General features: G+C 47.3%; 48 protein-coding genes (2 of these 48 only partly in view). 10 read left to right on the top strand and 38 right to left on the bottom strand.

Going from position 1 to position 57,671, the window contains the following annotated elements; all coding sequences use genetic code 11:
• The 4 genes from BMY78_RS08745 to BMY78_RS08730 all read right to left on the bottom strand — a co-directional run.
• On the bottom strand, positions 1 to 508 hold the start of the coding sequence (locus tag BMY78_RS08745; RefSeq protein WP_090896817.1) for an MMPL family transporter. 1,748 nt of this gene lie to the left of the window's left edge; 508 of the gene's 2,256 nt are visible here — the first part of the coding sequence; the start codon lies at positions 506 to 508; its stop codon lies beyond the left edge, outside the window.
• Positions 509 to 549: 41 nt separating this feature from the next.
• Positions 550 to 1,704, bottom strand: coding sequence for a type III polyketide synthase (locus BMY78_RS08740; RefSeq protein ID WP_090896815.1), 1,155 nt, complete (start codon positions 1,702 to 1,704; stop codon positions 550 to 552).
• 216 nt (positions 1,705 to 1,920) lie between these two features.
• Entirely contained in the window at positions 1,921 to 2,541 is a 621-nt protein-coding gene (locus tag BMY78_RS08735; RefSeq protein ID WP_090896812.1) for a flavin reductase family protein, read from the bottom strand.
• 161 nt (positions 2,542 to 2,702) lie between these two features.
• Positions 2,703 to 3,692, bottom strand: coding sequence for an iron-hydroxamate ABC transporter substrate-binding protein (locus tag BMY78_RS08730; protein ID WP_256222018.1), 990 nt, complete (start codon positions 3,690 to 3,692; stop codon positions 2,703 to 2,705).
• A gap of 261 nt (positions 3,693 to 3,953) precedes the next feature.
• On the opposite strand from BMY78_RS08730, the gene BMY78_RS08725 reads away from it, so the two are divergent.
• Positions 3,954 to 4,550, top strand: coding sequence for a hypothetical protein (locus tag BMY78_RS08725; RefSeq protein ID WP_090896809.1), 597 nt, complete (start codon positions 3,954 to 3,956; stop codon positions 4,548 to 4,550).
• 140 nt (positions 4,551 to 4,690) lie between these two features.
• Here the strand turns inward: BMY78_RS08725 and BMY78_RS08720 are convergent, their stop codons facing one another.
• Positions 4,691 to 5,932, bottom strand: a complete 1,242-nt coding sequence (locus BMY78_RS08720) for a multidrug effflux MFS transporter (protein ID WP_090896806.1) — start codon at positions 5,930 to 5,932, stop codon at positions 4,691 to 4,693.
• Positions 5,933 to 5,973: 41 nt separating this feature from the next.
• Positions 5,974 to 6,720, bottom strand: a complete 747-nt coding sequence (locus tag BMY78_RS08715; protein WP_090902192.1) for a GTP pyrophosphokinase — start codon at positions 6,718 to 6,720, stop codon at positions 5,974 to 5,976.
• Between the two features lie 370 nt (positions 6,721 to 7,090).
• Here BMY78_RS08715 and BMY78_RS08710 point away from each other — a divergent pair, with 370 nt between their 5' ends.
• Positions 7,091 to 7,834 carry an alpha/beta hydrolase family protein gene (locus BMY78_RS08710; protein WP_256222016.1) on the top strand — a complete coding sequence of 248 codons (744 nt, stop codon included), beginning with the start codon at positions 7,091 to 7,093 and terminating at the stop codon, positions 7,832 to 7,834.
• A 134-nt stretch (positions 7,835 to 7,968) separates the two neighbouring features.
• Positions 7,969 to 8,700: a YoaK family protein gene (locus tag BMY78_RS08705; RefSeq protein WP_256222015.1), complete on the top strand. Its 732-nt coding sequence runs from the start codon at positions 7,969 to 7,971 to the stop codon at positions 8,698 to 8,700.
• Between the two features lie 24 nt (positions 8,701 to 8,724).
• Here the strand turns inward: BMY78_RS08705 and BMY78_RS08700 are convergent, their stop codons facing one another.
• Positions 8,725 to 9,621, bottom strand: a complete 897-nt coding sequence (locus BMY78_RS08700) for a LysR family transcriptional regulator (protein ID WP_090896796.1) — start codon at positions 9,619 to 9,621, stop codon at positions 8,725 to 8,727.
• Between the two features lie 139 nt (positions 9,622 to 9,760).
• Between BMY78_RS08700 and BMY78_RS08695 the strand changes: the two genes are divergently transcribed.
• The 3 genes from BMY78_RS08695 to BMY78_RS08685 all read left to right on the top strand — a co-directional run bounded on the left by BMY78_RS08695 (position 9,761) and on the right by BMY78_RS08685 (position 13,150).
• Positions 9,761 to 10,465 carry an O-methyltransferase gene (locus BMY78_RS08695; protein WP_090896792.1) on the top strand — a complete coding sequence of 235 codons (705 nt, stop codon included), beginning with the start codon at positions 9,761 to 9,763 and terminating at the stop codon, positions 10,463 to 10,465.
• A 77-nt stretch (positions 10,466 to 10,542) separates the two neighbouring features.
• Positions 10,543 to 11,874, top strand: a complete 1,332-nt coding sequence (locus tag BMY78_RS08690; protein WP_090896790.1) for an MFS transporter — start codon at positions 10,543 to 10,545, stop codon at positions 11,872 to 11,874.
• A 154-nt stretch (positions 11,875 to 12,028) separates the two neighbouring features.
• The gene (locus tag BMY78_RS08685; protein ID WP_256222014.1) at positions 12,029 to 13,150 is read left to right on the top strand and encodes an AbrB family transcriptional regulator; all 1,122 of its coding nucleotides are present in this window, start codon (positions 12,029 to 12,031) and stop codon (positions 13,148 to 13,150) included.
• Between the two features lie 78 nt (positions 13,151 to 13,228).
• On the opposite strand, the gene BMY78_RS08680 is transcribed toward BMY78_RS08685, so the two are convergent.
• The 23 genes from BMY78_RS08680 to BMY78_RS08570 all read right to left on the bottom strand — a co-directional run bounded on the left by BMY78_RS08680 (position 13,229) and on the right by BMY78_RS08570 (position 42,242).
• Positions 13,229 to 13,432 (bottom strand): hypothetical protein, encoded by a 204-nt coding sequence (locus BMY78_RS08680; protein ID WP_090896787.1) that lies wholly within the window; start codon positions 13,430 to 13,432, stop codon positions 13,229 to 13,231.
• A 76-nt stretch (positions 13,433 to 13,508) separates the two neighbouring features.
• Positions 13,509 to 13,772, bottom strand: a complete 264-nt coding sequence (locus BMY78_RS08675) for a YkgJ family cysteine cluster protein (RefSeq protein WP_024631858.1) — start codon at positions 13,770 to 13,772, stop codon at positions 13,509 to 13,511.
• 29 nt (positions 13,773 to 13,801) lie between these two features.
• Positions 13,802 to 14,656: a chemotaxis protein gene (locus BMY78_RS08670; RefSeq protein WP_090896785.1), complete on the bottom strand. Its 855-nt coding sequence runs from the start codon at positions 14,654 to 14,656 to the stop codon at positions 13,802 to 13,804.
• Positions 14,657 to 14,930: 274 nt separating this feature from the next.
• The gene (treP, locus tag BMY78_RS08665; protein ID WP_090896780.1) at positions 14,931 to 16,943 is read right to left on the bottom strand and encodes a PTS system trehalose-specific EIIBC component; all 2,013 of its coding nucleotides are present in this window, start codon (positions 16,941 to 16,943) and stop codon (positions 14,931 to 14,933) included.
• Between the two features lie 29 nt (positions 16,944 to 16,972).
• Entirely contained in the window at positions 16,973 to 18,694 is a 1,722-nt protein-coding gene (treC, locus tag BMY78_RS08660; protein ID WP_090896777.1) for an alpha,alpha-phosphotrehalase, read from the bottom strand.
• 313 nt (positions 18,695 to 19,007) lie between these two features.
• Positions 19,008 to 20,360, bottom strand: a complete 1,353-nt coding sequence (dctA, locus tag BMY78_RS08655; RefSeq protein WP_090896773.1) for a C4-dicarboxylate transporter DctA — start codon at positions 20,358 to 20,360, stop codon at positions 19,008 to 19,010.
• A 239-nt stretch (positions 20,361 to 20,599) separates the two neighbouring features.
• Positions 20,600 to 21,292 (bottom strand): metal-dependent hydrolase, encoded by a 693-nt coding sequence (locus BMY78_RS08650; RefSeq protein WP_063563389.1) that lies wholly within the window; start codon positions 21,290 to 21,292, stop codon positions 20,600 to 20,602.
• 89 nt (positions 21,293 to 21,381) lie between these two features.
• Positions 21,382 to 23,073 (bottom strand): glycoside hydrolase family 13 protein, encoded by a 1,692-nt coding sequence (locus BMY78_RS08645; RefSeq protein WP_090896770.1) that lies wholly within the window; start codon positions 23,071 to 23,073, stop codon positions 21,382 to 21,384.
• Between the two features lie 120 nt (positions 23,074 to 23,193).
• The gene (locus BMY78_RS08640; RefSeq protein WP_090896767.1) at positions 23,194 to 23,652 is read right to left on the bottom strand and encodes a VanZ family protein; all 459 of its coding nucleotides are present in this window, start codon (positions 23,650 to 23,652) and stop codon (positions 23,194 to 23,196) included.
• 248 nt (positions 23,653 to 23,900) lie between these two features.
• Positions 23,901 to 26,333: a glycogen/starch/alpha-glucan phosphorylase gene (locus BMY78_RS08635; RefSeq protein ID WP_090896764.1), complete on the bottom strand. Its 2,433-nt coding sequence runs from the start codon at positions 26,331 to 26,333 to the stop codon at positions 23,901 to 23,903.
• A gap of 332 nt (positions 26,334 to 26,665) precedes the next feature.
• A complete protein-coding gene (glgD, locus tag BMY78_RS08630) occupies positions 26,666 to 27,769 on the bottom strand; it encodes a glucose-1-phosphate adenylyltransferase subunit GlgD (protein WP_090896761.1) in 1,104 nt (367 codons plus the stop codon).
• A 26-nt stretch (positions 27,770 to 27,795) separates the two neighbouring features.
• Positions 27,796 to 28,965 (bottom strand): glucose-1-phosphate adenylyltransferase, encoded by a 1,170-nt coding sequence (locus tag BMY78_RS08625; protein ID WP_090896758.1) that lies wholly within the window; start codon positions 28,963 to 28,965, stop codon positions 27,796 to 27,798.
• A 508-nt stretch (positions 28,966 to 29,473) separates the two neighbouring features.
• Complete coding sequence (locus BMY78_RS08620; protein ID WP_090896755.1) at positions 29,474 to 30,616, bottom strand: amidohydrolase family protein; 1,143 nt, start codon at positions 30,614 to 30,616, stop codon at positions 29,474 to 29,476.
• Between the two features lie 2 nt (positions 30,617 to 30,618).
• Positions 30,619 to 31,677, bottom strand: a complete 1,059-nt coding sequence (locus tag BMY78_RS08615; protein WP_090896752.1) for a pyridoxal-phosphate-dependent aminotransferase family protein — start codon at positions 31,675 to 31,677, stop codon at positions 30,619 to 30,621.
• Complete coding sequence (locus tag BMY78_RS08610) at positions 31,661 to 32,449, bottom strand: ABC transporter ATP-binding protein (protein WP_256222013.1); 789 nt, start codon at positions 32,447 to 32,449, stop codon at positions 31,661 to 31,663. Before BMY78_RS08610 ends, BMY78_RS08615 begins: the two co-directional genes overlap by 17 nt.
• The gene (locus BMY78_RS08605) at positions 32,449 to 33,201 is read right to left on the bottom strand and encodes an ATP-binding cassette domain-containing protein (protein WP_090896744.1); all 753 of its coding nucleotides are present in this window, start codon (positions 33,199 to 33,201) and stop codon (positions 32,449 to 32,451) included. The genes BMY78_RS08610 and BMY78_RS08605 overlap by 1 nt, the downstream gene beginning before the upstream one ends.
• Positions 33,201 to 34,067: an ABC transporter permease gene (locus BMY78_RS08600; protein ID WP_090896741.1), complete on the bottom strand. Its 867-nt coding sequence runs from the start codon at positions 34,065 to 34,067 to the stop codon at positions 33,201 to 33,203. The genes BMY78_RS08605 and BMY78_RS08600 overlap by 1 nt, the downstream gene beginning before the upstream one ends.
• Positions 34,064 to 35,008, bottom strand: coding sequence for an ABC transporter permease (locus BMY78_RS08595; RefSeq protein ID WP_256222012.1), 945 nt, complete (start codon positions 35,006 to 35,008; stop codon positions 34,064 to 34,066). Before BMY78_RS08595 ends, BMY78_RS08600 begins: the two co-directional genes overlap by 4 nt.
• Positions 35,005 to 36,624 (bottom strand): ABC transporter substrate-binding protein, encoded by a 1,620-nt coding sequence (locus BMY78_RS08590; protein ID WP_090896736.1) that lies wholly within the window; start codon positions 36,622 to 36,624, stop codon positions 35,005 to 35,007. Before BMY78_RS08590 ends, BMY78_RS08595 begins: the two co-directional genes overlap by 4 nt.
• A gap of 210 nt (positions 36,625 to 36,834) precedes the next feature.
• Positions 36,835 to 37,986, bottom strand: a complete 1,152-nt coding sequence (locus BMY78_RS08585; protein WP_090896734.1) for an iron-containing alcohol dehydrogenase — start codon at positions 37,984 to 37,986, stop codon at positions 36,835 to 36,837.
• A gap of 285 nt (positions 37,987 to 38,271) precedes the next feature.
• On the bottom strand, positions 38,272 to 39,129 hold the full coding sequence (locus BMY78_RS08580) for a GNAT family N-acetyltransferase (protein WP_177185684.1): 858 nt from the start codon (positions 39,127 to 39,129) through the stop codon (positions 38,272 to 38,274).
• A 349-nt stretch (positions 39,130 to 39,478) separates the two neighbouring features.
• Positions 39,479 to 41,173, bottom strand: coding sequence for a M3 family oligoendopeptidase (locus tag BMY78_RS08575; protein ID WP_090896730.1), 1,695 nt, complete (start codon positions 41,171 to 41,173; stop codon positions 39,479 to 39,481).
• A 262-nt stretch (positions 41,174 to 41,435) separates the two neighbouring features.
• A complete protein-coding gene (locus tag BMY78_RS08570) occupies positions 41,436 to 42,242 on the bottom strand; it encodes a glycoside hydrolase family 12 protein (RefSeq protein ID WP_256222011.1) in 807 nt (268 codons plus the stop codon).
• Positions 42,243 to 42,927: 685 nt separating this feature from the next.
• Here BMY78_RS08570 and BMY78_RS08565 point away from each other — a divergent pair.
• Both BMY78_RS08565 and BMY78_RS08560 read left to right on the top strand, forming a co-directional pair.
• Positions 42,928 to 43,668, top strand: coding sequence for a hypothetical protein (locus BMY78_RS08565; RefSeq protein ID WP_090896728.1), 741 nt, complete (start codon positions 42,928 to 42,930; stop codon positions 43,666 to 43,668).
• 141 nt (positions 43,669 to 43,809) lie between these two features.
• A complete protein-coding gene (locus BMY78_RS08560; protein WP_053779896.1) occupies positions 43,810 to 44,022 on the top strand; it encodes a cation:proton antiporter regulatory subunit in 213 nt (70 codons plus the stop codon).
• Positions 44,023 to 44,120: 98 nt separating this feature from the next.
• Here BMY78_RS08560 and BMY78_RS08555 read toward each other — a convergent pair whose 3' ends face one another.
• Positions 44,121 to 46,868, bottom strand: coding sequence for a PAS domain S-box protein (locus tag BMY78_RS08555; RefSeq protein ID WP_177185683.1), 2,748 nt, complete (start codon positions 46,866 to 46,868; stop codon positions 44,121 to 44,123).
• Between the two features lie 269 nt (positions 46,869 to 47,137).
• On the opposite strand from BMY78_RS08555, the gene BMY78_RS08550 reads away from it, so the two are divergent.
• Positions 47,138 to 47,965, top strand: a complete 828-nt coding sequence (locus tag BMY78_RS08550) for a protein-glutamine gamma-glutamyltransferase (protein ID WP_090896721.1) — start codon at positions 47,138 to 47,140, stop codon at positions 47,963 to 47,965.
• Between the two features lie 187 nt (positions 47,966 to 48,152).
• Here BMY78_RS08550 and infC read toward each other — a convergent pair whose 3' ends face one another.
• Positions 48,153 to 48,644 carry a translation initiation factor IF-3 gene (infC, locus tag BMY78_RS08545; protein ID WP_090896718.1) on the bottom strand — a complete coding sequence of 164 codons (492 nt, stop codon included), beginning with the start codon at positions 48,642 to 48,644 and terminating at the stop codon, positions 48,153 to 48,155.
• Between the two features lie 125 nt (positions 48,645 to 48,769).
• Complete coding sequence (locus BMY78_RS08540; RefSeq protein WP_090896715.1) at positions 48,770 to 49,702, bottom strand: manganese-dependent inorganic pyrophosphatase; 933 nt, start codon at positions 49,700 to 49,702, stop codon at positions 48,770 to 48,772.
• Positions 49,703 to 50,680: 978 nt separating this feature from the next.
• On the opposite strand from BMY78_RS08540, the gene BMY78_RS08535 reads away from it, so the two are divergent.
• The gene (locus BMY78_RS08535) at positions 50,681 to 50,983 is read left to right on the top strand and encodes a helix-turn-helix domain-containing protein (protein WP_256222010.1); all 303 of its coding nucleotides are present in this window, start codon (positions 50,681 to 50,683) and stop codon (positions 50,981 to 50,983) included.
• Here BMY78_RS08535 and BMY78_RS08530 read toward each other — a convergent pair.
• From BMY78_RS08530 to BMY78_RS08510, 5 genes are all read right to left on the bottom strand, one after another.
• Complete coding sequence (locus BMY78_RS08530) at positions 50,980 to 51,711, bottom strand: metallophosphoesterase family protein (RefSeq protein WP_256222203.1); 732 nt, start codon at positions 51,709 to 51,711, stop codon at positions 50,980 to 50,982. The genes BMY78_RS08535 and BMY78_RS08530 overlap by 4 nt on opposite strands.
• 113 nt (positions 51,712 to 51,824) lie before the next feature.
• Positions 51,825 to 52,832: an LLM class flavin-dependent oxidoreductase gene (locus BMY78_RS08525; protein ID WP_090896707.1), complete on the bottom strand. Its 1,008-nt coding sequence runs from the start codon at positions 52,830 to 52,832 to the stop codon at positions 51,825 to 51,827.
• 193 nt (positions 52,833 to 53,025) lie between these two features.
• The gene (locus BMY78_RS08520; RefSeq protein WP_090896704.1) at positions 53,026 to 54,975 is read right to left on the bottom strand and encodes an LTA synthase family protein; all 1,950 of its coding nucleotides are present in this window, start codon (positions 54,973 to 54,975) and stop codon (positions 53,026 to 53,028) included.
• Between the two features lie 149 nt (positions 54,976 to 55,124).
• On the bottom strand, positions 55,125 to 56,210 hold the full coding sequence (locus tag BMY78_RS33690) for an HAD-IIIA family hydrolase (RefSeq protein ID WP_177185682.1): 1,086 nt from the start codon (positions 56,208 to 56,210) through the stop codon (positions 55,125 to 55,127).
• A 226-nt stretch (positions 56,211 to 56,436) separates the two neighbouring features.
• On the bottom strand, positions 56,437 to 57,671 hold the 3' portion of the coding sequence (locus BMY78_RS08510) for a putative PEP-binding protein (RefSeq protein ID WP_256222009.1). It continues 1,036 nt past the right edge of the window; only the last 1,235 of its 2,271 coding nucleotides appear in the window; its start codon lies off the right edge, out of view; it ends in the stop codon at positions 56,437 to 56,439.

The raw sequence follows: 57,671 nt of genomic DNA, 5'->3' as shown, positions 1-57,671 counted from the left end.
AGCTGAGACGGTTTACATCCTGCTGGACAACGGATTTCCCTGTTATTCGGATCGTTCCCTTATCGTCGGTTCTAAGCACGGAACGCAGCTGTTCCAACGGCTCCCCCATCTTGTAAGGCGGTACATCAAACGCCAGCAAAGCGTAGGCCACATCCCCCCGCAGCATCCGGCTTCCCCGCGCTTCAAGCGGAGAGATTATGGACGTTACACTTGAAAGAGTGCGTGCCTGTTGCAGACGATCTTTAATCCAGCCCCGAAATTCAGCAGGGGTAGTGCCGTTCTTTTTTTCAAATAGAAGAATAACCGGATCAGCAGGAACGTGGAACTCTTTCTCCAGAATAAGCTCTACAGCGTGAGCATCTCCATGGTTCCAATTCAATCCATGATCCTGAACAATGCCAGGCAATTTCCAGGCCCAGACGGCTGACATCCCGATGACAAACACCCAGCAGAGAATGATGAACCGCGGATATCGGCTAATGAGAACAGCAAGGCTGCGATAACCCATACCCAAGCTCCTCTGCTATCAGATTGGTAATTCCGCTTCTTCTAAATTACGCCTTGATTCACTGGTTCTCTTTCTTCAACGGGGGCAGGAACATAAGTAAAAGGAAGCAATTCCGCTGTCAGTCCCGGTCCAAATGCAAGGGCTATTCCGCTGGAAGCTTCTTTCTTTTTACGATAATCATCGCGGATGGCTTGTAAAACAAACAAAATCGTCACAGAGGATAGATTTCCATAATCCCGTAAAATGTTTCGACTGTAAGCGACCTGTTCATCTGACAGCTGGTACAGCTTCTGTACCGCATCCACAATACCTCTGCCTCCAGGGTGGATCGCCCAGATCTCCGGTAGATCGCTGCCGTTCAGCAATTGTTCAACCTCTGGGCCAAGATGTAAACCGAGCAGCTTCGGAATCTGTGGCGAGAGATACAGATCGAAACCGGTATTTCCCAATTCCCAGATCATCTCTTCCGAACAGTCTGGCAGCAACACGGAATGCCCACTACCCAATCTGAACAGTTCTTTGCCTCCTGTCCCGGACAGGCCCACAACACAGGCAGATGCGCCATCTCCGAAAAAGGACGCTGCGAACAGATCATCTCGCTTGGCGGACGGCTGAAAATGAAGGGTGCACAGCTCTACACATACGATAAGTACCTTAGCATCTTGGTCACTCGTCACAATCGAATTCGCCAACTGTATAGCCTTCAGACCCGCAGCGCATCCCTGGAACACAAGCGGAATCCGGTTAATACGCGGCGATAGTTCAAGCTGCTGAATCAGCCGAACATCTAGACCGGGCAGGAATTGCCCTGTACAACTGACGGTAATGAGATGTGTAATTTCAGAAGTCGAAACGGCGGCATCCTCGAGCGCCTGATGCGCTGCCTGAATTCCAAGTGGAACGGCTGCTTCCTTATATTTGGCCATACGTTCGGCTGTGGTCGGAACGTTATCCGTCTGAGTAAAGGGCAGATAACGGCAAGACTCTACTGGCTCCAGCAGGTTCGGTTCACAGGAATAACGCGTCTCGACACCGCACTGGTTGAATATTCGCTTGGCCCATCGTCTGGAATCCGGCTCATGCTCCAGCGCTTGTGCGAGCCGAGCAGACACATCCTTTTGCTCAATCCGGTGAACAGGCAATGCCGTTCCAATTCCCATGATACTTGCAGTTACGGTTCCATCAAGTGGGTTCATCGGCTCCAACCTCCTTATATATAAAATAGGTTCATGTCACATGTGCAGGATATAGTACAAGTCTATTCGGGGTTTGCCCTCTTTATGTTCACTAAACAAGCAAAGACGGACAACACATGCGAATTCCACACATGATTGTCCGTCTTTTTAAACAACGATACTACTTATATCTTATCCAGACCCATCCTTCAACAGGTCGTTCAGCCTGCTCAGCTGCTACTCCGGCCTGACCACCGTAAATCTCTCGCCAAGTTTGGCATAGTCATTCCCGGCCAGCCTGCTAATTGGTTTCAACTGATCCATTAATATATATTTGGTGGTAGGATCATACACGTTCTCACTGAAATGGTATTGTACAATACGAACCAGAAGCAGATCACTCACAGGTTCTCCCTCATCATTCGATATCGGAATATGCTGATACAACTTACATTCCATGCGAATGAGTGCTTCCTGTATTGCTGGTACGGAGACCACAGTACTTGGTACAGTCGTCAGATTTGTCCGTTCCAGCTCACTTTCGTGGGGCTCCAGCATGGCAGCCGTCTCGTTCATGTCAAGAGCGATCGATTCATCACAAATATGTACCACGAGTTCTTTCCTCGAAAGCACATTGCGAGCCGTATCTTTCATAACACCGTTCTTGCGTGCAATAGATATGGATAATATCGGCGGATCAGAGCTGACTACATTAAAAAAACTAAAAGGCGCTGCATTAATGACGCTGCCATCATGTGAAAGAGTTGTCACAAATGCGATGGGGCGTGGCACCACCGACCCACTCATCAATTTATAGTTATCTCTGCCCGTCAATGCTCGCGGGTCCAAAGTATGCATCATAAGTTATCCCCTTCCGTGATCGTGAAACGAAACTCATCTCTCACGAGCTTCGCTTCATTTTAATATTATATATCGTAAAATGGTGAAATCACAAAAAAACTCCCTGGTGCTCATCGCACCAAGGAGTATTAAACATTCGGATTCGTATTTGATATTGTTTATTTTACAATACTTTTCTGAATGTCTTCCATAATTTGAAGGTTCGCTTGAACACCGCTATACAACCAGCTTCTCGAACGGGTAAATTCGAACAAGTTACCGTTTTTCACTGCCGGGATGCTTTGCCATACCGGATCTTTCAGTGCTTCTGAACCCGTACCTTCATCACTATTCACAAAGAACAAGTAGTCTGCATCCATTTCCGCCAATTTTTCCAGCGAGATGGAGGACCAGTTACCTGTCGCATTGGCAGAGATTTCTTTCACCACTTCGGGCTCAGCAAGTCCCAATTCCTTGTACATCACTTCACCACTGGATACATTGTCACTTACGATAAAGAATTTGCCGCTTACCAACCAGATAGCCGCTGCCGATTTCGTTCCACCTGTAACCGTGTTGATTTTTTCCTTGATTTCTGCGGCTTTCACTTCGTAATCATCCAGCGCTTTTTGTGCTTCATCGCCTTTATTCAGAATTTCGCCGATTTTCAGCAGGGTTTTGCGCCAATCGCTATTGATCTCATCGCCAAGTACATAAGTAGGCGCGATCTTGCTGTATTGAGCGTATTTCTCGCCTTCAACCACACTTTCGGAACCGATAATAATCAGATCCGGGTTGAAGCTTGTGACCGCTTCGAAAGGAAGATCGAAGGCAATCGTCGGAATGCCGTCCAGATCTTTTTGCAGATACTCCTGGATTCCATTGGCTACGGACCATTGGGCAACTGGCTTCACGCCAAGTGTAACCAGATTATCTTCCAGATACGAAGCGATGATCCGCTCCGGATTTGCAGGAATTTTCACTTCGTGACCCATTGCATCTGTCAATGTACGTTCTGTCGGAGCTTCTGTCTGTGTCTGCGTTGCTGTATTGTTCTCTCCTGCTGCTGTACCGTTGTCTGCTGGCTTCGATCCACATGCTGCCAGCCAGATGGACATGACCATTACGGTGATCAGAAGCATGATCATTTTTTTATTGTTCTTAAACAAGTGACTATCCCCTTTCAAGATGAACACCTCAATGGATTGAGCTGTTATGACAGACTTAGACGTTTATACATTATTCATGCATATAATACCGGTATGTACTTTTGTCCAATTCCATTGACAATGATAATTGTTATCAACGAAGTTGTCAATGCAGCTTTTGCCTTTTAAGGACGAATGGCTCCTTCAGTCGAACAATTCACATTTAGGCGGATGCCGCCATATGCTGATTCCATAATACGACGACAGGAAGGATGTTCGTACATGGATTACGCATATAACTCAGGTTATGGAGAAGATCGCTCCTATCAGCTCCCGCCGCTGTTCCCAGGAGGCGCTCCTGGCGGTCAGCCCGCTCCAGGAATTCCCGGAGGACCCGGTTCTTATCCCCCATTCATTCCCGGCGTTCCAGGCGGAGGCACAGGGGGGCAACCTCCCTACTTCCCTGGGGGTGTCCCTGGCACGGCACCGGGTCCACCCGCACAGCTATCACAAGGCAATCTGCCTGCCTTGCTTAGTGCCTACCCTCGTCCAGTGGGTCAGCCCCCTGCAGAGATGATTTTCCTGTATAACCTGATCAAAAGCAGCCCGGGCCTTCTACCGCTATTTATCCAACAACAGCCACAGAATCTGACCCAAGCTGTGCAATTTGCCCAATCAGGAGTAGCAACGCCTCGTGATCCTGAGCAACGTGTACTGCAAAATTTCTGTTACAACCGTTGGTCTCTCGTATTCACGTACAATGACCTTTACTTAATGTGGCCATCCACCAATCTGTTCGGTTTTGTCATCGGTTACTTCTATCCGTTCCTGACTCCAGGTATCCTGCTTAATACACAGATTTTGTTTGCTCTCTGCTAAATCGCGTTCACATATAGAACAAGCGCCCCAAATGAAGGAACGAGCCTTCCAATTGGAGCGCTTTTTGGGATTTACATTTTTTCTTAGTGTTATTGTCAGCCAGTCTTTTTTTCTAATCAGTGCCACCACGCAAAACCAATTCACGCCAGCTGCTGTTTCCCCTGACGTTTCCCTCTCTTGCTTTTGCCTACCATTACAACATAAATCAGCAATGCACCCAGATCCGCACAAGCGATGACAATGCCCATTGGTACAGCTGTGCCTTCTCCTCCAAGACCCACAAGTGGAGCAACAATACCGCCGAACAGGAACGTCATCACTCCAATAAGTGCTGATGCACTGCCTGCTGATTTCTCCTGATTGGCCATCGCCAGTGCAAAGGAAGCCGTATTAACCAGACCCACACTGGATACCACGAGAAATAACGGGATCAGGACCGAAATCAGATTACCTCCTGCCAGAATGGCGATGAGCAGAGATGTTCCTCCCAGAGCAGCAGTTATCAGTCCTGCGCTCAACAGACGAGTTTCAGATACTTTACCCGCAAGTCTTCCGGCGATCTGACTTGCCAAAATGATACCGAGACCGTTAATGGCGAAGCAGACACTGAACATTTGCGGGGAGATGCCATATATTTTCTGAAGCACAAACGGCGAACCTGATATGTAGGCAAACATGCCAGCAGATACAAAACCTTGAGTTAAGGCGTAACCCATGAACAGACGATCCCCTGCGATTTGGCGGAATGTAACCAGCGTCTGCTTCAGTCCTCCGCTGGATCGTCGTTCTGCAGGCAGTGTCTCCCCTAGACCAACCACAACAGCAACTAAAGTCAAAATACCAATGATACTCAGCAAAATAAATACACCGCGCCACGACGTATATGCAAGCAGTTGCCCGCCGATAATTGGTGCAGCAATCGGTGCAACCCCGTTAATCAGCATTAAGAGGGAGAAGAAACGTGTTAGCTCCGGCCCGGAATACACATCCCTCACCACTGCGCGCGAGATAACGATTCCCGCTGCTCCCGCTGCCCCCTGAATGAAACGCAGCACAACAAAAGAGCCCATCGTAGGGCTGACCAGGCAGAGTATGGAAGCGATCGTATAGAGAATAAGACCCGCAATAAGAGGCGTACGACGACCACGCACATCACTTAGAGGTCCAGCCAGCAGCTGCCCTGCGGCCAGTCCGACCATACATGCCGTTAGACTGAGCTGGGCATAAGAAGTGGATGATTGAAATTCATCGGCCAGTGTGGGCAGTGCTGGCAAATACATATCCAGGGACAGCGGCCCAAAGGCCGACAGTGTCCCTAAAATCAATGCCATACGTACACGGGATGTAGAATTGGTGCTTAATGAAGCTGGTGAGCTTTTCATATGAATAATATATTCCTTTCCCTGCGGTAGTTCACGTTTCCTTATTGTTCCCCGTTTCCTAACAGCTTGAGCAGGTTGGAAGGCAGTGTAAACTGTTGATTGTTAATGATAATCCGGCGCAATTCTTCTTCATCACGCTCGTTCTCGGCGTCCTTGATCTCCTGAATCTCCCGGTGCAATCTCTCCATTTGCTGATCCAGTGCGTTGGCAGAGTCTGCTGCACTTTTCAGTTCTTTGGTTAAACGCTCGGGAACATCCTTATTGTATTTATAAAAGATTTTATGCTCCAGGCTCGCCCAGAAATCCATCGCAATCGTACGAATCTGAATTTCCACACACGCCCGTTCTTCTCCATTAGACATATATACAGGCACCTCAACCAGAAGATGAAGGCTTTGGTAACCGTTTGGCTTCGGATTCTGGATATAATCTTTCACTTCCAGCACGCGCAGGTCACTTTGGTTGCACAGCATATCCTTAATCCGGTAGATATCGGAGATAAAGGAGCAGGTAATCCGTACACCGGCGATATCCTTAATATTTTTCTTGATACTTTCAAAGGTTAACTCGTGATTTTTACGGAACATCTTGTTCATAATGCTCTCAGGTGACTTTAATCGGGATTTCGTATGTTCGATCGGGCTGTAATCATGCAGGGACTGAAATTCTTCCTTCAGCACCTCAATTTTGGTCTCCATTTGATCCAAAGCAAATTTATAGATCATCATAAATCTCGTAATTTCATATTTAAATTTCTTGAATTGATCAATCGGATGTGGAGCGTTCATCATGGTTTTCTTCCTTTCTTCGTACACACTAAAGTTAGTTTTTATAAATAAGAGGACAGAGGTCAATCCACATGTCTCCTGAACCATTATAAATCATATGGAGCCAAGAAACGAATTTCTCGCACCGAACGGCTGTTGCTGGTTGAAAGGTATGGGAACATCGTTTAGGCGCATCCTAAAGAAGAATCATGCTCAATTAGCACGCTATTCCCGTTGAAAGAGGTCGATTCCCCTGCTCTATCATGTGACGTATGCGTCCGATGCGCTTCGGGTAAAAGGCTATTTATGCCTGCCTGACGGCTGCTCCTTACCCGCCTTCTCACCGTTAGAAAACACCCATAGTAACTCTGGCTTCCAAAGATTAGCCGTAATGCAAGAATCCATGCAACTGCAACAGCTCGCAAGCCGCTACCCTCCTGTAGAAACACACACCATGGACGGTATTGCTGTACGTTGGCCGGTTCTGATCTATTGCCGCGGCGGACTGGGCAACTATGGTGGGGTAAATACCGCTTGGCTGGAGCAATTTGTCCACAAAGGTTATATCGTGTTCGCTCCATCATATCGTGGTAACGAGGGTGGCGAAGGACGCGACGAGTATGGCGGTCGAGATGTAGAGGATGTACATGCAGCTTACCGGCTTGTGCAAGAGTGGCCCTTTGCCAATACAAAGCGAATTTCAATAATGGGATTTTCGCGTGGAGCCATTAATGCCGTACAGACAGCAACGACCTACAATGAAGGACCTACGCAGGTACATAAACTCGTGCTTTGGAGCGGTGTCGCCGATGTGGAACGCACCTATCATGAACGAACCGACTTGAGACGTACTTTGAAAAGGGTGCTTGGCGGTTCACCGCGTTCAGTTCCGGAAGCTTATCTTGCCCGTTCCCCCTTGTCGAAGGCACACAAACTTCATTGTCCTGTGCTGATCATGCACGGCACGTCTGATACGCAGGTGAATTACAGTCATGGAACCCGGATGTATCATTGGCTGAAACGCAGAGGTGCCAACGTTACGTTTCACGCTTATGGGGGACAGGATCATCGTTTTCAGGAGAGGATGCATGAGGCGGCAGTGAACAATATGTTTGACTGGCTTGCAGCACCTTAGCTTCAAGGTAGGGACGATTTATACCTGTTTGCTGAAAAGGAAAATTTGCATTTGATCATGAGCTTCATTTTGAAGAATCACGCGTTGTGGATGTATACTGGAGGGGTTACGTTTTTGGGAAAGGACGGATGATCATGAAACAAAATACCCTCCAAAAGTACGCGATGCTGCTGCTATGCATGTCTGCCGGAATGGTCGATGTGATCGGATACCTGGGACTGGGGCATGTGCTTACAGCCAATATGACAGGTAATATTGTGCTTCTGGGGATCGCGATTGCCCGTGCTCAGGAGTTTGTTGTGCTGCGTGCACTCCTCGCCCTCATTGGTTTTATTGCCGGAAATGCCATCGCTGCACACATGATTGGACATGTGCAGACGAAAAATGGCTGGTCTTCCCGGGTCACCGCCGTGTTCACTGTAGAAAGTATATTGCTTCTGCTCTTTGCATTCGCCATGATCAGTCCTTATTCGGAACAACTATCCTATCTGCTGATTGCCATGCTGTCCACAGCTATGGGGATGCAAACGACTGCGGCACGCCGCATTGGAATTGCCGGTATCTCGACGACCGTGCTCACCAATAATCTGGCCGCCGTGGTTGAGGATGCGGTAAGCATTCTTCAGCGACTGCGACACGCCAATATCCGCTCGCTGGTCAAAGCGCTATCAGCAGATGCCTACCTTCGTGCTGGTGCCGTTGTAATCTATTTGGGCGGCGTTATTCTAGCTGCGATGTTGTTCCACCACGTACCCATGATGGCAGTCTGGATACCTGTTCTGATCGTTGGTGGAGTCACCCTTTTCGCACGGTTATACTCCAGAGGAACAACCAAAGCAGCGTCGACGGATGACTTTCAAAGTTAGCTCTCATGTAATTCCCCAAATATTTCATTTCATTACTGATGCTTCCTGTCTGATGAGTTCAACCAGATGCTGTGCAGCTGGAGATAACACTTCCCCTGCTCGTGTACATACGGCTACCGTGTTTTTCAACTGTACACCTCGAACGAATACACGTGCCAGTCTGCCTTGCTGCACATCTTCCTTTACGACCAGAGAAGAAATAAAGTTGGCCCCATAACCTGCCTTCACCGCACTAATCGTTTCGTTCAACCCATTAAACTGAAGCGCAATACGGGGTGCGGCCAGGTTATTAGTTGTGCAAAGAGACACGAGACGCTCTCGTGTAGCGCTTCCTTCTTCACGCATAATGAAGGGCTCCGCCACCATCTCCCGAAGCTCAATTTCCTTTCCCGCATACGGATGATCGGGATGTACTACAAACCACATTTCATCTTCAAACAATTCGTCCCAATGGATACCTGAATGTGTAATGCCACTTCCACCATAAACCGCAATCTCGGCCTCATAACGCAGCAGTTGGTCAAAAGCCATCCGGGTATTGGTTGTGCTCACAACCAGCTCCACATCCTCATGCATTTGCTTGAAGCGGGCAATCCAGCCCGGCAGCAGAAAATTCGAGGGCAAATAGGTAGCGGTAAGACGAATCAGACCTTTTTTGCCTGCCCGAAAATCCTGCACAAAGTTCTCGACATCCTGCTCCAGCATGAACAGACGTTCCGCGTAGCCTGTTAATTGCATTCCAGCATCGGTAAGAACCAGTCTTCTCCCCTCCGAAGCAAATAGTTGAATGCCCAACTCCCGCTCAAACTTCTTCACCTGAGAGGATACCGCTGGCTGGCTAATGTTGAGTTCTTCCGCCGCCCGCGTGACTCCCCCATATCTCACGATGGCATGAAACAATCGTAATCCGTGCAAATTCAACCGCTGCACCTTCTTTACTTGAAGTTATATAATCTAAACTTATATTAACATACATAATATATATTTTATTTATGTATCTGTTCACTTTATAGTTGAAGTATGAAATCCAATACAGGCAATTGGAAAGGAACAGATAACGATGAACAATGTGAATGGTTCTACTCAACAGCAAACCTGGACTCAAGTCGACGATTATTTGAACGCCTTATTAATCCCCTCGGATTCCCTGCTGGAGCAGGCCCTACGTACCAATGTAGAAGCCGGCTTGCCTGCTCATGATGTAACGCCTAATCAAGGGAAATTGCTTCAGCTCCTGCTTCAAATACAGGGCGCAACACGTGTGCTGGAAATCGGGACGCTTGGCGGATACAGTACGATCTGGATGGCCAGAGCCCTTCCCGAACACGGACATATTGTCACACTGGAAGCAGATCCACGCCATGCAGAGATGGCACAAGCCAACCTCACGCGTGCAGGACTTATGCACAAGGTTGACCTTCGAGTTGGTCCTGCCCTGACTACCCTTCCCGACGTTCAGGAAGAGTACAGAGAGCCCTTTGATTTTATCTTCATCGATGCTGACAAACCGAGTAATCCAGACTATTTGCGTTGGGCGCTGCGTCTGGCACGTCCAGGAAGTCTGATTATTGGCGACAACATCGTCAGGGACGGTGAAGTTATCAATGCAGACAGTACGGACAACAGGGTTAAGGGCGTTCAGTCTTTCCTGAAATTAATTGCAGATAACCCGCGTCTTGAAGCTACCGCACTGCAAACTGTAGGCAGTAAAGGCTACGATGGATTCGTGATTGCCCGAGTGCTGGAATCCCCTACTGTAAAATAAACAGTGGTCAATTCTTCCGCAAATCCCCCATTCCTGTTAAACTAAAATTACTGCACAGGCAGACTGGGGGAAACCACTTGAGACTTCTACAACAGATTCATGCTGAAATTCGGGGCTGGTCCCGCAATATTCAATTGTTTTTTCTGGCAAGCATCTTGTATCAGATCGGAAATGGCATGTTCTCTGTCTTGTACAATCTGTACATTCAGGGTCTCGGCTACAATGATACAATGAACGGCCAGATTGTAAGTATTCAATCACTTGCGACAGCGATTATGTTTGTTCCTATTGGACTATGCGGCGATTTCTTCAGCCGGAAGCGGCTGCTGATTACCGGCGCATTGTTCAGTGGAATCTTTCTGATTGGCCGTTCCTTCGATTATTCTGCCAGCGGACTGATCTGGTTTGCTGTATTTTCAGGACTTTTCGCTGGCGTATTTCAGGTACTGGCCATTCCCTTCCTCGCTGAGAATGTGAAGAAAAGTCAACGACTGAAGATGTTCAGCTACTACTCTTCCCTCGTACTCGCTTCTCAGGTACTCGGCAGCTTGGGTGGTGGCGTTTTTGCAGACCTGCTTCATACGGCTGGTCTTGCCAAAGTCACTGGATTGCAGACGGTATTATTCGTAGGTGGGGCAGCTACACTGGTTGCGTTTATTCCGATGTTGTTTGTATCCGAGGATAAGAAGGCACCACAAGCGGATACTCCGGCGCAACCTGTCACTGAATCTGCAACATCTGCAACGGATGGCAAACAGGGTGTCGTTCATTCCTCAGAACAAGGCAGCAAGAACGATACTCTAAGCCAAAAGAAAGATTCCCGTTTGATCGGTCAATTTGTCATAACCCAATTATTAATCGGGTTTGGCTCCGGACTGGTTGTGCCTTATTTGAATCTGTATTTCACCAACCGTTTTTCGGTATCCTTAAGTGCCATGAGTCTGCTCATTTCATTGGGTCAGATCATGACCATTGTATCAATGCTGATTGGACCTACACTTGCTGCTAAGGTGGGAAGTGTTCGAGCGGTCGTCATATTTCAGGTCATGTCACTGCCCTTCCTGCTGTTGACCGGCTTCACAAATCTGCTGCTCATCGCTTCGGTGAGTTTCTTATTCAGACAAGCGCTGATGAATGCAGCCAACCCGATTCAATCCGCCATTCTGGTGGACAGAGTATCGGACAAACGCCGAGGAATCGCCAATTCACTGATGCAGACCGCCTTTATGATTGGGTGGGCTACGATGGGACCCGTTCAATCCTATCTCGTGACCACTTATGGCACGTATTGGGGTTACGCGATCACGTTCAGCATTACAGGCAGTTTATACGTGATTTCCTCGCTGATGTACTATATGATGTTCAAAGAACCGAAGCCTTCTGCCCGTGTTCTCGCGGCGAACAGATAAATGATAACCATTCAGCAGGACAGTGGATGAATCAGCTCCCTGTCCTGCTTCGTAATGAGCCAATCACCGTCCAAGGATCAATCATTGTATCTTATCATCAGGAGTGATCTTACATGTACTTCAATCTACCTCATGCAGCCGAAAGACAACGCGGATGGAACTGATGCACAAGCTCGGTTCCCACATTGTCTTTCGTTTTTTTCTAAGTTTAGGTGTCTCTGTTCTTGGCGGGTTACTATTTACAGTAATACATACCCCCATCCCTTGGCTTCTTGGCCCGATGATTTTTATGCTGGTTGGTTCACAGATTGCCAAGCTGCCGCTCGTGTGGCCCACTTCCATTCGAGACTACGGTATTCTAATCGTGGGTTACTCTATCGGATTAACACTGACGGAAGAAGCGCTGCAAGGCATTTTGCACCAGCTGCCTATGATGCTGCTCATGACCCTGCTCTTAATCGGATTATGTACATTAACCGCTTATGCTGCTTCAAAGCTGACAGACTTTGACTTCCCCTCCCTGCTGGTTGGCAGCATTCCTGGCGGACTGTCCCAGATGGTCTCCCTTGCGGATGAGATGAAATCCATCAATCTGACGCTCGTTACTTTTTTGCAGGTCACGCGGCTGATCATGATTGTATTCTGTGCTCCGTTCCTGCTGTTCAGTCCATGGATCGGCGGAACGACAGGTGGAGGCACGGATCAGCCAATGATCGAGATAGCAACTTGGGCAGCACTCTTTCCCGAAATCTTGCTCTATGCCCCGCTCTGTGTCGCTGGTGCATGGTTTGCACGCAAGCTTCGGTTTCCGACAGCATTTATGCTTGGACCCATGATCGTCATGTGTGTTATTCAATTAAGCACAACGATGCACACACCCAATCTGCCGTCGTCCCTGCTTAATATTTCGCAATTGATGATTGGCAGTCATGTGGGTCTGATGCTTCGTCCTCAGCAGCTGCAACGCAAGATGCAGACCGTAACAATCGCAATCACGAGCAGTGTTCTCCTCATTGCAGGTTCGCTTGGCTTGAGTTATATATTAACGAAGATGTTCTCCCTCTCGGCGGCTACATCATTGCTGAGCATGGCACCTGGCGGAATGGACCAGATGAGCATCATGGCCCATGAAGTCCATGCCAACCTATCGGTGGTGTCCGGATATCAGTTGTTTCGCATCTTATTTATATTCTTTATCGTCTCTTCACTTCTTAAGATGATTCTCATGCATATGTTGAGGAAAAAAGATGCGATTACCCGCTCTTCGATCACGTAAATAATAAGTAGACATAGCAAAGAGAGTATCCGCCTGATTTCCAACCTGCGGATACTCTCTTTTATGTGTATACTCAAGTTATGAATAAACCCGACTATACATCCAGCTTACAATGCCTACGGTTACAACTGCCGTCCCAATAATAAATGCATAATAGCCAAGTTTGCTTTTTGCCCCTGATGTCTGCTTGTCATAGAAGTCTGAGTTTCGCCTGTAGAATCCCATCCACAGTTCTCCAATCATATTCACAACGATCATTACAAACCGTTTGGCAAGTTCCATTCATCCCATACCCCTTTCTTATCTCAAACCCCTTCCATATTAAGTATAATTATCCTTTTCCCTTAAAACAACTCTGTCACGCTGAACTCGGTGCAGTTTCCTGCTCCAGCCAGCTCAATCGTTCAAATGCCTCCTGATCCGTGCTGCCACACATCTCTTCCGAAGCCTGCAATCCGCTGCATACAGCAGGGCGCTCTTTCTGACCAAAGATTCCGCAGCGATTGTCCTCCGTCAGCTGCACACAGCGCACACCTGCCGGCTTACCGTCAGCCATTCCGGGTATCGGCGATGAGATCGAAATTGCAATACAGCATGCGGCACAGCCTGTCCTGCATTCCATAATTATCGTCCTCCTTCCATTTCCCGTATTTAACCTGATCCACGATTCACCCACGTCCACGTTCGCGCCAAACCTTGTGCAATTCTGCGATTCATAGCTCCATTCGAGAAATATCCGCCATGACTCAACGGATTCCAGCTCCCGATTACACCGCCAGAGTTAATTTCCACGTCTTCGTTGACCGCTGCCTCATAGGCCGGATCAATAGGTCGCAGCGGGTAACCCAGAATATCATCCCGATCATAGAAATTAATCCATTCCCCTTCCAGCCCAGGAAAGTACTGCCCTGCCAACGGTGAAGGAACCTGAATCGGTCGGCTAAAATCATTGTAACGTAAGCTCCATAATGGTAACGTCGTTCCAAAGGAATAAAAGTTCGTTAAGGTATCACCCCGTTCCAATGCGGAAGTAACATCCACGATGGAAGGTGTGCGACTAGACGGATATTGCAGATCATAGAAAAAATTACTTGCAATCACCGCGCCCAAACTATGTGCAATGATACAGAGTGGAGCTTCTGGCCCATTCCGCTGTGCAAGTGCGTGCATCGCCCGATTCAGCGTATAATGTACCGCATCATAGTTATGCCCTTGATTTTCCACAGGTTGATACGCGACGGCATCAGCCAGATAATGTATAACAAATCGACGCAGCACTTGATAGTTCAATCCCTGAGAGCTGACAAGCTGCTGAAACAGCGCCTCTTCCCGATCCTCAAATACGTCAGCCCAAAATACGGGCTCAATATCCAGCATCTGTTTGGCTGCTCCCGGCAACACCATAACCTGATCCAATTCCTTATGCAAACGCGAAATCAGTGTATCCGCATAATTTTCCTTTTGCATACCCAGACCATGAATGACCATTACCGCAACACGAGTCATGGCTCTCCTCCTCCGTCCATTGACTAGCCACTCTCTTTGAACCATATGAACTTCTCAACGTGAACATGCATAGTCCTGATGAACATGCTTTCCGATCGCTGTGAACATGAGACTTTGCCACATACATTCTAGATACAGTTTACCACGATATAAATAAAAAAAAACGAGCTGCATCAAGGTCACCCTACACAAATTGGCATGCGTTCAGCTTGATCTCGGTATCAGGATGAAAAAAGAAGCTGCGAATATCGCAGCTCCCCATTTGTTCGTCAATTTAGCCTTTCAAATGAATCTTAAGCACACCGTTCTGGTTGGATGTTACATCACCAGTAGTGACCTCCACTCGATCAACCATGTCCTGACCGTCCGGAATAATGATTGGCGTAATGAGCGGATAGCCCGCAGCTTCAATCACTTTACGGTCGAATTCAAGCAACGTTTGCCCGGCTCTTACCTTCTCTCCAGCTTCAACGTGCATGTTAAAACCTTCGCCTTTGAGTGATACCGTATTGATCCCGACATGAATCAGAATCTGCAATCCACTCGCGTGCTCAAGAATGACAGCGTGTTTGCTCTTGATGACATGGGCAACCTGAGCGTCAAACGGGGCAACGACCTGATTGCCAGAAGGTTCAATGGCAACCCCTTCACCCATTTGTTTCTCTGCAAATGCCGGATCAGGTACTTGCTCCAGTGGAACAGCTGTACCCGTTAATGGTGCCATGATTTCCAGTGTATTCACAGGCTCATACGCCACCTGAGCAGCACTGCGTGTGCGTGGCTCTGCAACTGCATTTGTTGTAGTTGTGCCAGAAGCTGATTTCGCTGTAGGCGTTTGACCACCAGCTACAGTAGCTTGATCTGCGTTGCGGTCTTCTTTTCTCAACTTCGCTCTTCCGAAAATAACAGTCAGTACAAACGGAACAACCAGTACAATCGCCATACCGATGAAGAATACTCCCCATTTGTTCGGGAAAATGGACAGGAATCCAGGTACCCCACCTACACCGATAGAGGTGGCCTGAACATTATTTATCGTGAGCAGTACACCGCCGATCGCAGAACCGACCATCCCGAAGATAAACGGATAACGATAACGGATATTCACCCCGAAGATCGCCGGCTCGGTTACCCCGAGGAAGGCCGAGACGGATGAAGTTGCCGCAAGTCCTCTCATTTTCTTCTCACGAAGCACAAGCATCATGGCAAGTGCGGCAGAACCTTGCGCGATATTGGACAGTGCCAGCATCGGCCACAGGAACGTTCCGCCCTGGCTACCAATCAACTGTACGTCTACCGCCAGGAACGTGTGGTGCATTCCTGTAATAACGAGCAATGCGTACAGTCCACCGTAGATCAGACCGCCCAGAGCCGCGTACGAATCGTATATATAGATCAAGCCGGATGTAATTCCATTCGCAATGGCAAACGTAACCGGACCAATGATTGTAAATGCCAGGAAGCCGGTAATCAATAAAGTGACAGGTGCAACAACCAGCAATTTGATCGAATCATGCACCCTTTTGTTCAGGAAAATCTCCAGCTTGGCAAGCAGATAGGCTGATACCAATACCGGCAGAACCTGCCCCTGATAACCGATCTTCTCAATATGCCAGCCGAACAGATTCCACGTAGGCACGGTGCCTTCGTTGACTGCATTGGCGTAGCCATAAGCACTCAGCAGATCGGGATGTACTAGGATCAGACCAAGGACAATCCCGAGCAACGGACTGCCGCCGAACCTTGTTACCGCGGACCAACCAATTAACGCAGGCAGGAAGGTAAAGGCTGTGCTCGCGATGGTATTAATAATAGATGCGAGGTCCTTCCATGCCGGATATACATCCACCAATGATTTTCCATCAAAGAATATGCCTGGTCCTGTCAGAATGTTATTAATACCGAGCAAGAGACCGGCCGTGATGATGGCTGGCAGGATCGGGATGAAGATGTCCGATAGCGTTTTGATCGCACGCTGGATCGGGTTCTGCTTTTTACCCGCAACGGCCTTCACGTCATCCTTGGAAGCGCGTTCGCCTCCGGTAATCTGAATCATTTCATCATACACTTTATCCACAAGCCCAGGTCCGATAACTACCTGGAATTGTCCTTGAGAGGAGAACTGGCCTTTGACCAGATCGTTCTGTTCCAGACTTGCTGTATCTACTTTACTTTCGTCGTACAGGGCGAACCGGAGGCGTGTGACACAATGCGTTGCAGCTTCAATATTTTCTTTGCCGCCGACCGCGCGTACGATCTCCTCAACCTGTTTTTTATCCATTGCCATATTGTCACTTCCCATTTATATAATGTGAATTAGTCCTGTTGCGGTACAAGCCACATATAGGATGAATACGGGCTCAGGGAGATTACTTGCTCGACTGCAGGCGATACCTCCGTATTGCCAATCAGCAGCTCTGCGGATTTACCCGCAATGTGGTCATTCCAGACGGCCTCCGAGAAAGCAAAAGTTACGTCCCGCTTGCTAAAGTTGGACACGACAAGCAACGTTTCGCTTCCATTGGTCCGGGCGTAGGCGAATACATCCGGATGTGCATCGTCCAAACGTTCATACAGACCGTCGGTCAGCACACGAACCTGTTTGCGCAGAGCAATCAGCTTGCGATAATGATAATAGATTGAATTCGGGTCAGCCATCTGCTGAGCCACATGAATCGACGGATATCGTTCATCCACTTTGATCCACGGTGTACCTGTTGTAAATCCGGCATTCTCGCTTCCATCCCATTGCATCGGTGTCCGGGAATTGTCCCGGGAACGCTCTTTCACAATTTGGAATGCTTCCTCGGCGGATTTGCCCCGTTCTTCCTGAAGCAGTCGGTACATATTGGTCGATTCAATATCACGGAACTCGCTAACGTCGTTCCAGACCGGATTCGGCATCCCGATCTCTTCACCCTGGTATACGTAAGGTGTTCCCTGCATGCCATGAATGGTCGTAGCAAGCATTTTGGCACTCTCCGCACGATAATCGCCATCATCAGCGAAACGAGACAACGCCCGCGGTTGATCATGGTTGTTCAGGAACAACGCATTCCATCCGCCACCTGCCTGCATACCTGTCTGCCACTCACTAAAGAGTTGTTTCATCGCTTCAAAATCGTAAGGCATCAGTTCCCACTTCTGTCCATTCGGATAATCCACTTTCAGATGGTGGAAGTTAAACGTCATGGAGAATTCCCGGGAAGCAGGGTTCGAATATTTGATACAGTGCTCCAGTGTAGTGGAGGACATCTCCCCAACCGTTACCATATTGTGTGGACCAAACACCTCTTCATACATCTCTGTAATGTACTCATGCACACGCGGTCCATCGGTGTAGAACTTGCGTCCGTCGCCTGGGGAAACGCTACCATCATCGTCGGGGAAACGCTGGTCCTTGGAGATCAGATTGATGACGTCCATACGGAAACCATCTACACCCTTCTCTGCCCAGAACTTGATCATGTCTCGTACTTCCTGGCGTACCTGCTCGTTCTCCCAATTCAAATCAGCCTGTGTTTTGTCAAACAACGTCAGGAAATATTGTCCTGTCTGCTCATCATACTGCCATGCAGGTCCGCCGAACTTGGATTGCCAGTTATTCGGCACACCGCCGTCCGGAGCAGGGTCCTTCCAAATATAATAATCGCGATACGGATTATCCTTGGAAGAACGCGATTGCTGGAACCACTCATGATCCGTAGAAGAGTGATTCACCACGATATCAATCATCAGCTTCATGTCACGTGCCTTCAGACCTTTAAGCAGTTCGTCAAAATCCTCCGTCGTACCAAAATCCGGATTAATCCGATAATAGTCCGCCACATCGTAACCGTTATCATGCTGTGGTGAGACATATACGGGCTGCAGCCACACGATATCAATACCGAGGTGCTGCAAGTAATCCAGCTTTTCGGTCAATCCCCGAATGTCTCCGGTACCCGATCCAGTTGTATCGTTGAAACTCTTGGGATATACCTGATACACCGTGGAAGTCTTCCACCACGATGATGAAGTTGTGTTGGTTGAACTCATGTTAACGCCTCCAATAAATTGTATTGCTTATGTGGTTCTCTTGGCCTAACTTCATTTATATATTACATAACTAAACATGTATATACAAGTTGAAACTTCAATATGCTATCTTTTTCCTCTTCTACACATTCCCCATTAATGATTCCTCTGTAACAATTATTTTGCTGCTTACGTTCGTAAACACCATGATATCTGTATCTGAAACGAAAAAAACCGTCTGTTCCCCCATGATTTCATGAGGATAAACAGACGGTTTAAATGTATAGAAATGATGAGTTAAAAATTCATACGAAGCTCGTTCACTTCCTGTTTCTTACAACATGTCCGTCGAAACCATTCCTTTCCCCTGTTCCCTTTTGTTCAACTTCACCGAGGACAAGGACGCTTGTTCTTCTCTCTCCAGCTCTTCGGCACTAATCTCCCCGGAAAGCACAGCCCGCATGCGTTTTTGGTCCAACAGCCCTTCCCATTTCGCAACTACAAATGCCGCAACACAGTTGCCCATCAAATTCGTAAATACTCGCATCGTATCCATGAAGCGATCCGCACCGAGCAGTAAGGCAACAGCTGCTACCGGGAATGCATTCAGGGCCGCTGCTGTAGCAGACAAAGCTAGGAATGCGGAGCCAGGTACACCCGCCATACCTTTGGAGCTAAGCATTAATACCAGTAAAATCGTAATCTCTTGTCCAAGTGTCAGATCAATGCCAACCGCTTGAGCCAGAAAAACGGTCGCCAGCGACAGGTAGATCGAGGCTCCGTCCAGATTGAACGAGTACCCTGTTGGAACCACGAGACCGACGACAGCACGATCACAGCCTGCTTTGGTCAACTTGTCCATCATGCGGGGCATAACAACTTCCGAGGAACCTGTGCCAATCGCCAGCATCACTTCGGAACGTGTATATTTTACAAATTGCAAAAAGTTCAGCCCTGTAATCCACCAGCCAGCCAGTGCAAGCATCACCAGAAACAGTAATGCTGCTCCGTAACAGGCAATAATCAGCAAACCGAAAGAGGAAAGTGTAGATGCCCCATACGCTCCAACGGTGTACGCCATGGCTCCGAAGGCTCCGATGGGTGCCAGTTTCATAATGTACCCAATAATGCGGAACAAGATGCCCAATACATTTTCAATCAGCATCAGCACATTCTCCTTCGCCTTACTTTCCGATGCTGCCAAGGCTGTCCCGAACAAACAGGCAACGAGCAGCACTTGCAGCAATGCATTTTGTGCAAAGGCATCTACAATACTTGTTGGAATAATGTTCATGATAAAGTCGACGACATGCGGCAGTTCAGAGCCATTGGTTTTGGCTTCGATCCCACTTGCATCAAGGGTCGAGGGGTCCACGTTCATGCTTGCACCCGGACGAAGCAGGTTGGCTGTGCCGAGTCCAAGGACCAGAGCAACCGTCGTTGCGATTTCGAACCATAGAATGGCTTTGAACCCAATCCGTCCAACTGATTTCAGATCACCGATTTTGGCTATGCCTGTCACGATCACCATAAAGATTAATGGAGCAATGATCATTTTGATCAGCTTGATAAAACCTGTTCCGAGCGGCTGCAGCAGACTGCCCAGATCAGGCCACAGAATGCCTACACCAATCCCGATGATAACCGCTACAATGATTTGAAAAAACAATGATTTCACAAATGACATGAACGCTCCCCCTGTTTTTCGGTCAATTCGGATTTCCGTTTGGTTTCCGTGTAATTTTTTATAACATTGCAGCAGAACTTCAACAATGGGATTTCAAGGTTTTTGTCATGCGGACCAACTATGGCGTACTAAATTGAACTTAAAACCGAAAAAAGACGAATATCACGTCAGTTATGTTGACGTGATATTCGTCTTTAGCTTTGTATTGCTTTTATGATTGAACAGTGATTAATAGAGCATTACAGGGTTAGGGATTGTCCCGGTGCCAGCACACGGCCTTCCAGACCTTTGGAAGCAAGCTGCTCCACAAACTTCTCGGCATCCTGACGAATCACGGGGAACGTATCATAATGCACCGGAATCGTCAGCTTCGCATTGAACCATTCAGCGGCTTGCAAAGCATCCTCCGGTCCCATGGTGAAATGTCCACCAATAGGCAGTAGTGCTACGTCGATATCATGACGGTCACCAATCATTTTCATATCACCGAACAAGCTAGTGTCACCGGCATGCAAAATGGTTTTGCCACCAATGTTAATAATATATCCTGCAGGCAATCCTGCGTACATGATCCGTTGTTCCTCTTCCAGCACAATTCCGGACGTATGGAAAGCCTGAATCATTTTGGCTTGCGCAAAGCCTAGATCCACCGTTCCACCCATGTTCATACCAAGGGTGTCCAGTCCTTTCCATGACATATATGTAGCCAGTTCCACAATCGCAACCACCTTGGCATTGTTAGCCTTGGCGATCGGTTCAGCATCCAAAATGTGATCCATATGTGCATGTGTCAGTAAAACGGCATCGGTCTTGATGTCTTCCGGTTTGGTGACAGCAAGTTCATTGCCACGCAGGAAAGGATCAATGATTAACGACTTCTCTTCTGTGCCCAGTTGTACACTGGAGTGTCCGTGGTAAGTAATATTCAGCAACTTGGTATCCTCCTGACATATGCGTTCGTTTGGTTTGATTTTCAACCTATATTATAATTCAAAACTCTTCGCCAAAGCAAAATGACGCCTCATCGCTGCATTCGGTAAACTCGTGCTTCGTAAGGCTGAAGAAGAATCGCTCCCTTATCGGTGGAATAACGTCTGCTTACATTGCTGATGACCGTCTTGGCATTTTCTTGATTCCATCCCTCAGGCCATTCCATCTCCGGCTCATGTTCACGGAAATTCAGAATAACGAGCATCTGCTCATCATCCAGCGTTCGGGTATAGGCATAGATATCGGGATCATCCGGCAAAAGCAGCTCATATGCCCCATAGATGAGTACTTTATGTTGTTTGCGAAGTGCGATCAGTTTACGGTAATAATGCAAAATGGACTGGGGATCACGTTCGGCATCCTCCACATTAATCTCAGGATAATTCGCATTCACCTGAATCCATGGCTCACCATCGGTAAATCCGGCATGTTTCGTATCATCCCACTGCATCGGTGTACGGGCATTATCACGACTCTTGCGCCAGATTGCTTGCATGACTTCATGCTTCGCTCGCCCCTGACCGATATGATGCCGATAATAATTCATTGTCTCAATATCCCGATAATCCTCAATATCAGGAAAAGCAACATTGGTCATGCCGATCTCTTCCCCTTGATAAATATAAGGCGTACCCTCCAAAGTGAGCATCCACGTAGCCAGCATCTGGGCAGAGCGCACCCTGTACTTTCCATCATCACCGAAACGGGATACCGGACGCGGCTGGTCATGATTGCCCATGTAATTGGCATTCCAGCCTCTGTCATGCAGCACGGTTTGCCAGTTGCTCATAATTTCTTTCAGCTCGGGCAGCTTCCACTCCCGATAGTTCCATTTGCCGATTCCGGATGATTGAGCGTCCACAAACATATGCTCAAACTGGAATACCATATTGAGCTCATTCCGATCTGTCCCAACATAGGCCAGCGCCTGTTCCGGTCCAAGCCCGGAAGTCTCTCCAACAGTCATTGGACCATAAGGCTTCAGGATCATGTCGTTAAGTTTGTTCAGAATCGAATGGACCTGCTCGAGGTTGGAAAAAAGCTGATACGCAGGAACAACCGGCAGATTATCCGGATTATGTGCGCTGGGTAACCCATCCGCCTTGGCGATATGCGCCACCGCATCGAAACGGAAACCATCCACCCCCTTTTCCAACCACCAATGCACCATCTCATACATCTCTTCTGCCATCTGTGCATTGTTCCAATTCAGGTCAGGCTGGTGTTCCGTATAAAGATGCAAATAATATTCATTCGTCTCCGGATCATGCTTCCACACAGAACCCCCAAAGTAGGACTCCCAGTTGTTTGGAACCTGACCATTTTTACCTGAACGCCAAATATAATAATCCCGTTTCGGATTCACTTTCGATGAACGTGACTCGGCAAACCACGCATGTTCATCCGACGTATGATTCAGCACCAGATCCATCATGATCTTGAGACCACGCTTGTGTGCTTCCGCCAGCAAACGGTCAAAATCCTCCATCGTCCCATATTTGCGCAAAATGGAGTAATAATCTCGGATATCATATCCGTTATCATGACCAGGTGAATCGTAAATAGGACAGATCCAAATGACATCCACACCCAGATCAGTCAAATAATCGAGCTTGTCATATATCCCCTGCAAGTCACCCTGACCGTCTCCATCCGAATCTTTGAAGCTGTTGGGATAGATCTGGTACACCACACTCTCTTTCCACCAAACGATATAGACCACCTCGCTTTCATCACTCTTTACTATATAACCCGTTAGTATGTTTTATCCGAAATGTGCCTCTTATAAACAGAAAAGATCCATGAACACCAAAAGACCCGATCATTGACCGCTATTCGCAGTTCATTTTCGAGTCCTTCTCTGTGGGTATATGATTAAGGCAAATCCTACGTATCCAATCCAGGCACCCACCGTATTCAAAATAATGTCATCGACATCAAACGAACCCACACGGGTAATCAATTGTGTAATCTCAACAGCAAACAAAAGTAAGATGACAATTCCTGTAAATGGTAAAAACCTCCGGCACCTGCGGAATAACCAGGGAATCCATATCCCAAGCGGGATGAACAAGACAATATTCCCAAACAGGTTTTTCACCCAGGCTTCCGTGGAGTATCTGTTCTTTTCAAAAAGCAGGGGCTTGATAGTTTCTAATGGTACCAGATTATATTGATAATTCACGCCAGGCGTTCTCTCGCTGACAAAGAGCAAGTTACCCATAATCAACACATATAACCATGCCATACATGCGACGATTGTGAGCATCCACCTGGTGTGAAGCCACGAACGTTCGTTCATTTTCTCATATCCTCCGACCTTTTTTCCGTGGAGAGCGGTATGGTCTATTTTAAAGGGATATCCATCTTCATGTCCAGCTGCTCAGGCGTGGACTTCCATACAATTCTGAATCAGACTATTCTGTTACAACTCTCAACATACCAAAATCCCCTTGTGCAACAAGGAGCGATCTCTGATGAAGGTATATGAACCCGACAGAGATCAATCTAGTGTACAAGGGGATTATTTCATTGTTAAACCATAATTATTTAACCTTTCCAGTGTCCGGATACCGGATGAATACCCCAGATGTCCGTCGCATATTCACTGATGGTGCGATCACTGGAGAAAATGCCAGAGTGAGCGGCATTCAGCACCGCCTTGCGTGTCCAGCCCGATACATCGCGGTAGGCCGAATCAATGGCAGCATGTGCATCGGCATAGGCAGCAAAGTCACGTAACACAAAGTACTCGTCACCATGGGCCAGCAAGGAATCATAGATATCCCAGAATTCACCATCACGCTCACAGAACGCTCCCGGATGCACCAGCTGCTCCACAACCTCGCGAATCCGTTCATCCTGCTGCACAATCTCACTCGGCCGATAACTGCCAGAGCGGTAATATTCAAGCACTTCGTCTGCACTCAGACCAAAGATAAACATATTGTCTTGACCGACCTGCTCCGCCATCTCGACATTTGCGCCGTCCATGGTACCAATGGTTAATGCTCCGTTCATCATGAACTTCATGTTCCCCGTACCGGAGGCTTCCTTGCCTGCGGTTGAAATCTGTTCGCTGACGTCTGCGGCTGGGATGATTTTCTCTGCAAGAGAGACTGAATAGTTTTCCAGGAAAAATACCTGCAGGCGATCTTTCACGGCCGCATCGCGGTTGACTGTATCTGCCACCGTGTTAATCAACTTGATAATTTTTTTGGCAAAATAATAACTCGGCGCTGCCTTTGCTCCAAAAATGAACGTACGTGGCACGATATCAAACGAAGCATCGCTCTTGAGACGGTTATACAAATGCATAACATGCAGAATGTTCAGCAGCTGCCGTTTGTACCCATGCAGCCTTTTCACCTGTACATCAAAGATGGAATCCGGATTGACAGCCCTTCCGGTATGATCCAGGATGTACGCGGCCAGTCGCTCCTTATTATTACGTTTAATGGAATGGAAGTGCTGCTGGAATGAAGCATCGTCTGCAACGCCTACCAGCTCATTCAGTCTGCCTGGCTCCCTAATCCACTCACTTCCAATCGTATCGGTGATCAGAGTCGACAACTTCGGATTGGCATGCATCAGCCAGCGGCGATGGGTAATGCCATTGGTTTTGTTATTGAAGCGCTCCGGATAGAGTGCATAGAACGGAGCCATCTCCCGTTCCTTCAATATTTCGGTATGCAATGCCGCGACACCGTTGACGCTATGACTGCCCACAATCGCCAGATGAGCCATCCGCACCTGATCGTTCGCCACAATCGCCAGATGCTGAATACGATCCGGGTCTCCGGGATACCGTTCGAGCAGCATGCCGCAGAAACGTTTGTTGATCTCTTCAATAATCATGTAAATGCGTGGCAGCAGCTTGCTGATCATGGCCACAGGCCACTTTTCAAGCGCCTCACTTAGCGTTGTATGGTTGGTGTACGATACGGTGCGGGTCGTGATATCCCACGCTTCATCCCATCCATAACCTTTGACATCGATCAGAATACGCATCAGTTCGGGAATCACGAGTGTTGGATGCGTATCATTAATATGGAACGCCACTTTATCCGGCAATCGATCATACGAAAGCTCAAGCTTGTTAAATGTACGCAAAGCACTCTGTACGCCTGCGGAACACATGAAATATTGCTGCTTCAGACGAAGCAGCTTGCCCTCGTATTGGGAATCATCCGGATACAAAAACTCCGAGATCGATTCTACCGAACGGCTGTAATCCAGATATCCGTAATAGTTCGAAGGGGTATCGAGCGATGTCTCCCGTTTGGGCTCCGCACTCCACAATCGCAAGGTATTTACATGGGGCTGGCCATAAGCAATCACAGGCACATCATATGGTACAGCTACAACGGATTCGGCATCTTTCGTGACAAATTGATAATGTCCATCCTGTTCATAGGCTTCCACACGGCCCCAGAACTGCACTTCCACCTTTTTGTCCGGACGGCGCACTTCCCATTCATTGCCCTTCTCGAGCCAATTATCGGGTAGCTCCACCTGATTGCCGTTAATAATTTTCTGCTCAAACAAGCCATATTTATATCGGATTCCGCATCCATGTCCTGCATAACCGAGGGAAGCCAGTGAATCCAGAAAACAGGCTGCGAGTCTTCCCAGACCTCCGTTGCCGAGCCCTGCGTCCGCCTCCTGTTCTTCCACTTCTTCCAAAGAGAAGCCCAATTCAGCCAGACTGTCACGAACGAGTTCCAATTCATTCACATTTAACAGGTTGTTGCCGAGCAGACGTCCAATCAGGAATTCCAGCGAGAAGTAATAGACCTGTTTATCCTGGCGCTGCTTAAACCCCTGATTCGACGCCGCCCAATCCTGACCCGCGTATTCGCGAATCATGCTTCCAAGTACGTGATAGACATCCTCCTGCGTTGCTTCTGCTAATGGTTTGCCCAATTTGCTGACCAGATTGCGTCTAAAAATACTCTTGAACGTTTCCTTGTTGTCAAACAAAAGAAGGTTCCTCCCGGTGAAATCCTGTAGGATGGTGGCGGTTCATACACTCAAGTGCTCAATGTTCTGCAAAGTGGCCGTTACGGGTACGAATCGTTCTTTCGATCGCTGTTATCCCTGTATTTTCTTTATTCTATTATTCAGATGTGAAAATACAGTGATAAAGGCGAACGCTGCGCTTCTTCAGAATCGATTTCGTTCCCTCCACTACGTTTGCACGTTGGCAAGCACAATCGAAGTTGCATTTCAACTTTCGCTCATGAACCTTAAATCCATCCTACAGGATTTTTATTTTATATATATTTATAGATGATATCGGTTAAGTGTTGGTATTAGATAATAGTACTCTTCGCCAGAATATACGGGTTCGACGGGTCGCCGATCAGCGTCTGGCCGCCGCTTAGCTTTACATCTTTGTCGAGAATGACGTTCTCCAGAACGGCGCCTTCTCCGATGTAGCATTTTTGCATAATAATGGAGCCTTTAATTTTGGCCCCTTTCGCCACATGCACCCCACGGAACAGGATGCTGTCTTCCACTTCTCCACCCACAATGCAGCCGTTCGCGAGCAAGGAATGTTTCACCTCGGCAGTGTCCAGGTATTTAGCCGGAGCCTCGTATTTAATCTTGGTTTGAACAGGCTGTTCCTTGAACAGCTGCTCATACAGTCCGCTATTCAACAATTCCAGACTGTTGCGGTAATAGCTATCGATCGAATTGATCACGGCGTGATAGCCATCATAGGCATACGCCGCAATGTTCAAGCCATCCGGGTTTTTCTGAATCACATCACGGAAGAAATGGCTTTCCCCATGAGCGATGCAGCGCTGCACCTGGCGCAGGAAAAGTTCTTTTTCCATAATGAAAATTTCTGTATATATATTCGGGTGATCGGTGCTTTGGTGAATGTCCACCACATTACCGTTCCCGTCATCTTCAACTTTGACACAGGCGTCATGCTCAGGCAGCAGTTGATCCACTTTTTTGCAGACCAGCGTTACATCCGCGCCTTTGCTTATATGGTACCTGTATACATCCTGCAGATCTGCTTTGGTTACGTGCCGACTACCTGCGTGGACTACATATTGCCCTGAACCCCGGCGGAAGAAATCGAGATTATTGTGAAAATGCTGCAAATCCCCTTGTGACGTATCGGTTGGATCGTTCCAGTCCGGTGGTAAAATAAACATACCGCCATGCTTGCGATCCAGATCCCACGGCTTACCGTCTCCCAGATGATCCATGAGTGAACGGTACTTGCGACGAACAAAAACACCGATACTCTCAATGCCAGCATTCATCATATTGGATAATACAAAATCAATCAGACGGTAACGCCCGGCATAAGGCACCGCGGCTCCACAGCGAAAGTACGTCAATTCCTTCAATTCCTCAAGCTCATGGTCAAGGTTAATAACTCCGATCAATGGTTTCATCGCATGCACCGTCCTTTAGGTTTAGATTAGGCTTTACTTGTCATTCCCTCGAGAAGCTGACGTTCCAGTTCTTCCTGATCGACCAGTAATATATCACTTTCATCCTCAGGGGCGGGCGACAGATGTACTCCATCCGGGATCACCAATCCTTCGGCAATAATGGCTTTGTGAATACGTACATTTTGACCGATCTTCACTTTTGGCATGATCACTGAATCGGTTACGGAACTGTTCTCTCCCACCTCAATACCGTAGAACAACACCGAGTGTTTAACCTCACCATGTACCACACTGCCTTCACTAATGATGCAATTCCGCACCTTCGCTGATGGCGAGATGTATTGTGCAGGTTGGTTCGGATTACGTGTGAAAATACGCCAGTCCGGATCATTAAGATTAAACGGTGTGTCTTCGTCCAACAGGTCCATATTGGATTCCCACAGACTGCGAATGGTACCAACGTCTTTCCAATACCCTTCAAACGGATAAGCGTATAGTGATTTTTCATTTTCAAGCAGCAAGGGAATGATGTCTTTGCCAAAATCATAGGAGGTGGATGCCTGCTGTTCGTCCTGGATCAGGAAGCGTTTCAGTACATCCCACTTGAAGAGATAGATACCCATGGAAGCAAGCGTGCTCTTGGGTTCAGGAGGTTTTTCTTCGAATTCATAGATGCTATAGTCATCGTGGGTGTTCAGCACCCCGAACCGGCTGGCTTCTTCCAATGAGACATCAATGACCGATATGGTGCAATCTGCATCCTTTTCTTTATGGTATTGAAGCATTTTCTCGTAATCCATTTTATAGATATGATCCCCTGACAAGATGAGCACATGTTCAGGATCGAATTGTTCGATAAAATTCAGGTTACGGTAGATGGCATCCGCTGTACCGCGGTACCAGTTACTGCCGTCTTCACGTTCATGAGGAGGAAGTACATATACCCCGCCATTTTTGCGGTCCAGATCCCAATCACTGCCAATGCCGATATAGGAGTGCAGCACCAGAGGTTCATACTGGGTTAACACACCAACTGTGTCAATGCCAGAATTGGAGCAATTACTTAGAGGAAAATCAATGATGCGGTAGGTTCCGCCAAAATAAACAGCAGGCTTGGCCAGTGATTTGGTCAATCCCTTTAATCTTTTGCCTTGCCCTCCAGCGAGCAGCATCGCTACAACTTCTTTTTTTGCCATCATTACAGCCTCCTCCATGTGCATTCGTTCTAATTCATTTCAGAGCCCATAATCCGATATGCTGTTGTGTGGACACTTTTGTCATGATTAGGAGCATGCTGTACAGACTGTGTTGCATTAAAATTGCAGCCAAACGTCGTTCTTTGTGATGTCTGAAAGTAGATAATACATGCAGAATTGCCTGTACTTGTTGTGTAGAGGTGATAGGTGGATGTAAAAATTAAGGTGTACCCCGTGTAAAATGCAATACACTTCTCCTATATAACATTAAACACGAAACGGGCTGAGGAATCTTGCTGGAAAACTTCGACAAAAGTTTAAGTGGATATCGCTCCTTCCTTTATGCCGCTGTTATTAAATATTGTATTCGCTGATGGGTCTTGAAAATCCTTTTGGAAAAGTTTTGGGGATTTAATTATCGCTCAACATTCGCCAGACAGCCTGCTACTTCGAAAAAACATAACGCTCACTGCCCTCACGAGTAAAGAAAAAAACGCAAAAACCAATTTCATGGTTTCTGCGCTCCAATAATTACGGACTCTATGCTCTCTCGCAGCTGATCTGCATTTTTCGTTTGATACGGATCGGCATTGAAAATAATAGCATCCGCAATATAACCTTCTGCAATCTGTCCCAATTCGTTGCCACGCCCCAAAATCTCAGCAGCATTGGTCGTCGCAGATTGCCACGCCTCTGCCCGGGTCAAGCCATAATTGATCAACGTATCCAACTCTTGCAGGTTATAGCCGTGCAGTGAAGGTGTGGCGTAATCGGTACCGAAACCGAAACGGACTCCTGCTCTTTTGGCATATCCGATGGCTGTAGAATGCGCTTCAGCAGCGCGCGCGGCACGATCACTGATAACAGTAGGCAGCGCCAGCACACCTTTTGGATCTGCAGCAATACGATATATCGATGTGGTGGGCACAAAGGCCGTTCGGGACTGCGCAAGTCTGCCGGCCTGATCCTCCGATAAGAACATGCCATGCTCCACAGATTCCACTCCGGCCTGAATAGACCAGTCAATCGTTACCCCACCCCAGGTATGAACCAGCACCTTTTTATGGTGGGCATGGGCATAGCGAACGATAAACGCGAACTCTTCCTCCGAAAATACAGGATCGAGCACTTGTTCCGTAGGGGCTCCCAGTCCACCTGTCGCCATGATTTTAACCCATCCTGCTCCTGTATCAAAAATTCCGTTCAACCGTTGCTCCAGATACTTTACACCACGGGCATCTGCCGCTCCCAGCATTTCACTGCTGGTTTCAACTCTTAAGGGGTGTTGATAGTGCTGAGCGAGATGCCTCGCGATGCTTGGTAACAATCCGCCTGCATCACGAGCCGTAGTTACTCCCGTCCGAAGGGTAGCTGCAAAAGCTTGCGCCTGCATCACTTCAACCTCGTGGCTGTCCCGTTTCAATTGATCCGCATGGTCAAAGTCTGTCCAGGCCAGATGTGTATGAAGATCAATAACTCCGGGACTTATCCATAAATCTGTAACCCGAAGCGATGAGTCATCATTCTGCGGCACGGATTCTGTAACAGATGCAAACCGGCCATCCTGGATCGAGATATCGAACCGTTTGCCTTCAATGCCTGCTATAAAGATATGTTTGAAGCTTTGTTCCTCCGATTTTACCTGGGTCATATTCATCCCCCCCAAACGAGACGAACAGCCTGGACTGCTTGCTCATGGTCCTGATTCAATAATGCCGCAATAGTCGCAACAGCTTCCTCCACACCTGCTAAGGAAGCATTAACTCCAAAATGATTAATTCGCAGAAGCTGACCAAAAAGTTCTCCATCCCCCGGAGCAACGATGCCGATCGGCTGATCGATAAGCAACTTCTCCTCCCCTGCAATTCGAACCGTCGTAGTCAGTGTCGAATATGTTCTGTTATCTTTTTGCCAAGGCTCCAGACCCAGAGCCTGAATTCCCGCTATAGCAGATAACGCAGCCTGTTCATGACGCTTGATCACCTGCTCCAATCCTTCAGACTCAATAGCTGTCAAAGCCAAAATCAGTGCTCTGGCTTCCAGCGTTGGAATGTTGGGAGGAACGCGGACGGGTGCAGCTCCATCGCCGGGTGGCTTCAGATCAAGCAAAGACAGGATGGAGTTGCGCGGTGCATGTGCATTGGATTCGAGAAATTCCCATCCACGCGGCGAAATGCTTACTGCGCTGATGCCGTTAGGCCCGGCTAGGGCTTTTTGTGCACCCACCGCTACAAAATCAACACCCCATTCATCGACCAGCAGAGGCTCTCCCCCAATCGCTGAGACAGAGTCGCTCACTGTAATCAGGTTATGGGCACGCGCAATCTTTATAATTTCTTCTGCTGGATTCGACCCGCCTGTAACCACCTCTGCTTGAACAAAGGATAAAGCGGACGGTTGATACTTTTCAATCGCAGCAGTAACCTTCTCCACAGGTACAACTTCATCAAAAGGAACTTTGACTTCAATAACCGTTGCCCCTCCGCGTTCAAGCCACTGACCAAACAAACTGCCATAAGGCCCTGTTACGACATTGACAATCGTACGCCCCGGTGCAGATATTCCAGCTGCCACGGCCTCTATCCCCAAGATAGCCTCACCCGGGATGATCACCGGAGGATACTTTGTATTCAAAAGCCTGGAGAGCAATTGCGTAAGCGTATCGTATTCCGACAGGGTAAGGGGTATGTTTCCTTTATATTGTTGGCTCATATAAACCTCCTAAAGAACTTGATTTCGGCATCTTTGGAACTGCAGACAGCAGCTCTCGGCTGTAGGCCATTTCTGGCCGTGTGAAGAATTGATCTTTGGGACTAATCTCCACCAGCTTACCCTGCCGCATGACTGCTACCGTATCACTGATAGCATGGATAACTCCGAGATCATGGGAAATGAACAGTAACGTAAGATTAAGTTCTCTCTTAAGTGAATTGAACAGATCGAGCACACTCCGCTGCACGGAAACATCGAGTGCACTCGTAGGCTCATCCGCAATCAGCAGACTCGGCTCTACGCTTAAAGCACGTGCAATGGCGATCCGTTGGCGCTGACCGCCGGAAAATTCATGCGGATACTTGTCCAGTGCCCTGCTTTCCAACTGAACACGGGCCAGGAGCTCTCTGGATCTTTTCTCCACCTGTGAACGGTCTACAATGCGATGAAACAACAACGCTTCAGCAAGAATCTGCCGAATGGAATGTTTGGGATTCAGTGAAGCATCCGGATTTTGGAAGATCATCTGTATGCTTTTATACTGCTCACGACTTCTCCTCTTCTTTAATTGCTGATCCCCCAACAAAACCTGCCCCTCATCCGGCGTAATTAACCCGGCAATAACCCTTGCAAGGGTCGATTTGCCCGAACCGGACTCACCAACAAGACCAAGCGTGGTATGCCTCTGAAGATTTAGTGTGATGTTGTCCAGCGCAGTGAAGTCACCATATTGAACCGTTACATTCTGAACTTGCAAAGCTAGTTCCATCATTATTCGCTCCCTTCAAGCTTCGGTAAAGGAAGCACCGAGTTAATGAGCATCTGGGTGTAAGAATCTCGCGGGTTTTGCAAAAGGCCAAGAGAATCCCCGTGCTCCACAATCCGCCCCTGCTTCATCACGCACAGCTTCGAGCACAGCGTCGCTGCAATCGCCAGATTATGTGTTACAAAGACCATGGCGAATCCCAGTTCCCGCTGCAAACGCTGGATCGTCTCCATAATTTGACGCTGCACAGTAACGTCCAGCGCCGTTGTTGGCTCATCACAGAGCAGAATGCCTGGCTTGCACGCCAGGGCCAGTGCAATGACTACCCGCTGACACTGCCCACCTGACAGCTGGCTAGGGTATCGGTCCTCACGCTTCAACGAGTCGGGGAGCCCCAACAGTTCAAGTAATTCTAGCGCTGCTACCCTAGAGGCCTTCCTGCTTAACTTTTGCCTGTAATAAACAACTTCCGCCAGCTGTTTGACAACGGGACAGAGCGGATCGAGCGCACCTCTCGGGTCTTGAAACACCATGGCGCTGTTCACGTCACTCCGAATGGTTCCGCCCGTCTGCTCCACACCACTTGGTAACAGTCCCAGAATCGAACGAAGAGTTAGTGATTTACCAGAGCCGGATTCACCTACTAACCCCAGGCTCTCCCCTCTGCCGAGCGAGAAATGTACATCTTGAACTAATGTTTGATTTGACTTGGTTGACAGAGATAGCGCCTTGACTTCAAGAATCGGTTCAGTGGACATTATTTTTTCCTCCATACATCGGCCAATCCATCACCGACAAGCGACAAAGCAATTCCCGTGTAAACGACTGCAAATCCCGGAACTGCCGAGAGCCACCAGGCTGTCGTGATAAAGGATTGTCCATCCGAGATCATCGTGCCCCAATCCGGGGTCGGTGGTGCGATGCCAATGCCCAGGTATCCAAGCGTAACAATCGCCACCAGCAGCCCCACCATATCCGTCATGAGGACAACGATCGCCTGAGGCAATACATTAGGCAGGAGATGACGAAGGATAATTCGTATTCCCGGCAAGCCTAACGTCTGTGCGGATGCGATCCATTCCTGCTTGCGGTACGATGCACTCAGCCCTCTGACAACACGGGCAAAGACAATCCAGCCAACGAGCATAAACGTAATATAAATCCCCCGCTCACCTGCTCCGCTGGCAAAAGCCACAATAATGACAATTAGATAAAAAGGGAAAGCGATAAATGTATCCGTAATCAACGATATGATCTTATCAATCCATTTTCCGTAATACCCTGCGAGCATCCCTAGAAATACACCCAAGCAAAAGGGTACAATTTCCGCCAGCACCATAATGCTCAAATCGGTTCGCGCGGCATAAATCAGTCTAGTGAACAAATCACGTCCCAGTTGGTCTGTGCCCAACCAATGTTCAGCAGACGGAGGTTGCAAAAAGGCACTCAAATTTTGCTCCGAAGGGTCATAAGGACTCACCCACGGTATGATTACAGCCAAGATGATCAGCACGGCAAACATCACACTTCCCACTAGCAGGGTAGGAGTTTTCAATATGCGGTTCATGAGGCTGGTGTTTTGGCTGTCTTCATATAACTGAGGTTCAATTCGTATCGTTTTCATGGTTTTCCTTTCGTTCTGGGATCAAGCCACCTGGACAGAAGCTCTATCAGGAGACTGATGATCACGACAGATACAGCACAGTAAAGGGCTATGCCTTGAATGACCGGGAAATCCCGTTTGGAAATGGAACTAAACAAAAGACTGCCAATTCCCTTGATACCAAATACCTGTTCAACGACCAATGTGCCGCCAATGAGATAAGAGATATTAACGCCAAGAAGGATCAGCGTCGGAAGCGCCGCATTGCGCAGGACATGTTTGAATAGAATGACCCGGCTCGGTAATCTCGCAGCCTTCAATGTAACTACAAAATCAGATTCCAGCACTTCAAGCATCTGGGCTCTTAATGAACGAACCAATGTTGGAATCTGTGAAAAAGCTACGGTAATGGCGGGAAGTGTCAAACTGTACAAGGTGCCCCACCACCCTTCACCAGCTCCACCAACGGGAAACCAGTGAAGATGAACACTCAGCAGCAGAATCAAAAGGATGCCAACCCAGAAGATTGGCATACCTAGCGTTACCGTAGGAAAAATACGTATCAAATGATCCAGCAGCTTATCCTTGTGTGTAGCAGCCAGTGTAGCAAGCACAAGTGCAATGACAATTGCCAATACACATGCCATGGCAATGAGCAGCAAGGTAACGGGTGCACGATCAGCAATCAATTCTCTAGTGGAAGTTCCGTTAATAATGGAGTTGCCGGTATCCCCCTTAGTGAACAGTGTCTTCACAAACCGTATGAATTGTTCCCCCAGAGGCAGATCCAGCCCGAGAGCATGGTGCATGCTCTCAACGGCCTCGGGGGTGCTGTACTCGCCAAGAATCATTTTGGCAGGATCTCCTGGAACCATTCTGATGAGAAAAAAGACTGCTGTCATCACACAAAGGATCACTGCCAACGCCCTTCCCACCGTACTGATCAACCAGAACTTCTTCATTTCTGAATACGAACGTCTTCAAAACGCACACTGCCGTTAGGCAAAACAACAATGCCATCTACTGAAGAACGAACGCCAATCAGAATATCCGGATAATACAGCGGAATGTAAGGCACTTCATCGGCAAGCGTTTGAAGCAGTTTGGAGTATATTTCGGCACGGACATCGCCGTCCGGTGTTTGTTGGCCTTTATACAAAAGCTTGGTTACTTCATCATTGGTGTAATGCGTCCAGTAAGATTTACTGAAACCATCAGGGTCAGTCTGGAACGCAATGATTGAGTTCGCTTCCGGAGAATCGGCTTGCCCACTGTTCAGCATCGCTGCGAAATCATAAGCAAAGAATCGTTCACGGAAGGTAGCGAGTTCAATCGATTCAATCTCGATGTTAATGCCAATTTGTTTACCCGCTGCCTGAATGATTTGCGCTTCTTGCGCTCTGGTGCTGTTGCCTGAAGCTACAAGCAGTTTTGTAGTAAATCCATCAGGGAAGGCCGATTTGGCCAGTTCCGCTTTGGCTGCATTTACATCAAAATTCAGTGCCTTGAGCGTATCATTCGAATTGTAAGGAATCGTTGTTGGCAGCAATGAATTAGCGGTCTGTGCATAACCAAAGGTAAGCGCTTTGGTCAGACCGTCACGATCAAGTGCCAGAGCCAATGCCCGACGAACATGCACATCGGAAAAATGCTTATCCAGCGTATTAAAGAACAATTGCTCTGTCACCCAGCTGCCGTTGGTTGCAACAGATGTATCTGCACCATTTTTTATTTCATCGGCATTTTGCAGGGCAAGCGACTCAATCGCATCCACTTCTCCTGCTTTCAATTGATTGATTGCTTGGCTGTCATCTTCTATCAGCTTGTAAACAAGCTTATCAACCGATGGCTTTCCTTCTTGCCAGTAGTGAGTGTTCTTCGTAAAGGTCACATCGCCTGCAGGGTCCCACTGCTCAACTACAAACGGTCCTGTACCTACCGGTTTCTTGAAAAATTCTTCCTCGGTAACTCCGCCAAAATTGTTCGGAATAATACCGTTCGAGAAGTTGGACAGCTCAGAAATAAACGGCGTATACGGCTCTTTAAGTGTAATTACCAGTGTGTGGTTATCTTTGGCTTTGATCGTATCCACCTTCGCGGATATTGCCAATGGGCCACCAACCTTCAAATGCCGCTCCAGCGAAAATACGGCATCCTCTGCCGTAACATCTGTGCCGTTGGAGAACTTCAAGCCATCACGCAGCACAAACGTATACGTCAGACCGTCATCACTGATGTTATGCGACTTGGCAAGCCAATCCACAATCTCGCCTTTGCTATCAAAAGCAACCAGAGATTCAAATACTTTATCAATGGCGAAAGCGTTGTTCGATGTAATCTGATTATGCAAATCAAACGAGGTTACGGAAGCCGGCCGACCATATACAAAAGTCCCCCCTGTTGCAGTCTCGTCCGTCTTTGAATTTTCATCCGTACCTTGGCTCGTGCCTGGCTGGGCTGCTGCATTGGGAGCGGGATCATTGGTCGATCCGGAGCAACCGCTAACAATTACCAATAATAGAACGGCTAACGCTCCTACCCATAATGACTTTCTGGTTGATAATTTAAACTGTGACATGACTGACTCTCCCCTTCCAATAAAACTTATGTGTTTAGTATGGATTGATTATGGATTAAAGCACCCCCTCTGTCAAACAAAAAATAATGACCAGTGCGAGATAAAACTATTTTATCCAATGATGGAAATGAATCTGTATTCATAAGGCTAAGAAGCAGGTGCAACACAAAAAAGCCAGAATACTTTCTGGCTTTCTCTTTGTTCTTAACTTTATATGATTTTGCGGAACAGCTCCATGACTTCATCCCTGGAAGGTTGATACGGATTTCCCGGTGCACAGGCATCTTTCATGGCGTTATCCGCCAGCAGTTCAACATCCGGGTCTTTCACACCCAATTCAGACAGCTTCTCAGGAATGCCTACCTCCTTGGAAAGCTGTCTTATGGCCTCAATAACGTAATCTGAACATTCCTCATCACTTCTACCCTTTACATCCATACCGATGGCTTTGGCAATATGACGGAATTTACCCGGCACATGTTTTGCATTCAATTCTTCTACATAAGGGAGCAACATCGCGTTACATACCCCATGCGGCAGATCATAGACGCCACCAAGTTGATGGGCCATCGCATGAACATAACCCAGACCTGCATTGTTAAAAGCAATCCCGCCAAGAAAACACGCATACGTCATATGCTCTCTTGCTTCCAGATCACTGCCGTCCCTGACGGCTCTTGGTAAATATTCAAAGATCAGCTCAACGGCAGCCGCCGCTGTTGCACTCGTCACGGTGAACCCTCCAGGCGTCACCATGGCTTCCACCGCATGAGTCAATGCATCCATGCCCGTGGCGGCAGTAAGACTGGCCGGCTTGCTCAGCATTAGTTCCGGGTCATTCACCGACAGGTCAACGAGACTGTTTCGATCCACCATCACCATTTTCACCTTGCGTTCCTCATCTGTAATCACGTAGTTCATGGTCACCTCACTCGACGTGCCAGCCGTTGTGTTAATGGCAACAAGCGGCACGGACTTGTGTTTCGATTGATGCAAGCCTTCATAATCACGGATATGTCCACCGTTGGTTGCTACAATGCCAATCGCTTTGGCAGCATCCTGAGGTGAACCTCCGCCTATCGATATAATAGCGTCACAGCCATGGTCCTGAAATACCTGAAGTCCGTCATGTACATTTTGACAGGTTGGATTGGGCTGAACCTCATCATATATCACATAGTCTAACCCTGATTTTCTTAGTACAGACAGCACGTGTTCAGCAACGCCGGAAGAGATCAATCGACGATCACTTACAACAAGCGCTTTGCGAATACCCATTTTCTCAATCATCTTGCCTGCTTCGTATAAACACCCTCTGCCCATCAAGTTCACGGGCGGAACATAATAAGCGTGTGTTGCCATCTGAACCAGCCTCCTGTTACCCCTGATTTACTGTCTTTATTGTAACTGAATCCGTTTTCAGATATAGTGAAATAAATCACAACCAAGTTGATAAATGTTTCATTTGCACGGAATTATCCAATGGTTATTCCATGATTGTGACTGCTCTTCAGCAACGGGTTTATCTGTGCGTGAATTAAAAAGGCCAAGTTGATCTTGGATTGACAGGTTTCACCGCTCAAATCAAAGTACAGGGGCCGCCCCTGGTCATTTTCATGACTTCGGTACAGCCCCTGCAGATGATGTTCAGCAATTTAGAAACTCCTGAATCGGCATGTAATAGACGGGATAGGCTCTGCCTTGATCAAAGCCAAGCTTACCCGCTATCGCAATGGAATCATGACGAAAATCTTCTGTCGTCCAGTGTGGAACACAATTCCGTTCCAGAACGGATTGCACATAAGCGCTTGCCATGGCCGTAGCCAGACCCTTGCCACGGTGTATCGAATCATAGGTGTGAATGCCTGTTTCATGGTGAATGCCCCTGACAAACACTGAGATACATGTACCTACAACCTGCCCTTCATATACCGTGCATGTTCCTGCTCCGTATTGGAAGAAGTCCTCCATCGAATGCCAGAATTTCAAAATTTCCTGCTCAATGATACAGCTTTTGTCCTGTAGCGTTACCGCTCGATCGATAACTTGAAGCTCATATCCGGGAGGAACAAACAAGGAGCTGGAACTGCGTTGCAGCCACTGTTCATACTTCACAAGATTGAATTGAAAAGGAACTCTCAATCCTTCTTGCAAACGCCCATTGAACATGTGATGCAGGACTGGAGACCAATCCGAGCCTGGCTCGGGGTAAACTTCAAGATTCAGCATGTCTTCGCCAGCATCTAATGCTGCAGGCAATAGCTCCTGAACGAGTACCTCCCTGACAAGACTATTGAAGTTTTCAGTATCCGATCTTCCGATCAGATAAAACATTTCGTTTTTGGCCCAAATCAGTGCACTTTTCGGAGCAAGAAGCTGGTCTGCATAGACACGCCCGCGTTGAAGTCCTGCAAGTACTCCACCCATGACCACATGCCCGTTCGTACCCGAGATGAAGGGCGCCAATTGTTTCCTTTGGGACGGTTGATCCAGTAAAACCAACATGGTATAACCTCGCATTCTTTGTATAGGGTAGGTGAATAAATACATTCAAATCCACCCTGCCTCAGAATGCTGTAACGTCAGGTGTATTCCTCGTTCCCTTTCACCTCTTCGACCTTTATTTTTATTGACCTAGAGAATATTTACCCTTGCCACTCCGATGACAGAACAACCTTCCGATCGCTGTTATCCCCAGATTTTTTTGATTCCCTATTTAAAGGGAAAATCCGGGGATAAAGGCGATGCGTGTGCTTTCGACGCAGCTTTCTTTCAGAAAGCTTTTAGCTCCGCTTCCTCAGGTTATTTCTGTCCTCTGCGTTATCGTGTAAATGTTTAGTTCAATATATATAGCTTACAGCGCTTTATCGTCTACTGCGTCCAACCAGGCTTCGATATCACCGATGACGGAGGATACACAGCCGTCTTCAAACGGAGAATTCAAACCTGCCAGTTCTACCAATCCTGTGAAGGACAGGCTTCCTCCGGCTTTACACAATGTCAGGTAGTCAGCCCATGCGGACTTCATATCCTGATTGCTGCGTTTCCAGAACTGGAATGCACAGATTTGTGCCAGCGTGTAGTCAATGTAATAGAATGGCGACGAGAAGATATGACCCTGTTTGTGCCAGAATCCGCCTTGTTCCAAATAGGCGTTATCCTTGTAATTGATGTGCGGCAGATAAGTCTTCTCAATATTGCGCCAAGCCTGCTTGCGCTCCGTTGGTGTTGCATCCGGATTGGCATAGACAAAATGCTGGAATTCATCGACTGCTACGCCGTAAGGAATGAAGAGCAGTCCGGAAGACAGGTGATCAAACTTGTATTTGTCCGTATCTTCCTTAAAGAACAATTCCATCCACGGCCAGGTGAAGAATTCCATGCTCATGGAATGGATCTCTGCGGATTCATATGTCGGCCAGTTGTACTCAGGCACTTCGAAGTGACGGCTCTCATAGACCTGGAACGCATGACCCGCTTCATGTGTCAATACGTCGATATCGCCCGAGGTACCGTTAAAGTTGGAGAAAATAAACGGCACTTTGTAATCATTCAGGAAGGTACAATAGCCCCCGCCCTGCTTGCCTTTTTTGCTCACCAGATCCATCAATTCATTGTCGGTCATCATCTGGAAAAACGTATCTGTTTCCGGTGATAATTCAGCATACATTTTCTTACCATTGTCAATGATCCAGTCGGCATCGCCTTTAGGTGTCGGGTTCCCTGTCTTAAAGCTGAAGCCCTGATCGTAAAAATAGAGGGTATCCACATCAATCCGGCTGCGCTGACGCTCTCTGAGCTTCGTCGCTACAGGCACGATATAATCACGGACTTGTGCTCTGAAATTGGACACCATCTCCGCGTTGTAATCCGTACGGTTCATTCGGTCATAGCCAAGTTCCACATACGATGGATATCCCAGCTTCTTCGCGATCTGTGTACGCACTTTCACCAATTCGTCGTATATGCGATCGAATTCAGCCTCATGTTCAGCCATGAACGTATATCTTGCTTCGGATGCGCGTTCCCGCATGGAGCGATCCGTGGACAACTCAAACGGATGCAGCTGCGGCAATGTGCGTTCTTCACCTTCAAACGGAATTTTGGCCGAAGCAATCAGCTGGTTGTATTCCGTGGAAAGTTTGTTCTCTTTCTGAAGGTCCTCGATAATTTCCGGGCTGAATGTTTTCAGGGACAGATCCGCCAGCTGGAACAGCTGTGAGCCCCATTTTTGTTCCAGTTCAGCACGGAATTTGGAGTTTACCAATGCCCGATAATAATCGGTGATGTATTCTTGAATGATCGGAGAGCTTTCATCCAGAAATTCATTTTCTTCTTTGTAAAATGTATCATTGGTATCAATGGAATGACGGATGTAGACCAATTGTGCCTGAGTCTCAAAGTCACTGCGCAAAGCGTTAATTTTGTCCATATATCCACTCTGCTCTTCAACCGTAGTTGCGGCTTCAAAACCACTCAGAAGCTCACGGAATGACGTTTTGATGTGTTCCAGATCGGGACGTGTATACGTATACTCACTAAATTTCATTTATGTACACCCTTTCCTGTTAGGCATATTTCGGGATTCCCCGAGTTGAACTAAACCCTATTATACAAAAGAGCAGCCTAAAAATCCCAACTTTACGAAAAATATTTGTCCATCGGTCAAATGGAGCTACATCACTCGTTACATATGTTACGTATGAATGTTAGGTCCAATTCACAAGTAAAAGATGCTGCATCAGCAGGAAATGGATTTTCCTCCGAGCAGCATCTCATTAAATCAGGAATATACGTGATAAACGGAGCCGTTACTGAACGTTCACATACCAGTTAGAGTAATTGATCTGGCCGCTGCCTTTCGTAATCTCGGTTCCATATTCAACACTGCTGACATATTTGCTGTTGGTAAAGTAACTTTTGGAGATCAGATAATCGGTAAAGTTTTTGACGTTGATGCTAAAGTTATTAGGAGATTTTGACTTTTTCAGGAACGAGTATACCCACCATTGATGCACTCCGTTGTCGGTAATCTCGCCGCGATACAGATCATAGGTTTGTCCACCAATGGATACATCCGAGAATACTTTGGAACCGATAGGCCCAACACCAGAAGTCCATTCGTTCCAGATCATGATCTCCTCGGTGGGTGTGCTTGACCAGGTCGCATTGCCGATATCATGCAGCCAGATATCATACGCGTTATTATACTCCCCATTAGTGTTGGACGCCTTAGAATAACTTACGCCGGTATTGATACTCTTGTTCGCAGACAATCGCGTTGGCAGTCCACTGCCTGGTGTGTAGCCCTCTGTCCAGTGCCAGCCACTGACCAGTGAAGGATAAGCTTTGACCCCACCCGCAGTCGTTGGCCAGTTCCAAACGTAACCCAGATCAGTATTGCTGTTCACATACACGGACTGGGACCAGCCACTGACACTTGAGCTTCCCCAGCTATTGTTGAAAATATAATACTTGTTGTTACTGAAATTAAGTTTGGCATACGCTGTGGAATCCGATGCTGCGCTGGCTGTAATTGGAACGGCCGCAATCAGTAGTGACATGACCAGCAGCATCCATGCTTTCTTGCCTGATCTTTTTTTCATCTTCAAACCCATAATGTTAGCCTCCCATACAATTTTAAATGTAAACGCTTACAGATATAAGTGTAAAACATTTCCATATTCAAGCATACCACTTAAATCCGACATTATTTCATGCTATATTTAGACTTTTTGGCATTATATACAAATAAGCCCGCCTCGCATCCATTGCGAAGCCAGCTTATAGGCTTGTCTTTTCTAGTTTCTTTTCAATATAACCTAGTGTTGATCGTTGTCCATAATCTTATAGAACCAGCCCATTCCGACCATTCCCACAACCATAATGATAGCCATAATAATGATATATGTCATGAATGTAACCCCCCTGCTCCGTATTTCTTCACACTACTATCAGTTTACACGGTGAAAGCCATTTTGAACTGACTCAACATTGACAAAAATACGAAATCTTCATTTTCACTCCATATCATGTGTCCTTTTTCATTGTAATCCTTGAAATTAATCAGCAGTTCTTCATCCTCAAGCACAATAAACAACTCGTCTGACTGGTTGTCCTTATCGAATCTCCCCTTTATTGCTTTGCAGCTACTTCTTCCCACTTTAATTTATAGGTATATCATTTTATAGCAGACGATTTACCTTGCTCTTGTAGTGAACAAAGTTTCATCCGCCATCCTTACGGTGTATACTATACTTCTATGAATTGGAATTGGATTATACGCAGAAAGGTTTGAACTGAATGTCGACTCGCATACCCTTTTATCGTCAGCTATTATTCGCTTTTTTACTAACTCTTATGCTGTTTATACTATCCGCCTGTGCTGATGGTGAAGCTCATGTCACGGTTAATATGGACGGTTCATCCGATCTGGCCCTGAATCTCAGCGTAACCGACTCCGCCCTGGGAATGATCGGACAAGACAATCTCATGACAATGCTCGCAAATACGTTGAAGCAGAATAATTTCCAGGCCGAAGTTTCGGATCAGGGAGATCGGACACAACTCAAAGCGACGACCCATTATGAGAAAAGTAATACCGTTTCTACTTTCAGCACGTCCGATCTGCCTGAAGGAATCAAGGTGGAGCAATCCACCACACCTGGCTTCTTCACTTCCAAATTGCATATCGCCGTGGAAGCAGACCTGCTGCAGACCATACCCGATGGTGAGGTCAAAGACCAAATTAGCAAGATTCCCGGGTTTCTCAAAAACTTACTGCTGAAAGATGTCAACTTTGATTTCAAGCTGACGCTGCCGATCAAGGCGCAAGATTCCAATGCAGATCTGGTCGAAGATCACGGAAAAACCCTAATTTGGCACGTCTCCCCACTGAATACGAATAAGCTGGATTTGACCGTACAGGTCCCGAATATTCGGAACATCATAATTACGGGGGGCATTGCCTTGGTGCTGATCATTGCATTACTTATCTGGTTTATGGTCCGTCGCAGAAGAACCCGACAGAGTCGGAATGTATAACTAACCACAGCTCCAGAAGCTAATAGGATATGATTACTATTTCAGTTCCGACTTGCCAAACGGTGTTATGGATAGTAGAATACATCCGTACTGTGTGAACGGTTAAATTAACTATGAAAAGCTAAAGAGGTGACAGGTTTCATGAATATCCGGGAATGCCCTTTGCCTGGAATCGGTGTGAAGTACCAGTTTGATACAAAAAGCGGTAATAAGTTGGTCATTATTGTCCACGAAGACGGACGCCGTGAATTGTTCTCGGTGGACCCCAATGATAACGAAGAACTTACCCTAATTGCAGAACTGGAAGATGACGAGTGTGTAACCCTTTCGGGGTTAATTGGAGGATGGTCCTGACATCTGTCAGGGTTATACTGACAGAATGTAAAATAACCTGTTCCCTCAATGGGGGGCAGGTTATTTTCTTATCCCTTTATACAAAGTGCAGACGCCCTTCAGCGCTCGTGCCGGGACCGAATGTAAGGAACCCATGTGCTTAGCACACGGCTTATTTCCGCAGAGCTGAACGGTTTGCTGATAAAGTCCTGCATGCCGCATTTCAGACAGGCTTCACGGTCGTTCGGTCCTGCGAATGCGGTAATGGCAGCAATGACCGGAATTTCAGGGTGGGTTTGCCTGATTCTGCAGGTCGCTTCAATCCCATCCATCACAGGCATTTGGATGTCCATAAAGAGAAGGTCGTAGGTTTCCCTTTCCAATGCTTTCACAGCTTCTTCACCATTCTCCACGATATCACATACACCCCCGAGCTTACGAAGCATTTCCTCCAGCAAATGACTGTTCAAATACTGATCCTCAGCGACAAGAATTTTGATCCCCGCTGCCAGGCGTGTTCGGTCCAGCTTCAGCTCGTGATCAGACGCCTGATCCATCCGATCATTGGATTCGTCTTGCCATCGTTCAAGTAACAGGGTGAAGTGGAAATCCGCTCCCTCACCTGCCTCACTCTGCACCCCAATGGCGCCGCCCATTAATTCTACCAGCTTCTTGCTGATGGCCAGTCCCAGCCCTGTGCCTCCGTATTTACGATTGATCGCTGGATCCAGCTGTGAGAAGGACTGGAACAGCTGATGCTGCTTGTTAGACGGAATGCCAATCCCCGTATCTTTGACCGAAAATGACAAGATGAGATGATTCTCATCGTAAGAATCCGCGGGTCTGACATCCACGTGAACCTGAATGCTTCCCTTTTCCGTGAATTTGACGGCATTGCCTACCAGATTAATCAAAATCTGACGAATCCGTGTTTCATCGCCTCTTACACGTGTAGGAATCTGCTCTGACATTTCACAGTATAGTTCAATATTTTTTTCGGAAGCTCTAAGCGAGAATAGTTCCATGACCCCGCCAAGAACGGCTTTGATATCCACTGGTTGGCGTTCGAGATCCATTTTACCTGCTTCAATCTTGCTGAAATCCAAGATCTCATTCAGAATATGCAGAAGGGATTCACCACTGTCAATCATGATATCCACGAAGCCGTACTGCTCCTCGTCCAGCTCTGTTTCTTTTAACAGATGGGCCATGCCCATAATTCCATTCAGAGGTGTACGAAGCTCATGACTCATGATTGCCAGAAACTCGGACTTCGCCCGGTCAGCCTGTTCTGCCGCTTCCTTGGCACGGATGATATCCTTTACCGATGTCATATCGCGGAAAACGAGGACAGCCCCACGGTTGTCTCCCTGATCCATAATCGGTTTCAACTGAAATTCCGCCAGGAAGCTGGAGCCATCCTGTCTCCAAAATACAGACTCCGATCGCGGCAGGCTTCGCCCCTCGCGTACCGCCTGAAGAATCGGATTGCCATTGGAAGGATAAGGGATGCCTTCACTTTGCATTTGTAAGATAATCTCTTCGAGAGGTTTGCCATTCATTTCAGACGGACAGAAATTCATCATCTCCGTTGCAACAGGATTGGCAAAGATCAGTTGGCCATCCGGGTCCAGTCCAATGACTCCCTCTGAAATGGCATTGAGAATTAATGCCCTCTCGTAACTGAGATTTTCAATTTCCTCTACATACCTCTTGGACTCTGTAATATCACTGGTTATTCCATAAACGCCAACGACACGATCCTCAAGCAAAATCGGAACATTAATTACACTCGTTTCAATACGCTGTCCGTTCTTGTGAATCAGCCCTACCTCATAGCTCTGTGCATTTCCTTTTACAGTCTGTTCAAAATGATACCTTGTCTTATCCAGGTCCACGGGATCAATAAGATGATCAAACGGCCCGCTAAGCAGTTCCTCCTTGGTGTGGCCTGTCAACTGCTCCTGACCTGCATTGGCCTTCAACAGGTTTCCTTCCAGATCCAGTGATGCCACCCCCAGCGGGTTACAGTCAAACAATGATTGGTACTCCTGAAGACTTAATTGCTGCTGCATGCTCGCTGTAATATCACGGGTCACTCCGATCATTTCCTGCAGATTTCCCTGTTTGTCATATACATAATGGGTAATGGTATCCGCCCATATAACAGAACCATCCTTATGCAGGAGCCGATAGCTAATTCGATCAGGCGCAAGCCCCTGGATTTGAGCAGCCATGTAAGCTTCGACCAGAGCCACATCTTCGGGGTGAATGCAGAACAGGCCAGATTGACCGACGACTTCTTCAGGATCATATCCCAACATGCGCTTGCTGGCTGGAGATACGTACTTGAACGTCCGCTCCGGGTCGGCTTGGTGTATGGCAATTAGATCAAGCGAGGATTCGGCCAGCAATCTTGAGATTCGACTGCTCTCTTCCAACTGCTTGCGCTGTACAATTAGTCGACTCTCGGCGTCCTTCTGTTTCGAAATATCAGCTGCCTGAACAAGCAAATAAAGCGGCTCGCCGCTCACTTCATCCCTGACGATGCAGGCTCGTAACGTGGCCCACAGAAGAGTAGAATCCTTGCGCTTAAGACGTAACTCTACCTCATACATCAGACTTAATCCGTTGGTCATATCCCAGAAGTTGGATCTGAATTCTTCCATTTCCAGGTCTTCCTCATAAATCATATGTACAATCGGGGAGTCAATCAATTCATCTTCACTGCATCCCAGCATCTCGCAAAATGCCGGATTAAGCTGGAGCCAACGTCCGTTCACATGTGAAGCAACAGCAATGCCGATCGGTGCATGTGTGTATAACTGTTCGAACAGAGAGCGATTCTCTGTAATTGGATTCGACACCGCATATCCTCCTTTATTGGGAATCTGAATATATTCCGTATGAACAGATCGACCTGAACATAACTTCATCTATAAGAGTAGTACCCCAAATGTAATGTTTTATAAACGAGATCAACAAAAATCCAGGCAACAATCGACGTTATTATCGTATATTTTCATGTTTTCTGTCTTTTAGATTTACAAAATCGCAAAATTAGCTTCATATACTACAGAATACGCGTGCACATCCGTTTGTACAAGGTTGAAAATTAATACAGGAGGTTATGATTATGATCATTGTTGCGAATCAACCAATTGAGCTGGCTCGTTCGGATTGGTCTGCTTTTGCATGGCAGTGGTTACAGCAGCTACAGAACAGTTCAACAGTGTACACCTATCAATCCATGGATCATCTTCACTTTGAATGGACACTGCGGGAGTCTCTGGTCAATGCAGCAGAAGCACTGGATCGAAGCGGGGTAAGCTTTGCCTCATTCGAGAAGTCCAGGTGTAACCCGGCATATTGGAATCGAAATGATCAAGGAGGCTTTGAGCTAAGAGGTGAGGTAACACCTGCAGAGGGAATCCGGGACATTTGGAAGAATGGTCATTTGTATGCCTTTGAATGTGCAACAGCGACTGTGATTGTCCTGTATGGCGGCGTATTGAACAGCATTCGGGAAGATGATTTCAATTCACTGTTCCGCAACCTGCTGCTCTACGACTGGCACTATGACAGCGATCTGCGATTAACGGAGAAGAACGGCAGCGACTCTGCGCTTCCTGGAGATGTATTGTACTTCAAAAATCCGGACGTTTCCCCTGAAACGCCAGAATGGCAGGGAGAAAATACTATTAAGCTGCGTGAAGATGTATATTTTGGTCATGGAATCGGGATTGCAAGCGGGGAAGAAATCATCCGTTCACTCAATCAAAACCGCATCCCCGGAAGTACAGTATCAGCCTATCTAATGGATACGGTTATTTATCCGGACTTTCTATATCTATCCCGCTACGCCAAGAATAGTAATGTGAATACGCAGACTGCCTCGTCTACTCCGGTCTTGCCGGGACAGTTGTATGTACGCATCGGCGGCAGCCGTTACTTGCGTGTCTAAACAGCTTGAGGCGTGATTGTTATTAGGCATGCAGAACAGCTATATCCATATTTCATGTTGAAACCCCCGTAGAGCAGCAGGTTACTGTTGCTTCACGGGGGTTTTTGGAGCAGTGGGGACAGCCAGGGCAATAAAGACCGGATAGTCCCCTCGTTCAATGTTATTCAGCTGATCTCGATCAGCGTTTTTATCCAATGGGGTCCAACTGTACTACGACCTGTTTGCCGCTTACCTGGATACCCGTCGTTTTGCTGCCATACTCAGCCAGAGATTTGCACAGCTGTTCTGCCCATTCCTTGCCTGCTGTTCCTTCCTTGGCTCCATGCACCTGGATGACGAGCTTCACCGAGTCCCCCTTCGTCAGGATGCGCTCTGCCTGAGATTGCTTGGTCTCCCGATCGTGGTCTTCCATCTGCAGGTTCAGTCGGATCTCCTTCACTTTACGTTTATCCGGCGATTTCGCAGCTTTCTTCTTCTCTTGCTGCTTTTCCTGTCTCGCTGCTCCAGCGCCCATCAGTTTGCATGGCGGCGGGCTGGTCATAAGAGACATACAGATCAGATCCACCTTATGCTGCTTCGCAAGTGCAAGTGCGTCACGAGTAGACATGATGCCCAGATCCTCACCGTTCAGGCCGGTCAGCTGAACTTCAGTCGCTTTAATCTTTTCATTTTTGATCATGGTACATCCTCCTCTACAACAAAAGCCTGTCCTGACCTATGACAGATCAAGAGCAGGCTTGGATGTTGTAACTGAATATTCATTCTATATCTGGACGTAACGGTTATACGTCGGTTTTGTGCATCTTACAATGAGTTGAACGCTTCGGTCAGAACTGGAACAATTTGCGATTTGCGAGATACTACGCCTTTGAGCAGTGCTCTGCTATCCGACAATGTTACATTGTACGCTTTTTCTACAGCTTTGGTGGAAGCACCATACGCCAATGCAACGGAATCGTTGTTCAAGATGTCGGTTACGACAAATACGAACAGGTCAAGACCTTTGCTGGAAATAATCGCTTCAATCGCTGCTTCAAGCTCAGGTTGCTTCACAAGCACATCATTCACGTCAACCGCGTTCACTTGTGCAATCTCCACTTTTGCTTGGCCCATGGCGAATTCTTTCGCATCCAGGGAGATCAGTTCAGCAATCGTTTTCTGGCTAAGATCCGCGCCCGCTTTCAGCATATCCAGACCATAGCTGTCTGCATCCACACCAGCAATGGCAGCCAGTTCACGTGCAGCTGCTACATCCTGCTCTGTGCATGTTGGGGATTTGAACAACAGGGAGTCGGAAATAATCGCGGAGAGCATCAGACCAGCAATCGGCGCGCTGATTTCCACGCCGTTTTCTTTGTACAATTTATTCAAAATGGTTGCTGTACAACCTACAGGTTCTGCACGGAAATACAAAGGCTGGCTTGTCTCAAAGTTCGCGATCCGGTGATGGTCGATAACTTCGACAACCGTCACTTCCTCAATATCGCTGACACTTTGCTGACGCTCGTTGTGGTCAACCAGGATGACCTTGTTCACTTCGTTGGCTGCTGTTTTGATCAGTCGTGGTGCTGCCACTTTGAATTGATCCAGTGCAAATTGAGTTTCGCCGTTTACTTCGCCGAGACGAACAGCTTCAACGTCCTGACCCAGTTTTGTTTTCAAGTCTGCATAGGCAATGGCCGAGCAGATCGTATCCGTATCGGGATTTTTGTGACCGAAGATTAATGCTTTTTCCATATTAATAGCCCTCCGTCAATTCTGATTTAGATGAATAAAATGTAATATTTCAATCATACCCTTACTGATTATAGCGTTAATAAGGCTTAATTCCAATCCCTTTACAGCGAATTAATTACAAAATCATTCTCAGAGAGTACAATATGATTTGGCACTGATCCAGATTAAAGATAGCTACAACTGCTGCATTTCAATCAGATTCGATATGATTTTTATGATTAGAAATAGGATAAAGGCGAGCGATCCGCTTCTTTAGAAGCGATTTCGTCCCCTCACTACGTTAGTATTTTCTTGGAAAATAGTTCTGGAGTCGTTCCCTCTCACCTGGGGTTGGAGTAGATGTCGAGGAGCTAAGGAATCTGTGACGTGTTATTCAAAGCTTTGAAGGTACCTGTTAAAGGCTACGGAACCTGAGACACGCTATATGAGAATTTATATCCTTTTTTAGCGTTTTAATCAGGAATTTTAGGAAATAACGTGTCTGGTGTTCCTTACGATTGAAAAACAAGGCTTTTGATCCAAATAAGATGTCCGATGTTCCTTAGAAAAAGAGCATGCTCAAGCCTCGTGTACCCTTGCCCGAATGCTCCGGCTTATGCATTGACACCCGTTCAGACTGGTGAACACATTCCGGTGCACATCTTCTTATTTTAAAGGCAGGAAAAAGTGCCCCCTCCTTAACACGCTTTTGGGCTAGAGAAGCCAGCTACAATGGCGGCATGAAACGAATGAGGAAGCACGCGTTTGCGCAAACGAATTACATGATACAAATCCAATACATAGACTTCTAAATCTTCCGCAGACGATGGCGTTAATCCAGGGGAAAAAGGCTCTCCAAGAAGCTCCTCTTTGGATAGAATGGTGGCATCGATGATATTTTGGCTTGCCTACGTTTGAAGATACGCCCTCCTTAAGTCCAAACTGGCTTGTTCTTAACCATATGTATTACAGCCTGCTGGTCTTTTTTGTGTCATCTCCATGCATCGCTCGTCTCCGTTATACACTAATAAAGTAGTTTCTCAACTAATCTTCCGGAGGATCACTTTGGATTTCGATAAAGTCACACTACACTGCAAACTCGATGAGATCTTGAAAAAGCACAACAACATGTCTGTCCTCAAATTGTCAGAAGAAATTGGACATCATAGAACAACCATTATGGAGCTGTTGCACAATACGAATATGGATAAGAAAAAGATTTCTGCATCCCTCATTGTGAAATTCTGTGTATACTTCGATATCACACCTAATGATTTATTTGAAATTCGCCGCGTGGATTAAACCTCGGGACCCTGACGGGTCTCACCTCTTCTCACAAAAAGGGTCTGTAGACTTCCATCTTCGCTGATCTCCAGCAAATTCAATTGAGCACCATAAGCACATCCGCCATCAATGCCAATCTTGTCCCCAGTGGGATCAAACCAGACACCTGACTCATTATGCAAATTTTTGACTGGCGTGTGACCGAATACCACCGTCTCCTTAAGCGAGGTTGGTCTGGAATAGAATGGCTCCCGAATCCAGATGAAGTCCCGCTCTGACTGGGTCCGCCAATCCTGCACCTCCGGATTAATCCCGGCATGTACAAAGATATAACCAGGAATTTCGTATACAAGGGGAAGCTGTTCCAAAAAACGAAGATGATGCTCATAGTGTGTACGGAGCCACTGTTTGGCTTCAGTATAAACATCCCAGTCCAACTGCTCATCATCCAAAGAAACCTCGACATAGCTGGCCAGCGTCTGTAAACCTCCATTGCGAATCCAGTGTTTGTCATAGTCCTCGACATCATGGTTCAGCGCCTTGACCATCATCGCATCATGATTTCCTTTAATCACAATAATGTTGTACTGCTCTTGCATCTGCATAATCTGTTCCACGACCTCTTTGCTCTTCGGTCCGCGGTCGACATAATCACCTAACAAAATCAGCTCGTCCTGCTTCGGATCGTATGCTGCCTGCTCAAGCAGAGCATTGAATTCGTCGTAACAGCCATGAATATCACTAATGACACATCTGCGAATGTGAATCTCTCCTCTCCCTGATCACGCAAGAGTATATCCGGAACCTTGCTAGGCAAGGCTCCAGCCATTTCAAAATACTAATTCCCGTTCAGTACCGATTAATCCTGCTTTAAATCAAAGGCTTCCGCGATCAGGCTGAATGAACGCAAACGATCCTCGAATGAGTGAATCGCTGAAGCAATAATAACTTCATCCGCTTCATAGCGTTCAGCCATTGCTGTAATTTTGTCTTTTACCTGATCCGGTGTACCTACAATGGAAAAAGAACGGCGTTGACGGATCTGTTCCATCTCCATGGCCGTAAATGGATAGTTATTCACCGTTTCCAGGGATGGGAATGAGTTCTGCTCCAGACCCCGGCCAAGCCGCAGGAAGAATAACTCATTGCTGCGAGCAAGATCAGCGGCCGCTTCTTCGGTCTCTGCACAGAATGCCGACACCGCAATCATGGAATGTGGTTTGTCATTCAGGATAGAAGGCTTGAAATGTCTGCGATAATGCTTCATCGCTTCCTCCCCACCCGGCGTTCCGAAAAATTGGGCAAATGCATAAGCGGTACCTTGTGCCGCAGCAATTCGCGCACCTTCGGAACTGGAGCCGAGCAACCATACTTCGGGAACAGTTGGTACGGATGGGCCAGCTACTAAGGATGCAAAACGATGATCCTCCGGTAGCTGCTCATGAAAGTATCCACCAAGATCGGCAATCTGCTGCGGGAAGAATTGCACATTCGATGACTTTCCTTCATTCAGAGCCCTGCTGGCAATCGGCATGCCTCCCGGTGCTCTGCCAATGCCAAGATCGATTCGGCCAGGGTGCAGCGCTTCCAGCAAACGGAAGTTCTCTGCAACTTTATATGCACTATAATGGGGCAGCATAACGCCGCCTGAACCTACGCGAATTCGATCTGTATGTGCTGCAACGTGTGCAATCATAACTTCCGGACTGGAAAATGACAATGCACCGCTGCCGTGATGCTCCGACATCCAGAAGCGGGAGAAGCCCAGTTCATCTACATGTTTGGCAAGAGTTACTGTCTCCTGAAGGGTATCCTGTACCGTCCGTCCTTCATTAATATGTCCATGTTCAAGTACACTAAGTTTCATCTATATTCATTCCTTTCGTCATCCTGCGTTAGTGGCTGCACTTTCCATTGTAACATTATTAATTACAGTTTCAAAGGAGTTCTGCTTCTCATTACACGTTCATTACACGTAAAGATGTATGATGAATAAACAAATAACGCCACCAGCTCGTGAGCCAGTGACGTTATAGTATTTCATAGATATAAAAATTCAATTACGGTGCACGTTTGGGCAGCAGCTTTACATACTCGTCAGACAGCTTCATCAAACTTAGCACGTGCTCATAATCGGAACGATAGGGTTCCAAATCTGTGACGGGTTCATATGTTTTTAACGAGTAGGCTGTTCCATCATCAAAGCCCGCACCCGGAATAAACATAATGTCATTATTCACAAATGAACCTGTCGGCAAGTAATACCGGATACCGAACGCATTATGATCCATATTAAGCAGATCGTGTCCAAAGGCTGTGAATTTCTCTTCCTTCAGTGAGACACCCATCAGGTTCATCACCGTTGGCAAAATATCCAACTGACCGCCAGGCTGTTCTATGACTTGACCTTTCGCCTGTTTCGGGGTGTGGATCAAGAGCGGGATTTTGAAACGACTAACATTACCGTCATAGGGCACGCCCAGATTGGTTTGGATCTGCTGAGTAATCTCATCGTTTGCCGGCAGACCGAAATGATCGCCATATATAACGAGTGTTGTGTTATCCCATAACCCGTTTGCCTTGAGTTCATTGATCAGCTGACCTACCGCATAATCCGTATAATTGATCGCTTGCAGATAATCATGCAGCAACGTATTGGTGATTGTGGCCGGGATGGTAATTCTCGCCCGGTCCGCAGGAACCGTAAACGGCGAGTGGCTGGATGCTGTAATGAACTGGGCATAGAACGGCTGATTAGCCGCCTGATGTGCAGCCATTTTTTCCACACCTACACGATATAATTCCTCATCCGATGGTCCAAAATCATTAAACTTATCATTCTCGAAGCTGGGCTTGTCGAAGTACCGATTGAATCCAAGCGCCGGATACATTTTGTTCCGGTTCCAGAAGGTGACGTCATTGACGTGGAACGTTTCTGACTCATAGCCTTCTTTCCCAAGCAATTTTGGAAGACTTGGCAGATCACGGTCACTATACCCTGCTGACATGGGCACAACGCCGGTTGGATAGATGGATGTGTTCGACATGAACTCGGCATCCGACGTATTTCCCTGTCCGATCTGTTGGAAAAAATGAGAGAAATAATAGCTTTCTTTAGCCAGATCATTCAGAACGGGGGTTAATTCCTGACCGTCGAGAGAAGCATTAATCGGGAAGTTTTGAAATGACTCCAGTTGCAGGACAATCAGATTGCTTCCTTTGGCCTGACCAAAATATTTGGTTTTAATAGCCGTTCCCTGACTGGGCTTATCCTGATATGGATATTTGCTAACCAGTTGATTAATTTTGTCGATGGTTTCGTTAATGTTACCATTTGCAATGGCTTCATTCTCTTTGCTCGTCAGAATTGCCGATGACACCTGATAATTCAGGAAACCAAGATTTTCGGCACGAACCAGTTCATTATCAATCGTTTCCCCTTTGACAATAAAGCTGCCTGACAGCACGATGCAAAATGCAGCCGTAAGGGCTACCCCCAACTTGCCCCAATACCGTCTCCGGCTTCTGCCGAAATGGAGGCTACTGTCGCCATAACTGCTGTTACGAGCTGAGGCACGACGACTGCGCAAGATAAACCATACGGGCAGAGCCAGTACGATATCCACAAAAAACAGGAAGTGCACAGGTCGTACCAGAGGTCCGATACTGCCTCTCACTTGGGCGACTTGGCCCAGTTCGCTGAGTGCCGTATATGTGGGAACCGAACTGAAATGTACGTTATAGAGTGTCGCCGCGAACAATACCAGCGAGAACAACACATTAAAACCTGCGTACACTGAACGCTTCCAGCCTTTTGGCACGATCAGATCGAGGATGCATACCACTGTCAGGGCCCCCAATGCGTCAGTAACGAAACCGATGCCGGACAGACCCTGGAAAAAGAAATACCGCAAAAGCGACAGCTTCAGCAGCATAAGAATAAATAACACGGCAAATAAGGTCCGTGATGAGGTCCGTGATGAGGTCCGCTCATTTTTGGAATTAAACATGGTCGCTTTCAACCCTTATCTGAAATTTTTACGTTCATTTTACAAAACGCATATTTCAGTATAACAGTTTTGGGCTTGGTATTCCATGAGGGGATGCAGCAGACAAGAAAAAGTTCTCCCAAACTCCGTGTAAGGGAAATCTCTCTTTTCTACAGAGTTAAGCTGCTCTTGTTAAGGTCCTCATAAAGCTTACCCATAATAAATTCATCCACATATGTACCATTTACCAATAAAGACTTAGGCTTGATTCCTTCCTGTTTAAAACCAACCTTATGATATAAAGCTATCGCATTAAAATTATGGCTCATAACAGTCAGCTCAAGGCGAGTAATGTCCGCAGTAGGCCTCCATTCTTCCATTGTTGACATTAGATTTTTGCCAATCCCTTGGCCCGTATGGGCCTGTCTTACTCCAATGACGATACTCGCCCGATGTCGGATGCGTTCTGTTGTGCCCCCAATGACCGTAAGATGGCCGATGATCTTGCCCTGATGCTCCGCAATCCAGATTGAACTATTTAAAAAAGCATTCAACTGATCTATAAAACGAGCCTGCCCACTTAGCGTGGTCTTACGCTCTCCCGGATTATAGAGCATATAGGTACTTTCGCGATCCAGTGCTCGATGCAATTCCAGCAGGCGAGGCGCATCTTCTGCACATGCTTGGCGAATAATAACATCCTCGGTCGGCTTCTCCCTAATTTGCAAAATCCACTGCACCGCAGCGTTGAAATCAGTAGCCAAAAAGTCCGCTTCCAGCGCTTCCCATCGGGTACGGTTCTCTTCTAGCGACTCTACCCCTGCTCCGGTCAACACCAATATGCATAAACAGCCAGCTGCACGCGCAGCAGTCATGTCAGACCACCGATCTCCAATAACAATACACTGTTCAAGATTCAGATCATGTTCTAGCGCTGCCTGTTTTAGCATCGATGGTCGTGGTTTACGGCATTCACATTCAGCCTCGGCAGGGTGAGGACAGACATAAGTGTGCTCAATGCCAAAAAGCCTCATCTCCTGCTGAAAAGCTTCGATCGTTGACTTACCTTTTGAAATGCCCGGTTGATTCGTGAATCCAAACAATCGGATACCCTGTCCAGATAGTTTCCGGATGGATTCTTCAACTCCATGATATAGCTCCAGTTCACCAGGATATCGTATTTCATCTGTACCTCCAATCGTGCCATCCCGGTCGATAAAGATGGCCTGAATAGGAGGCTTATCATAAGTAGTCATATTGGATGTCTCTCCTTGTGCTCATTGTGGACGAAATAAATTCCATTGTTTATCTCAAATTAAAAAGAGGCAATGAATCGGCTTAGTGATAGTCATACGTTGACAGCAGATAAGTGAACACCATAAACAAGTTATGTCCACAAAAGCTTTTGCCTTTTTATTATTTCCGTATTATACCATCTGCCGATCCATTTACCTCTTTAATCGTTTACCCGAAGCAAAGCATTTACGCAATCGTCGATATATCGCCGTCCTGCCTGTTTTTGTTTGGGTCCTGCTTCTGGGCAAGGAGTGACGCCTGTGCGGCAGCAATACGAGCAAGCGGTACCTGTTCTGGCAGACAGCTTACATAATCCAGACCAATACGGTGGCAAAAAGCAATAGAAGCCAGATCGGTTGCATTCTCGCCACAGATGCCTGCTTTTAGATGAGGTTTTCGAATTCGGCCCTGTACGAGAGCCATCTCCACCAGCTGCCCCACTCCGTCGATATCCAGTACCTGAAATGGATTGCTGAGCAATGAGCGTTGTGGATCAATAAAATGAAGGAATGGCTTCTCCGTATGGTGACGGCTGTAACCGAACGTCATCTGTGTCAGCTCATCGGTGCCAAACGAGAAGAAGTCCGCATGACGGGCAATAGGAGCTGCGGTCAATGCCGCTCGAGGAACTTCAATCCGTGCGCCCACTCTGTAAAGACAGTGACGCTTCTCCTCTCCAAGCACCTGGTCCGCTACATGATCCACCAGCTCTCTCATGACCTGAAGTTCATTGGCATGACCCACCAAAGGAATCATAATCTCAGGCCTCACCCACAGTCCTTGGCGGATACCCTTCACCGCTGCACGAAAAATGGCTTCCAGCTGCATATCGTAAATTTCCGGGAAGACGGTTCCCAGTCGACAGTCCCGTTGTCCTAGCAACGGATATTGTTCATGCAATTCCAGCACCCTGCGGATGACACGCTCAAGCTCTTGCACTTCGGTGTTGTTTTCCTCTAATTTGCGGAGAGCCAACTGCTCACGTCGTTCGTTTAACCTTTCAATATCCGGCAGCAGCTCATGCAGCGGCGGATCAAGCAATCGAATGGTTACCGGATAACCATCCATCGCTTCAAAGAGTTGTTCAAAATCAGCCTGCTGCATCGGCAGCAGACGTTCCAGTCCGCGTTTGCGCTCAGCTTCACTATCTGCCAAAATCATTTTCTGTACAAAAGGAAATCTCGAAGCAGACAACAACAGTTGTTCTGTCCGACACAATCCAATGCCCTCAGCCCCTAACGCGCGGGCTATCACGGCGTCCTTGGGATGATCCACATTCGAAAGTATTGTAAGCCCCTTCATTTCATCTGCCCATTCAAGTAGAATCTGCAGCTCTGGTGATAAAGTTGGAGATAATTTCAGCAATTCCTTCACATGCCAAGGCTGGATACGTAATATGGCATCCTCTTTGGTGATTACCC

It is taken from the genome of Paenibacillus sp. OK076 (genome assembly GCF_900110055.1).
Lineage (GTDB): Bacteria > Bacillota > Bacilli > Paenibacillales > Paenibacillaceae > Paenibacillus.
This window is presented reverse-complemented; position numbering and strand designations above follow the sequence as displayed.

Bases quoted from the DNA above. Each gene is read 5' to 3' on its own strand.
- BMY78_RS08710 (WP_256222016.1), top strand. From the start codon at position 7,091: ATGCAAGAATCCATGCAACTGCAACAGCTCGCAAGCCGCTACCCTCCT.
- BMY78_RS08550 (WP_090896721.1), top strand. From the start codon at position 47,138: ATGATCATTGTTGCGAATCAACCAATTGAGCTGGCTCGTTCGGATTGG.
- BMY78_RS08680 (WP_090896787.1), bottom strand. From the start codon at position 13,432: ATGGAACTTGCCAAACGGTTTGTAATGATCGTTGTGAATATGATTGGA.
- BMY78_RS08620 (WP_090896755.1), bottom strand. From the start codon at position 30,616: ATGACCCAGGTAAAATCGGAGGAACAAAGCTTCAAACATATCTTTATA.
- BMY78_RS08625 (WP_090896758.1), bottom strand. From the start codon at position 28,965: ATGGCAAAAAAAGAAGTTGTAGCGATGCTGCTCGCTGGAGGGCAAGGC.
- treP (WP_090896780.1), bottom strand. From the start codon at position 16,943: ATGGCAATGGATAAAAAACAGGTTGAGGAGATCGTACGCGCGGTCGGC.
- BMY78_RS08580 (WP_177185684.1), bottom strand. From the start codon at position 39,129: ATGTTGGTTTTACTGGATCAACCGTCCCAAAGGAAACAATTGGCGCCC.
- BMY78_RS08675 (WP_024631858.1), bottom strand. From the start codon at position 13,772: ATGGAATGCAGGACAGGCTGTGCCGCATGCTGTATTGCAATTTCGATC.
- BMY78_RS08615 (WP_090896752.1), bottom strand. From the start codon at position 31,677: ATGAGCCAACAATATAAAGGAAACATACCCCTTACCCTGTCGGAATAC.
- BMY78_RS08695 (WP_090896792.1), top strand. From the start codon at position 9,761: ATGAACAATGTGAATGGTTCTACTCAACAGCAAACCTGGACTCAAGTC.
- BMY78_RS08670 (WP_090896785.1), bottom strand. From the start codon at position 14,656: ATGACTCGTGTTGCGGTAATGGTCATTCATGGTCTGGGTATGCAAAAG.
- treC (WP_090896777.1), bottom strand. From the start codon at position 18,694: ATGAGTTCAACCAACACAACTTCATCATCGTGGTGGAAGACTTCCACG.
- BMY78_RS08535 (WP_256222010.1), top strand. From the start codon at position 50,681: ATGCATCGCTCGTCTCCGTTATACACTAATAAAGTAGTTTCTCAACTA.
- BMY78_RS08520 (WP_090896704.1), bottom strand. From the start codon at position 54,975: ATGTTTAATTCCAAAAATGAGCGGACCTCATCACGGACCTCATCACGG.
- BMY78_RS08605 (WP_090896744.1), bottom strand. From the start codon at position 33,201: ATGTCCACTGAACCGATTCTTGAAGTCAAGGCGCTATCTCTGTCAACC.
- BMY78_RS08570 (WP_256222011.1), bottom strand. From the start codon at position 42,242: ATGGGTTTGAAGATGAAAAAAAGATCAGGCAAGAAAGCATGGATGCTG.
- dctA (WP_090896773.1), bottom strand. From the start codon at position 20,360: ATGTCATTTGTGAAATCATTGTTTTTTCAAATCATTGTAGCGGTTATC.
- BMY78_RS08715 (WP_090902192.1), bottom strand. From the start codon at position 6,720: ATGAACGCTCCACATCCGATTGATCAATTCAAGAAATTTAAATATGAA.
- BMY78_RS08595 (WP_256222012.1), bottom strand. From the start codon at position 35,008: ATGAAGAAGTTCTGGTTGATCAGTACGGTGGGAAGGGCGTTGGCAGTG.
- BMY78_RS08560 (WP_053779896.1), top strand. From the start codon at position 43,810: ATGAATATCCGGGAATGCCCTTTGCCTGGAATCGGTGTGAAGTACCAG.
- BMY78_RS08585 (WP_090896734.1), bottom strand. From the start codon at position 37,986: ATGGCAACACACGCTTATTATGTTCCGCCCGTGAACTTGATGGGCAGA.
- BMY78_RS08735 (WP_090896812.1), bottom strand. From the start codon at position 2,541: ATGCATACTTTGGACCCGCGAGCATTGACGGGCAGAGATAACTATAAA.
- BMY78_RS08600 (WP_090896741.1), bottom strand. From the start codon at position 34,067: ATGAAAACGATACGAATTGAACCTCAGTTATATGAAGACAGCCAAAAC.
- BMY78_RS08740 (WP_090896815.1), bottom strand. From the start codon at position 1,704: ATGAACCCACTTGATGGAACCGTAACTGCAAGTATCATGGGAATTGGA.
- BMY78_RS08685 (WP_256222014.1), top strand. From the start codon at position 12,029: ATGGAACTGATGCACAAGCTCGGTTCCCACATTGTCTTTCGTTTTTTT.
- BMY78_RS08565 (WP_090896728.1), top strand. From the start codon at position 42,928: ATGTCGACTCGCATACCCTTTTATCGTCAGCTATTATTCGCTTTTTTA.
- BMY78_RS08720 (WP_090896806.1), bottom strand. From the start codon at position 5,932: ATGAAAAGCTCACCAGCTTCATTAAGCACCAATTCTACATCCCGTGTA.
- BMY78_RS08640 (WP_090896767.1), bottom strand. From the start codon at position 23,652: ATGAACGAACGTTCGTGGCTTCACACCAGGTGGATGCTCACAATCGTC.
- infC (WP_090896718.1), bottom strand. From the start codon at position 48,644: ATGATCAAAAATGAAAAGATTAAAGCGACTGAAGTTCAGCTGACCGGC.
- BMY78_RS33690 (WP_177185682.1), bottom strand. From the start codon at position 56,210: ATGACTACTTATGATAAGCCTCCTATTCAGGCCATCTTTATCGACCGG.
- BMY78_RS08575 (WP_090896730.1), bottom strand. From the start codon at position 41,173: ATGAAATTTAGTGAGTATACGTATACACGTCCCGATCTGGAACACATC.
- BMY78_RS08525 (WP_090896707.1), bottom strand. From the start codon at position 52,832: ATGAAACTTAGTGTACTTGAACATGGACATATTAATGAAGGACGGACG.
- glgD (WP_090896761.1), bottom strand. From the start codon at position 27,769: ATGAAACCATTGATCGGAGTTATTAACCTTGACCATGAGCTTGAGGAA.
- BMY78_RS08590 (WP_090896736.1), bottom strand. From the start codon at position 36,624: ATGTCACAGTTTAAATTATCAACCAGAAAGTCATTATGGGTAGGAGCG.
- BMY78_RS08725 (WP_090896809.1), top strand. From the start codon at position 3,954: ATGGATTACGCATATAACTCAGGTTATGGAGAAGATCGCTCCTATCAG.
- BMY78_RS08540 (WP_090896715.1), bottom strand. From the start codon at position 49,702: ATGGAAAAAGCATTAATCTTCGGTCACAAAAATCCCGATACGGATACG.
- BMY78_RS08705 (WP_256222015.1), top strand. From the start codon at position 7,969: ATGAAACAAAATACCCTCCAAAAGTACGCGATGCTGCTGCTATGCATG.
- BMY78_RS08610 (WP_256222013.1), bottom strand. From the start codon at position 32,449: ATGATGGAACTAGCTTTGCAAGTTCAGAATGTAACGGTTCAATATGGT.